The sequence below is a fragment of the Edaphobacter sp. FHG110511_03 genome (genome assembly GCF_059115365.1).
This window is the reverse complement of record NZ_JBZYWL010000001.1, coordinates 346029-403699: the sequence shown is the minus strand read 5'-3', so window position 1 is coordinate 403699 and position 57671 is coordinate 346029. Positions and strand designations below refer to the sequence as shown.

Genomic DNA, 57671 nt, shown 5'->3' with positions numbered 1-57671 from the left:
GCTTGCCTTGCCAGGTGTCGTCGATATTGACGTAGACATACCCCGCATCGCGCATGCCGCTGGACACGAGGAGGTCGGCAGCCTTTCGAATATCTGCGTCGGTAACCTTGCCCGCGAACCAGTTCCAGCTGTTCCAGCCCATGGGCGGTGTTGCGGCAAGTTTTTGTGCAGCGAGAGGCAGGGAAGCAAAGACGAGGGCGGCTACAAGAAGACAGCGATGCATCGGGGTATGGATCCTCCTGAGAACTTTGAAGAAGTCCATGAAACGTACTGTCGGCGCGATTGTCAATCACAACGGTGGATTTCGCCGAGGCCCACGAACGCTCTCCGCATTCACGGAGCCACGCCTCTCAAAGAATCCAAGACACGTGTTACTGCGGCGGTGTGGGGTTCTCGCCCACGTCGGTAATAATGTGCGAGGTTACGGTGAGCTTGTGATAGTTGCGGTAATTGGCCGTAAACGACCATACCGCTCGGTTGTCATTGGCCTCGGCCTTCGTCGATATGGTCTTCGGTAGCCAGAATTGTTTCGCGTCGAAGGAGACGGGAGCGTAATCGATCTCCCAGGTCCAGAGAGTGAGGATTCCGTTGGCCTCGTGGTTCGGGATTCGCGTCTCGACGCGGAGCAGATGAAAGTCACGCGGGTCGATATAGGCGCGGCCAGTCTCCCTCTCGCTACTGGGGCAGGATTTGTCCGAGAGAGCCGATTCCTGGAGGGCGAAGCCGACGACAAGGGCAGAGACGCGGCCCACACGTGCGGACGGCAGGACGCTGTAGTCATAGCAGTGAAGCATCTCGAGCGACACGATGCTCACTGCATTGGTAAATGCCCCGCTGAAGATGGCAGGCCCATGAATGTCTTCTCCCTTGGCAGGCCGTTTATTTACAGTCTTGATCTCCCGGCTTTCGGTGAACTGTTGCTGTCCTGAGGGGTTCGTGGAGCGTCGCAGGCGGAAGACAGATTCAGTGACGGTCTTCATCGAGGGAGCTCCGCGCTGTTGCAAATCGGAGTCGACATGCTCATCGCAGAAGAAGCTGGGAACATTGGCGAGATAGTCCGCCAGATTGCTCTGCATGTGAATCAGGAGGTCATTCAGAGAGATCTCTGTCGATGCCGCATCCGAATTCGTGGATTGTTGCGCGAAAGATCGCGCGATCAGGATCAAACCGGCGAGAAACACGATGCAGATGCTCGTGGTGCGAAGACACCTCACCAAGCCCCCTGGCTCCCTTAGAGCTGTGGGAGCGCGTGCCGAGGATTTTCGCCGACAGCCCACGGAATTGCAAGTGCGTCAGGCTACCGCGGTCTCCGCCTTCATCTTCTCGGCAATATCGTGCGCGATCAAAGCGTCTATGGTCGGTTGCAGCATCCCTTCCATCACCATATTCAATTGGTGGTTGGTGAGGCCGATGCGATGATCGGTCAGGCGGTTCTGCGGGAAGTTGTAGGTGCGAATCTTCTCCGAGCGGTCACCGGAGCCGACCTGCTGCTTGCGGTCCTTGGCCTGCAGCTGGTGGATGCGCTCCTCTTCCACCTCGTACAGACGCGCGCGAAGAACCCGCATGGCCTTCTCGCGATTCTTGATCTGCGACTTCTCGTCCTGACAGCTGACGACGGTGTTGGTCGGGAGGTGCGTGATGCGTATAGCTGAGTAGGTTGTGTTGACCGACTGTCCGCCGGGACCGGAGGAGCAGAAGGTATCCACGCGCAGATCCTTTGTTTCAATCTTGATGTCGACCTCTTCGGCCTCGGGCAGCACAGCGACCGTGATCGCAGACGTGTGAACCCGTCCCTGGGTCTCGGTGGCTGGAACTCGCTGTACGCGGTGCACGCCAGACTCATACTTCATCTGCGAGTACACCTTGTCGCCCTCGAAGATGGCCGTGACTTCCTTCATGCCGCCGCCGATTCCGGTCTCGGAGCTGGAGAGCACCTGCACCTTCCACTTGTGCTGTTCGGCGAAACGCAGGTAGGTGCGGAACATCTCGGAGACGAAGATAGCAGCCTCATCGCCGCCCGTTCCGGCGCGAAGCTCGATGATGATGTTCTTGTCGTCGTTGGGATCTTTGGGAAGCAGCATGACCTTCAGCTCTTCCTCGAGCTCGGCGAGACGGGGTTCAAGGGTGAGCAGCTCGGCTTGGGCCATCTCCTTGATCTCGGCGTCGTCCTCGGTGAGCATGGTCTTCGCATCGGCAACGCCCTGCTTCATACTCTGGTATTCCCGGAACTTTTCAACGACCGGCTCCAGGTCGCGATGAGCCTTGGCGGTGGCGGAGAACTTCTTCTGGTCGGTGACGAGCGTCGGATCGGCAAGCTGGTTGCCGAGCTCTTCATAACGCGCTTGCATTTGGTCGAGGCGGTCGAACATGGTGACTCCTGAAGAAAAGAAAGAGGATAAGAGGAGGGGTGCGAGAGTGGGCGCAGCTAGGCGAAGTCGTGACGGCTGGGCGTCACGCCGGGGAAGATCACCGTGATTCGGGCTGCAAGTCGCATCTCTCTTTAGATGTTACTCCTGTAGTCGCGGATGCGGGAGGAGGGTTGAACGCCCGATTAGCTTCCCCCTGCCATTTATTTTGTTATCCGCAACCGTTTTGCTATCAGTTGCCTATCTATCAGTAGCCAGTTTTATTAATGGCACGGCTTGAGCCGTGCCGTCCAGACTCGAGCGAAAAAGGAGCTTCAGCCCCCGACATACGCCTCTTCCACGGCCAAGGGTCAGATCTTTGGATAATGCTCAATCGACGGCGACGCCAGAAGCACAGAAACCTGAAAGTATTCGCATATTCTGCGTGCCGCCTCTTTAGGTTCCACCGTACTGGTGTCGATCGAGAGCCCGGAGGAAGGCAGCGCCGGGAAACGGTCGGCTCCCTTCCGGCGAAGCGTACGGAAGACAGCGACTGAATTGAGCTTGAGAAACTCGGCCCGCGACGCATTCTCCATGCGCTGCTCGAGCACATCGATCGGGCAGGTCAGCTCCACGAAGCAGATCTCGCCACCTGCTGCCTGCACGGCGGCGACAGCAGCCTCAATAAAGCCAGGATTGACGGTAGATTCAGGAGCGAAGGTGAAGATTGTGGAGATATCATCCTTCGCTGCGGCCTCAAAGACAGAGAGCCACGTCTGTTCGCGCAGCTGCACGAAAGACGGTGTCCCAAACGGAAACACGGACAACAGCGTGTCCACCACAAGGTGATTGTGGAACAGGCGGAATCCGGTCAGCTCCTGCAGGGCTCTCCCTACGGTGAGCTTTCCGGCAGCCGCCGGTCCATGCAGGAAGATCAGCTTCATCGTCCCTGGCCTACGCCCCCAGCCAGGCGCTTGGCGTCGACTTTGAGATCGCGATCTCTTCCTCATTCATATCGATGCCGACCTCCGCGAAGAGTGGCGTGCTCAGATACCGCTCGCCCGTATCGGGGAGCATGCAAAGGATCGTCGATCCCTTGGGAGCCTTTTCCGCAACGCGAAGCGCACCGGCAAAGGTGGCGCCCGAGGTGATGCCGACGAAGATGCCCTCCTGGCGGGCTAGCTCCTTGCTCCACTTCATAGCTTCGGCGTTTTCTATGCCCAGCACCTCGTCGATCTTGTAGCTGTTCACGGCATCTTCGGCGAGCTTGGCGATAAAGTCGGGGCTCCAGCCCTGCTGCGGGTGCGGCTTCCACGAAGGATGGCTCGCCGAAGGGTCGCCGTCCGGATTGCGCGGCTGAGGAATGCCGCTTGAAACCATCGGCGCATCTGAGGGCTCGCAGACGACAATCTTCGTTTCAGGGCTCTCTTTGGCGAGAACACGGGCAACGCCTTTGAGGGTTCCGCCGGTGCCGAAGCCGGTGACCCAGTAGTCAAGCTTCTGGCCCTCGAAGTCGTCGAGGATCTCAACCGCCGTGGTCTTCGAGTGAAAGTCGGCATTTGCCTCATTGGTGAACTGACGGGTGAGGAACCAGCCATGTGCGTCGGCGAGTTCTTTCGCCTTGGCTGCCATGCCGATCCCCCGGCTTGCTGCCGGAGTCAGAATGACCTTGGCTCCGAGAAAACGCATCAGCTTGCGACGCTCAACCGAAAAGGTCTCCGCCATCACCAGGACCAGCGGATATCCCTTCTGCGCGCAGACCATGGCGAGGCCGATGCCCGTATTGCCGCTGGTCGCCTCGACCACGGTCTGGCCGGGCTTGAGCGTGCCGGTGCGCTCGGCATCTTCGATCACGCCAAGTGCAAGACGGTCTTTGACTGAACCCAGTGGGTTGAAAGCTTCTATTTTGACGAAGAGGTTGACGTCCTTCGGTGCCAGCCGGTTGATCTTTACAACAGGCGTATGGCCTACAGTCTCAAGGATATTGGCGTATCGTTTTCCCACTCGCTCGCTCCTGGCAATTATTTGCCGTCTATGGCCCACGGATGCCTGATTTGAATTTTAGATGGGTTGGGACAGTTTAGGCATCCATTCAAATGTAAATATGAGGTCTCTACGAAATGGCTTTGTTTCAGGACGTAGCGAATCTGGCGGAGACGCTGGCACGGGAATCCAGCCGGCTCAAAAAACGAGCAGCGATCGCGGAGGCGATCCGCACGGTGCATGAGGCTGACCCCAGCGGCGAGGATGCAGGAAGATTCGCACTATATATTGCGGGAACCCCGTTTGCAGAGGCGGACCCGCGAAAGCTGAACGCAGGGGGAGCGCTGCTTTCAAAGGCCCTGCTTGAGGTGAGTGGGGCGACGCAGGTCGAGTTGACGGCCGCGTATCGCCGTCACGGCGACCTGGGGGCCGCAGGCTTTGATCTCCTCGGAAAAAATCCCACAGCCAGCACTTTGACCCTGAACGAAGTTGCCGAGGCATTTGCGGCCATGGCCGTTGCGAGAACGACAGCAGTTCGCGCCGGGCTGGTACAAAATCTGTTGCAGAGAGCGACCCCACTCGAAGCAAAGTATCTATTGAAGCTGATGATCGGGGATATGCGCATCGGGGTAAAGCAAAGCCTGGTGGAGGAGGCCATCGCCGCAGCTTCGTCCACTGCCGTTGCGGAGGTCCGCCACGCTGTCATGCTTGAAGCCGACCTCGCCTTCGCGGTGCAGCGAGCCTTTTCGGGAATCCTGAAGGAAGCGCATATGCGCCTTTTTCATCCCCTCGGTTTCATGCTCGCCTCTCCCGTCGACTCGCCAGAAGAGGCCGTTGAACGATTTGAAGAAAAGCCTGCAGTACCGTCCGGCGCGAAAAAGACGCGAAAGAAGAAGACGGAAAGCGGTCAAGGGAACGATGCAACAGAGACCGCTCCTGCCGAGAATGTAGAACCGCCAGCGCTTCAGCTTCCGTCCGATCAGCGAATCCTCGCAGCCTTCCTCGAAGACAAATACGACGGCATGCGCGCGCAGCTTCACTGCGGAGATCCCAGCGAGCCGGATCGCGTCGCCATCTATTCGCGGAATAAAGAAGATGTCACCGAGAGCTACCCGGAGTTGGAGGAGGCCTTCGCCAAAGCAAGCGAAGCCGGTACGGGGCCGCTCATCTTCGATGGCGAAATTCTGGGCTGGGATCTCAAGGAAGGCCACGCATTACCCTTCGCAGTCCTCGGCCAGCGCATCGGCCGCAAGCGCGTCTCGAACGCCTGGCGCGAGCAGGTTCCCGTGATCTTCATGGCCTTCGACCTTATCTTCGCCGATGGAGAGCTTCTTCTCGACCTTCCCCTGCGCGAGAGGCGGAATCGGTTGGAGGCCGTGGTGGAGCGCCTCGTCGAGACCGCCCGCTCCCCGCTCGCAGTCGATGAGCGCACTAGGTTGCCGCAGGGCATCATGTTCGCCGAACCGGATGGCGAAGCCGTGGAACGGTTAATGCTGGCTCCATCGCGGCTGGTCGAGTCTGTCGAGGACATCGAGCGCGCTTATGCGGAGGCTCGCGCACGCGCCAACGAAGGCGTGATGTTGAAGGCGGCAGAGTCAATCTATCAACCCGGACGGCGTGGCCTCGCCTGGCTGAAGCTCAAGCGCGAGCTGGCGACGCTTGATGTCGTCGTAACCGGCGCGGAGTTCGGTCACGGCAAGCGTGCGGGCATCCTCAGCGACTACACCTTCGCGGTGCGCGGCCCCGTCTATGAGAAAACCGGCGAGCTGCTCAATGTAGGCAAGGCTTACTCCGGCCTGACCGATGCGGAGATCTCGGAGCTCAGTGCCTGGATGATGGAGCACACACTTGAAGACCGTGGCTTCTTCCGCACGGTCGAGCCGCTGCGGATTCTCGAGGTCGCCTTCAACAACATCATGCGCAGCGACCGGCATGCCAGCGGATTCGCACTGCGCTTTCCGCGCATCGTGCGCATCCGCGATGACAAGCCGGTCAGCGAGATCGATACCGTCGATCGTGTCGAAGAGGTCTACCAGTCGCAGGTCGATAAACCCGTCGAAGCTGAGACCGCGAGCGAAGACTAGAACCAGAACGACTCCCTCTGCATACCCCGGATGAAAACGGAATAAACACGGCGACCTAGGTGTTTATCTGACGAGCATGCAAGATGCGAAAAGGACCTGCGTTCGAAGCTGCTCTCCACGGTAAATGCCGTATCAGGAGGTTCAATTGAGTCAGATCCTTGTTTGTGCTGTACCGAACACGGGACATGTCGGGCCGATGTTGGCAGTCGCTCAATCTCTCAAAGAAATTGGCCACGACGTCACGTTTCATACTGCCGAGACCTTTCGTCGGCAGATTGAGTCCAAGGGGCTTCGCTTCATTCCTCTGACAGGCAAGGCTGACTACGACTCTCTCTACCGCGATGTAGACGAGAACCTGACCGTTGATGAGCAAAAAGCCCTGGGGGTGAAGCAAGGATTCTTTGAGACGATTCCCGATCAACATCAGAGTATCCAACGAATTCTGCAAGATTTGCCGATCGATGTTGTGATCGTTGACACGATGTTCTTCGGGGCCTATCCCCTCCTGTTAGGACCAAGAGAAAAGCGCCCTCCGGTTCTTGGCTGCGGACTAAACCCACTGTGGTTGAGTGATAGCGATTTCGCCTATGACATTACGTCGGCCGATATCGAAAAAGGTGCGCAGGAGGTCTTCAAGGAGGACCGCAAAATCCACAGCCTGTTCAACTCTCTCACGGGGTTGGCCGATACGATCCTGGCGCTCTACGGCTTGCCGCCCTTGACCAGAACGTTTCTGGATTCCATGTATACCTTGCCTGATGTCTTTCTTCAGTTCACGGCAGCGGCCTTTGAGATCCCCCGCCTCAAAATGCCGAGTACATTCCGTTTTATCGGTCCCATGCCACCCAATCAGCCCGCTCATTTCGAGGAGCCTGCATGGTGGCCCGAATTGGATAGCTCCAGGCCGGTTGTGCTGGTTACGCAAGGAACGCTGGCCAACCGCGATCTCAACGAAGTCGTTCAACCGGCGTTGTCTGGTCTTGCCGATGAAGATGTTCTGGTCATCGTAGCGGTCGGGCACGACAATACGGTGCAGCTCACCGTGCCTGCCAATGCAAGGGTTGCCTCCTTCATTCCTTTCAGCAACCTTCTTCCTAAGGTGGATGTGCTGGTCACCAACGGTGGATACGGCGCGGTCAATCAGGCGTTCAACGCAGGAGTTCCGATTGTGGTCGCGGGCGAGACGGAAGACAAAAATACGGTCGCGGCGAGAATCGCCTGGACAGGCGCGGGCATAAACCTGAAAGCCCGGTATGCGAACCCAGAGAAGATTCGCGATGCGGTACGCGAGATCTTAGCGAATGAAAACTATCTTGAAGCAGCACAACGGCTGCGAAGGGGCTTCGCAGACTACGATGCCGCCAAAGAGCTTGGACGTACAGTGGACGCGATGATAGCGCAAGCAGGCTCTGATCTCGCGTATACGCACTGAAGACCACATGCAGACCCGGGCCGTAGGGGTGATCGTGTGTGGCAAGGGGAAAGCTGTTGCCGCTTTCCCCTTCACTTTTTAAGTGTTCTTTGATCGCCTTCATTTCGTCCATAAGGCCACCGTATGCTCCTGTTCATGGAATTTTTTCCTCGTAGAGTTATCCTCGAAACAAAATAGAGTCGAGGAGCATCCATAGCCTTATGGAATATAGACAGCTTGGACGATCGGGATTGAAGGTGCCGGAGCTTTGCTTCGGTGCGGGAACGTTTGGCGCAAACAACGAGTTCTTCAAAGCGTGGTCGGAGACGACACAGCAGGAGGCGGACCGCATCGTCGGCATCTGTATGGATGCGGGGCTGAACTTCTTCGATACCGCAGATGTCTACTCGAACGGTTCGAGCGAAGAGGTGCTGGGCAAGTCGCTGAAGGCCTACAAGCGCGAGGATGTGTTGATCTCGACGAAGACCACGTTCCGTTTTGGCGAAGGAGCCAACAACGTCGGATCCAGCCGCTACCACATGATCCAGCAACTCGAAGGAAGCCTGAAGCGGCTTGGTACGGATTATGTCGACGTGTACCACATGCATGCCTTCGATGCTGCGACCCCGGTGGAAGAGACTCTGAACACTCTCGATCAATTCATACGCGACGGCAAGGTGCGGTATATCGCCTGCTCGAATTTTTCCGGCTGGCACCTGATGAAATCGTTAAGCGTAAGCGAACGCTACGGGTGGGCGCGCTATGTCGGTCACCAGGTGTATTACTCGCTCGTTGGCCGCGATTACGAGTGGGAACTGATGCCGCTGGCGCTCGACCAGGGCGTAGGTGCGCTGGTATGGTCGCCACTCGGCTGGGGCAGGTTGACTGGCAAGATTCGCCGCGGCCACCCGCTGCCAAAGGACAGTCGCTTGCAGACGAAGGTCGTGCTGGACAACGGACCCCGTCCTGACGATGAGTATGTCTACAAGGTCGTCGATGCCTTGGATGAAGTAGCCAAGGAGACAGGCAAGACCATCCCGCAGATCGCGCTGAACTGGCTGCTGCAGCGTCCGACCGTCTCCACGCTGATCATCGGGGCGCGTAACGAAGAGCAGCTTAAGCAGAACCTCGCAGCGGTCGGCTGGAAGCTTACGCCAGAGCACATTGCAAAGCTCGATGCCGCCAGTGAGGTGCAGCGTGCTTATCCGTACTGGCACCAGGTGCAGTTCACCGAGCGTAACCCCTTGCCGGTGTAAACCTTTAGCACTGTGACAAAGAGCCGCGGATGATTGTCGCGGCTCTTTGTCTTTAACTGTCTTACAATTCTTTAACTGACTTCCTACGGCTTTTTTATGTCGCGCTGCATATGCTTGGTTATGCCGTCCTAGTGGTGGGCGATGAGATCTCCAAGACCGATTCATCGAGAACAGGCTGCCGGCAGGAGAGGTATGAAAACAAGTAATAGATCCAGCTCGGTGCGAAGTATGTGCCTGGGCTTTTTTCTTGCATCAGGCGCAGCAGTTGCGCTTGCGCAAAGCGATTCTTCTTCTTCCTCAGATATACAGACTGCTTCGACCGATAGTGACGCAGGTGTGCTTTACAAAGTTCCAGGAGTAACCGAATCCCAAGACGCAGCACAGAGCAGCTCGACGAATAGCGTGCCGGCCTCGGGAAACTTCTTTCAGCGGCTTGGCGGCTACTACAAGGCCGACTGGACGGGAAAACTTCCGTCCTTATCGTCGCCGCGCCGGATGCTCGATGCTCCGCTCGATTCGCCTCCGTTTCCAAGCTCCGACTGGGGATACGGCGGCTCGCCGGCCATCGGCGTGCCCGACGGCAACGTCTATCCCCTCATGACGGCACTGGGCAAACAGAACAGCCGCACCAAGATCTATGGCTGGGTCGCCGCAAGCGTCAATGGGAGCACATCGGACAAGAACAACTTCCCTCTCTCCTACGATATATTTCCCAACTCCGTGGTACTGAATCAGGCAGTGATCTACCTCGAGCGACTTCCCAATACGGTGCAGAAGGAACACTTCGACTGGGGCTATCACCTGACGGCGTTCTACGGCAACGATTATCGTTTCACGACAGCCAGGGACTACCTGAGCCAGCAGCTGCTGCAGAAGAACCGCCGCTATGGCTTCGATCCCGTCCTTGAGTATCTCGACCTCTACTTCCCCGTAAAGGAAGGCCTCAACATTCGCTTCGGCCGCTTTCTTTCGGTGCCCGGCATCGAGGCGCAGCTTGCGCCGAACAACTACAACATGACGCACTCCCTGCTCTACACGATCGATCCCTTTACTGATACCGGAGCGATCGCGACCCTGAAGCTGACGAAGCAATGGATAGTACAGCTCGGCATCTCGGCGGGACACGACGTTGCGCCATGGTCTGACGACGCCAAGCCGTCTGCAATCGCCTGCCTCAATTACTCAACCACGACGAACCACGACAACTTCTACGCTTGCGCCAACGGCATCAACGACGGCAAGTACGGCTATAACAACCTGCAGCATTACGATGCCACTTGGTATCACAAATTCAACGCGAAGTGGCACATGGCCACCGAGGCCTGGTACATGTACGAGCGCGAAGTCCCCAACGTCGCAGGCAACGTCGCGAACCCTGTCCCCACCAAGATAGGAGCGAACGGCGCCTACTGCGCTCCCGGAGAGCTTACCTGCACCGCGCCGGAGTATGCGATCGTCAACTACGTAAACCGCGAGTTCAACCCGCATCTCTTCGTCGGCTTCCGCTCGGATCTTCTCAACGACAAGAAAGGCCAGCGCACCGGCATCCCCGGCAAGTACACGGAGAACACGCTATATGCGACGAAGTACTTCGGGTCTACGATCCTGGTACGGCCTGAGATCCGCTTCGATCACTCATGGGATCGTCCGGGCTACAACAGTGGCACGGCGAGGAATCAGTTCTTCTTCGGTATCGACCTTATCTACAAGTTCTAATGTCTGGAGAGCTGCGCTCGTCTGGACCAATAGTTTGAGACACAGGCGGTAAGAGGATCCAGTTCTCTTACCGCCTGCAAACATAGGAGCGTTATGCAATCGACGAACAGGTGGCAGAACGCTCGACATCTGGCGAGAGTCCTGTTCCTGCTATGCCTGTGTTCTGTCGCACGGGCCGACAGCGGCGACGCAACTCCACTCGGGCGAATGTACCGGCTTCCGGGTGTCGGCGACGTCGAAGCTCAGTCTGCGGCTCAATCATCAGAGCCTCAGCGCACCTTCTTCACGCGCCTCGCCAATTTCTACAAGTCCGACTGGACAGGCAAACTGCCTGCATCGTCTTCGCCTCCCCGCCGTGCGCTCGATGCTCCGCTCGACTCGCCGCCATTTCCGTCTTCTGACTGGGGCTATGGCGGCTCCCCCACCATCGGCGTTCCCGACGGCAATGTATATCCGCTGATGACGGCGCTCAAGAAGCAGAACAGCCGGACGAAGCTCTACGGCTGGATCGAACCCACTGTCAACGCGAGCACATCATCGGATACCAATCTGCCGCTGGCCTATGCCATCTATCCCAACTCCATCCAGCTCAGTCAGCTCGTCGTGTATCTCGAGCGGCTGCCCGATACGGTGCAGAAAACGCACTTCGACTGGGGCTTTCATCTTACGGCCTTCTTCGGCACCGACTACCGCTTCACCACGTCCAAGGGATACCTAAGCAGCCAGCTTCTCGACCACAACAACAAGTACGGCTTTGACCCCGCGATCGAGTATCTCGATCTCTACTTCCCTGTTCGCGAGGGCCTGAACCTGCGTATCGGGCGTTTCATCTCCATCCCCGGCATCGAGGCCCAGCTCGCCCCCAACAACTACGCCGTGACACACTCCCTGCTCTACCTGACCGATCCGTTCACCGATACCGGCGCGATCGCAACCCTGAAGCTGACGAAGCAGTGGATGGTGCAGGCGGGCATCACCGCGGGACATGATGTCGCACCCTGGACCGACGATGCCAAGCCCTCGGCAACGATATGTCTGAACTACTCGACAGCAAGCAACCATGACAATCTCTACGCGTGCGCCAACGGCATCAACAATGGCAAGTATGCCTACGACAACGCGCAGCACTACGACCTTACTTGGTACCACCGCTTTAACGCGAAGTGGCACACTGCGACGGAGGCCTGGTATCTCTACCAGCTTGACGTGTCGAACGTCGCTGGCAACGTCGATCATCCCATCAGCCCCGGCAAGGGAGCGAATGGGGCTTTCTGCGCGACAGGGCAGCTCCGTTGCTTCGCCCCGGCCTATGCCGTGGCCAACTACCTGAACCGCGAGATTAACGCGAAGACGATGGTCGGCTTCCGCTCCGACTTCCTCGACGACCGCAAGGGACAGCGTACCGGCATCCCGAGCAAGTACACAGAGAACACGCTCTATCTGACGCGTTATATCGGAACCACCGTCATGTTGCGGCCTGAGATCCGCTTCGACCATTCGTGGGACCGCAAAGGCTACGACAACGGCAACGCACGCAACCAGTTTTTCTTTGGAGCCGACCTGATCTACAAGTTCTAAACGCTGTTGAACATTGGGGAGGCGCGATGCGCGTGGCCTCCCCATCGCCTCGAAGAGAGATGTCGCAAGAGGAACAGACTGGACGTCTATACAAATATTTTTCTTTATTTTTAGTCTGTTGCATCGAGCTTTCGCAATGCTAGACTTCTCCCGTTCTGCCGACCCGAGTTCCGCCGTAGGAACTGCCGTGCGAGGCTGCAGAACTACGGAGAACAATCCCAATGATCAGCCGCTTGACGGGCGGGGCTCTATGCCTCGGCCTGATTCTTGCGTTTGGGTGCGCATGCGCTCTGGCGCAGGACCATTTAATAGAACGAGGCGACGTCGGCCGGGAACAGGTGACTCTGGGCGCAGTAGCAGGAGTCGGTCTGTTGCCCACGCTGCCTGCCGACGCAACGAGCTCTCCCAAGAGCATTCAGCAGAGCGCTGGTCTGCTGCACCGGATCAGCCGCTTCTACCTGACAGATTGGGGTGGAGCTCCCTCCCCCAGTGCGCCCGCGGTGCGCCGTGGGCTTGACGCCCCGATGGACTCTCCTCCTTTCCCCTCGTCCGACTGGGCCTATGGCGGCTCGCCGACGATCGGCGTGCCCGATGCCAATGTCTACCCGGCCATGTCGGCGATGCAGCAGGAAGGCCGTCGCACTCGCCTCTATGGTTGGGTTCAGGCCTCCGGCAACGCCAGCACCTCTTCGAGCACAAATTACCCCATCACCTATGGCTTCGTTCCCAATCGCGTGGTGCTAAATCAGGGTGTACTTGCACTCGAGCGGCAGCCGGATACGACGCAGGCCTCGCACTTCGACTGGGGCTTTCATCTCTCCGGCCTCTTCGGTACCGACTACCGCTACACCACTTCGAAGGGTTACCTGAGCGGGCAGCTCCTGACCGACAACAATCAGTATGGATTCGACCCGCTCTGGGAGTCGCTGGATCTCTACTTCCCGGTCAAGGAAGGGCTTGTCGTCCGCCTCGGTCGTTTTCTCGCGATGCCGGGGATCGAGACACAACTTGCGCCCAGCAACTACGCCCTCACGCACTCGCTGGTCTACTCCGCCGCGCCTTCGACCGAGACGGGAGCGATGGCTTCGCTCAAACTGACGAGGCAATGGATCGTGCAGTTGGGTATCTCGGCCGGTCACGACGTTGCTCCCTGGACGGTGGACCGTAAGGCTTCGCTGATCGCTTGTGTCGATTACTCCACCACAACCAACTACAACAACCTGTACCTGTGCGCGAGCGGAATCAACGATGGAAGGTACGCGTACAACAACGTGCAGCACTACGACGCGACTTGGAATCATCGCTTCAATGCGAAATGGAACACCGAGACAGAAGCATGGGTGATGTACGAGCGCGATGTCCCTAACGTCGCGCACAACGTTCTCTCTCCCATTCCTACCGAGACAGGAGCCAATGGGGCTTTCTGCGCCGCAGGCCAGGTCGCCTGTATGGCTCCAGCATACGCCGCGATGAACTACCTCAGCCGCACCATCAGCTCGAAGTTGTTTATCGGCATGCGCACCGGATTCCTCAACGATAAGAAGGGCCAGCGCACCGGCATCCCCGGCAAGTACACAGAGAACACCTTCTACGCAACCAAAACCTTCGGCACCACCGTCATGCTGCGCCCCGAGCTTCGCTTCGATCACTCGTGGGACAATCTGGGCTATAACGCTGGCAAAGCACGGAATCAGCTCTTCTTCGCCATGGACCTGATCTACAAGTTCTAGCCGGCCCGATGTATGCGAGGCGTAATGTATAAGAAATCGAGGGAAGGCTCGCGCCATAGCCTTTCCGCGTTTCTTTGGAGTAGATGATTTGCGTCAGCGACTTCTCGCCCTTCTCCTTGTCGTCGGCTTCGCTATAACAGCCAAGGCTCAACCTGCTGCAGGCCATTCCTTCGCCGTAGCGAATGGACAGTTCACTCTCGACGGCAAGGCCTTCCGCGTCATCTCCGGCGAGATGCACTACCCGCGCATTCCACGTGCCTACTGGCGCGATCGTCTGCGCATGGCCAGGGCGATGGGCCTCAACACCATCACGACCTATGTGTTTTGGAACGTCAACGAGCCGCAGTCCGGCGTCTACGACTTCACTGGCAACAACGACGTCGCGGAGTTTATCCGCGAAGCTCAGCAGGAGGGCCTGTACGTCATCCTTCGTCCCGGCCCCTACGTCTGTGCCGAGTGGGAGTGGGGCGGATATCCTGCATGGTTGTTGAAGGATCGAGACATCGTCGTCCGTACGACGGACCCGAAGTTCATGCAGCCGGTCGCACGCTGGATCGACCGCCTTGGTAAGGAACTTGCGCCGCTGCAGATCGGCAACGGTGGACCGATTATCCTCACACAGGTTGAGAACGAGTACGGCTCCTTCGGCAACGACCACGCCTACATGCAGCAGATCCATAAACTGCTCGTCGACGCCGGATTCACGAAATCGCAGCTCTATACGGCTGATGGTCCCGCCCAGGTTCCCGATGGCTCGCTGCCCGACCTTCCTGTCGGCATCAACTTCGGCGGAGAAAAAGATGGCGATGCGAAGGAAGGGTTCGCCACACTGAAGAAATTCCGTCCCAATGGCCCCTTCTTCAACAGCGAGTACTGGGCTGGCTGGTTCGATCACTGGGGAGGGAAACACGCCCACACCAACACCGAGGCACAGCTGGCAAATCTCAAATGGATGCTCGAGCAGGGCTACTCCGTCAGCATCTACATGTTTCATGGAGGCACCAGCTTCGGCTGGATGAACGGCGCCAACAGCGACGGCAAGGGAAGCTACGAGCCCGACGTGACCAGCTACGACTACGACTCGGCACTCGACGAGAGCGGACGTCCCACGCCAAAGTACTTCGCCATGCGCGACATCATCGGGAAGACGACAGGCATCACGCCTCCACCCGTCCCGAAGGTCGCTCCGGCAATCAGTCTTCCTGCTGTCCCCCTGCCGGAGACGGCGTCGCTATGGGATAACCTGCCGCTTGCCATTCAATCAGAGAACGTCGAGAGCATGGAACAGATTGGCCAGGCGTACGGATATATCCTCTACCGGTCGCATCTGAAAGCGGACGCAACCGGCGAACTGGTGTTGGACGCTCTGCACAGCTACGCGCAGGTATACGTCAATAAAAAGCTGGCAGGGACCATCGACCGTCGCCTGAAGCAGGATCGCCTCACGCTTCGTGCAACCGCAGGAGCCCAGCTCGATATCCTCGTCGAAAACACGGGCCGCGTGAACTTCGGCAAGGCCATCAACGGCGAGCGCGCGGGCATTACGAAGCAGGTCACGCTGGCAGGCAAGCCACTGCTCGGCTGGGAGATCTATCCCCTGACCATGACCCACACCGACAAACTGCCTTTTGCGAAGAAGCCCTGCGAAGGTCCTTGCTTCTATCGCGGCAGCTTCGACCTCACAAGTACCGCAGACACATTTCTCGATACCACCGCGTTCACCAAAGGCCAGTTATGGCTGAACGGGCTGGCGTTGGGACGCATCTGGAACGTCGGCCCGCAGAAGGCGTTGTACGCTCCTGGGCCTTTCCTGCGAGAGGGGCGCAACGAGGCAATCGTCTTCGACGCGCAGGGCAAGATGGGCGGCACCCTCAAGGGCGTCGATCATCTAGAACTTGGCCCTGTGAAATAACCGTTCGCAAAGTATCTTCGTGTTGATATAGTCCTCCGACTGGAACAAATACCGGTCGGAGGATTTTTATGCAGAAAGTTTGCATTACGACAGTAAAAACGGGTCCTCTACTCCTGGGCATGGCGCTGCTGTTCGCTGCCGCAGGCTGCCAGCCCGCGGCGCCCGACGCCGCAGCCATCGCGAAGGCACAGGCCGCCGACGAAGCCACGATCCGCCAGCTCGATGCCGACTGGGTAAAGGCTGGCGCCGCAAAAAACATCGACGGCTGGGATGCCTTCTATGCCGATGACGCCGTCGTGTTGCCGCCCAACCAACCCATCGCCAACGATAAGGCCGCCATCCGGCGCAGCGTCGCCGGTCTGCTCACGCTGCCGGGGCTCTCTCTCAGCTGGCAGCCGACGAAGGTCGAGGTGTCGAAGTCCGGCGATCTCGGCTATCTCCATGGCACCTACCAGATGTCCATGGACGATGGCAAAGGCCAGCCGGTGCACGATACCGGCAAGATTCTCGAGATCTGGAAGAAGCAGCCGGACGGCAAGTGGAAGTGCATCGTCGACACCTGGAACTCCGACCTGCCCGTGTCCACACCCGCCGCAAAGTGACCGCGCAGGAAGAAAGCCCGGCGATGTGCCGGGCCTCGTATTGTTCGTGTCGCGATGGAGTGGCCTGTCGACGACACTGCGCCTTTCGATGACATCGACCTCGCAGTCGAGGAATTCAAGAGAACGAATCTTGCCTGAAGATCAGGTTCTAAGGACCGGGTCTATCTGTTGTAGCCTCGATTCGCATCGTAGGTGAGGTTCATCAGGCCATCGCGATAATCAATGTCGATCTTGAGGTAGCCAAGCGCCGTAATCCCAATCAGCCCCGAGACATCCATCCCCACCGACTTGCTCATCGAGTCCGTCGAAAACGACACCACATCCTGCACCTGCTGCGAGAGGTGAGCGAACCGGAACGTAATCTTATCGGCGACAAACACCTTGTCCACCTTCCCGCTGATCCCCTTCACCGTCATGTCGTTATCGTTGTGTACCTTTGTTACCTCGCATGCCGTCTCTGGGGAGATGGTCGTTGCAAATGCTCCCGTATCCAGAATGAACAGCTTCTGGGCAGTATTGTTCAGCGCCGCCGGAATCAGAAGGTTATGCCCGATGCGATAGATCGGGGTCCAGTCCTTCATCTCCGGTGCGACATAGCGGTTATGCGGCCCGCTCGAGACCGGCTCTTTCTTCTCGCTTGTCTCCGCCGGTGCCTCCTCGTTGCCTTCATTGCCTGTCGTTTCGAGCGCCGGTTTCGCCGTTGCCACTTCATCCGGCCGCTTCGGCAGCGGAGCCAGCTGTAGCTTCCGCATCGGGTAGTCCAGTGTCACCAGAAAGTGCGAGAAGACATCTGCTCCAATCAGCCCGTCCATATCGACCACGTTCCCCTGGTCGATCACATCCACCTGGCAGTCGCGGAACTCCAGCGGCCCGATCCGTATATCGTCCGCGTAGGCCGTATACCCCTGCCTGCCCCCCTTGCTTCCGATTCCCGCAATCTCCGTCTTGCTGAACTGCTTCAGCCCTGCATGCTCCGCGACCGACCGGCTGACGATCAGTCCGCTCGCGCCCGTATCCAGCTGCAGCCGCGAGTTGTGCCCATTCAGCTTCACGTCAAGCCCGAACGCCCGGATACGGGTCGCATCATGCAAGATCAGCGCGAAAGGAACCGTGGCCGAATCAACCTCCGACACCATCCGGCACGACCGGTGCGGATCGGTAAGCTGATGCTTCAGAAACTCCAGGTAGAGCCCGAGATTCTTCTTTGTCTCCGCATCCTCCCCGCTTCCCGACGCCAAATACGATTCCAGTTCGGCAATCCGATCCTTGAGTGGAAGCGTCCTCAACCACTCACGCCGGATCCCCGGATCGTGCGGGTCCAGCCTGTGCGCGGTCTTGACCTCGTTCGCCGCCACTCCATAGTACGAACTCAACCGATACAGCTTTGCGCCCAGCAGACGAAGCGGTGCATAGCACGGGTCGATCGTCATGGCGTCGTTCATCGTCGCGACGGCCAACCATGGCGTTCCTTCTCTGTACTGCACCTCGCCTAGCGCCGTCAGCAGTTCCACCGACTTAGGGTGCTGTCCCAGCGCCTTGTGAACTAGGATGTCGGCCTCATGCACCTTCTGCTGTCGCAGCAGCACAAGCGAATACTCCTTCGTAAGTGAAGGATCGTCAGGACGCCCCTGAAGCTGCCCCTGGTAGAGCGTCGCGGCCTTCTCGTAGTTGCTGTCAAGAAAGGCCCGTTGAGCCTCCGTAGGAGTCACGGCGGGCGCGACCACGCAATGGACCGAGCCCGTCGCGGCCGATTGACAAAAGCTCAAAGCAGGCAAGGCAGAGACAAACAAGGCAAAGCAAAGACGCTTCAATGGAGCTCCGAGAGCACTGAATTCTACGAGTGCTCTGACAGCATAGTTTCCATCGGAGATTTGGGGAAGAAAAATTGGACGATCCATTCCCGGAAAGAGAATGGATCGGAATTGGAGCTAGTGACCCGCCGACGGACTCGCATTCTTCGGTGGCTTCGGGATGAAGAACAGCAGAGGAAGCATGCAGGCGCAGAAGATCGCCATGTATTGAATAATGTCGAGGTACGCCAGCATCCCGGCCTGACGGTGCAGCTGGTTGTAAATGTACGCCTGCGCCGTGTGTGCCGAATCGCCAAGGAACGGGTTGCCGTCACCATGACCTCCGAACATGCCGCGCAGCTTCTTCACCTGATCGACAAAGGCACCATTCCCCGGCGTCAGGTTGCGGACCATCTGCGTCTCGTGAGCTGCCGTCAGTCGCGTGAGCATGGTCGCCACAAAGGCCGTTCCGCACGATCCGCCGATGTTGCGGGCGAGATTCGTCAGGCCGGAGACGTCGTTGCTCTCCGACTGCTTCACCCCGATGTAGGCGATCATGTTGATCGGGATGAACAGGAACGCCAGCCCCGAGGCCTGGAACACGCGCAGGAAGACCAGGCGTGGGTAACTGATCCCGAGGTCCATCGTGTGCATCGTGATCAGCGACAGCGTAAGCATGGCGAAGCCATAGCCCATCAGCTTGCGCGGGTCCACCTTGCTCGACAGGAAGCCCACCACTGGCATCATTGCCATCATCATCAGGCCCGCCGGTGACAGCACCATGCCCGCAAGCTGCGCCGTGTAGCCCAGCAGCGTTTGTACAAACTGCGGAATCAGCACCGTCGTGCCGTAGAGCGAGAAGCCCAGCACGAACATCAGGATGAAGCCGATGGCAAAGTTGGGGCGTTTGAAGAGCGTGAGATTGACGATCGGCCGATTCCCCACCTTCAGCTGCCGCAGCTCCCACCAGATCATGAACACGAAGGCGACAATCATCGCGATAAAGAAGAACGTAATAAGAGCCGAACCGAACCAGTCGTCCTCCTGGCCCTTGTCGAGGATGAACTCCAGCGAGCCGAAGGTGATGCCCAGCAACGCGAAGCCCAGAAAGTCGAGCTTGATCCCGCCCTTCTGCGACTCTTTCACCTGGTCGTGAACCCACGGCGGATCCTCAACAATGCGCGAGGTCAGGAACAGCGAGAGGATACAGATCGGCACATTCAGGAAGAAGATCCAGCGCCAGTCATAGTTGTCGGTGATCCATCCGCCCAGTGTCGGCCCGATCGCCGGGGCCACCACCACGGCAAGACCGTACATCGCGAAAGCCTGCCCTCGTTTTTCAGGAGGGAAGGTATCGGCGAGAATCGCCTGTTCCGAAGGAGCCAGCCCACCTCCGCCGATTCCCTGCAGAATGCGGAAGAAGACCAGCAACGGCAGCGAAGGGGCCAGGCCGCACAGGGCCGAGCTGACGCCGAAGAGCAGCACGCAGATCATGTAGAACTTTTTGCGCCCGATGAAGGTCGTCATGTAGGCGCCCGCCGGCAGGATCACCGCGTTCGCAACCAGATAGGAAGTCAGAACCCACGTCGCCTCGTCCTGCGAGGCACCCAGGCCGCCCGCGATATGCGGCAGGGCGACGTTGGCGATGGAAGAGTCAAGCACCTCCATGAAGGTCGCCAGGGTTACGGTCATGGCGACGATCCACGGATTTATGCTCGGTCGCCACGCAACATGCGGAGCAGCCGTCGTCTCCTGAGTCTTCTCAGGAAGCTGGGAACCGGGTAAGTCTAATGTAGTCGAGGCCATGCGTTGTGGTTTCGATTCCTGCCCGAAGTCGAGAGATTCAGTTTTTGCTCGGCTTTTTACCGTTGCCCCGAAGGTGGTGCAGACCGGGCTAATACCAGAGAAGAGTCAAGTCTCGTAACCGCCTAAATCGCTAAAACCAAAAAGGATCTACGTTGCCGATTCGCTACGCTCGACTCGTTATAATAAATTCAGGACAGAACAAGAACGCCCAGGGAGTGATCCCGGGGCGTTTCTTTTGCGGTCTAGTGCTGAAGGTCCAAAGCTAAGTTATATGTTTAGAATATTTTGCGCAAAAACAGGGAAGGGGTACCCTGCTTTAGCGGTCGTAGTTCTGAGCGTAAAGGTCGCGGGGTAATCCTGCGCCGCGAGCCTTTTGTTTAAAGGCGTTCGCCTCTTCGCGGGTCATCGCCCCTCCCACCGTTACTAGATAAGGTGCACGGCCATTGGGGGAAAAGACCTCAGGGTTCAGCGACGAATGTTGCTTTTTCAGGTCTTCGACCTTCTGTTGCGCCTGGGCTTCGCGGTTGTAGGTATACGCCACCACATGCCATTGCGTGCGTCCGGACGAGGGTGCTGCCCCGGACGAAGGAATGGAAGGCGTCGCTACTTTCGGAGTAGCCACCTTCCCTGATGTCGACGCCGGGAACCCTGCCGTTGGCTTCGCCTTCAGGGCAGGAGAAGTAGTGTCAGCCGGCTGTGCCGTTGGAGTCCGCGCATCCTCGCTGGCTCCTGCAGTCGCTCCGCTTCGTGTGAGCCGCCAGCCGAAGAACACCAGCAGCAGGATCGCCACTGCTGCGGCTGCCCAGAGCTTTGTCCGGCGTGGATCTCGCTCCACCGGCCTCACGATGCGGTGCCTCACATCCGGTGTCTGGGCAGGAATCGTGGGGATCGCCCGCCGCTCTGCTGTTCCCACAGTCGAGGGCTTTGTATCTCCCGGTTTCGCCGCAACGGTCGACTTCGCCTCTTCGATCCCATCGAACAGTGTTGCCCGGGACCCCGTCTTCGGGAGGGTTACCGGGGATTCTGTTTTTAGCCCGATCGGCAGGGTTCCTGCGTCAGCGGCTGGCTTCTCCTTCTCCGGCTCCTTCCCTGCGGTTTGGGCAGCAGCGGGGCGTGGTGCCGTCGCCGCCGCGACCTGAGCGGGCGAAACCGGCCCAAGCGCGGCACTCATCTCGCTGAGTCCCCACTTTCCGCTCAACCCATTGCGAATGATGCCATCGAACGGGGAGGGCAACAGCGTGGCCGAGCCCTGCAGCGCGCGCCTTCCGGTCATTGCCTGCAGCAATACGGCTGCCAGATCGTGCGCGTCCTTGGCCTTTCGTTGGACCGCGGCCGCCTCACCGCCGTCGGGATCGGCATTGGCCTCTTTTACGCAGTCGCTGCGAAGTTTAATGATCTCGCCCGCTGCAAGAATATTGATAGGCTCAATCTGCTGGTGCACCAGTCCGCGCGCGTGCAGCGCGGTAAGGGCGGCGAGCAGGCTGGCTGCCAGTTGTTTGGCCTCTTCGACGGTAAGGGTGCGATTCTGCAGCAGGTCCGCCAGGCTCATCTCTGTCGGCTCCATGACGGCATACACCAGCGGAGTGCCGTCCAGCATGGCCTCGCCATACTTCCGCATGGCCACCAGGTTCTCCTGCTGGATCTCCGACACCATCCGCCACCGCGCCAGAATCTCCGGCTCATCGAAGTGCGCTTCGATCAGACGGACCATCGCTGGCGTACCCGTACCGTTGGTAGTCAGGAAGAAGGCGCTTCGACCCTCTGGACGGATCAGCTTTTTCAACGGGTAGGCTTCAGCAATCGTTCGGCCTTCGTAGTCATTCCACAGTTGCATATACAGACCAGTCCTGAAGGGATGTGTGTGCAGGAAGAGTGCCCATCGGGCAAGTGGTACAAGAGCCGCTCTCTTCTCCGGAACGTGCACACGGCGAGTAGCGGCTCGTAACGTTCTCATTATCCTCCAATGCTCGAGCCATCTCAACGCGCAGATCTTTGCACGTGCCTGAATTGGTTCAGGTCCGCCGGCCGTGCTAGACTGCGATTTTTCCGGCCTTCGTAATTTCTGTTCACTGCGACCGGCGAAAAAAGGGAAGAAGGCCTCGATGCACCCGGACCTCGAAAAGATGATTGTGCTGCAGGGCTTCGATCTGGAAGCCCGTCGCCTGACCGAAGAGATGGCCTCGCTGCCAAAGAAAGTCGCCAGCCTCGCGGCGGATCACGAAGCGGCAAAACGACAGCTGGCCTCTACCGTGGACGGTCTCGCGAAGGAAGAAGCTCTCCGCCGTCGCCAGGAGCTCGATGTAAAGGATCATCAGCAAAAGGCCGCACGTCTCCGTAAGCAGATGGATGTCGTCACCACCACCGCGCAGGCCTCGGCGCTTGAGCACGAGATCTCGTTCGCCGAGAACGAGGTGACCCGTCTCGAGGATGCAGAACTCGAAAGCATGGAGCGCACCGAGCAGCTCGAAGCTGCAAAGCTCACCGCGGAAGAGACTGTCGGCAACCTTGCCCTGGCGCACGCTGCCGAGAGTGCTCGCGCCGCCGAAGCCCTCGAACGCGACCGAGCCCTGCTCGCCGGTATCAACGCAAAGCGCATCGAGTTGCGTCCCCAGATTGGGGAAAACTCTCTCTCCGTCTATGACCGCGTCGCCAAATCGCGCGGTACCGCACTGGCTGAGGGTGTTGACCATAAATGCTCCGCCTGCCAGATAATGGTGCGGCCGCAGCGCTGGAACGACCTGCGCGATCGCGGCAACGAAGACATGTTTACCTGTGAGAGTTGTGGACGGCTGCTCTATTGGGATCCGGCCCGCGACGCCCCGCAGAAAAAGCCCGCACAGAACGAGAGCATCGCTGCTTCCATCGTGAGAGCGCTGTGAAACGAATCTGTGTCGATATGGATGAAGTCATGGCGGATTCACTAGCGGAGCATCTGCTTCGCTATAACCGTGACCACAACGAGAACCTGACCCTCGACGACCTGCAGGGCAAGGCGCTTTGGGATGTCATCTCCATCGACCGCCATAATGCCCTCGAAGGCTATCTGCGCTCTGAAGATTTCTTCGAGGGCCTCGCCGTGATGCCGGAATCGCAGCGTGTCATGCGCCTCCTCCAGCAGAACTTCGATGTCTTCATCGCGACCGCCGCCATGGAGGTTCCCACCTCCTTCCACCAGAAGTTCCGTTGGCTCGAGCGGCACTTTCCCTTTATTGCTCCCTCGCACATTGTCTACTGCGGCGATAAGGGAATCCTCAACGCCGACTACCTTATCGACGACAACCCGCGCCAGCTGCGACGTTTCAAAGGGGAAGGCATTCTCTTCACCTCGCCTCACAACATCGCAGTCAAAGGGTACCGTCGCGTCAACGACTGGCTCGACGTCGAGAAGCTTTTCCTCGGCTAGCCGCTCCCCCGGTCTCAGTGTCTTTACCGGTGGAGTTGCGAAAGCTCTCCCGCGCCACTGTGGCAAATGCGCTCACGACGGCGCGGTCTTCGCTCGCGCGGAAGGCCAGCTCGATATCGCTCATCACGCACGCCCCTCGCAGCGCGGGGCACGATACATTCTCTCCCGCGATCTGCTGCACGCAGGCCGGGCCGATGGAGACACCAAGCCCGGCACCAATCAGGCGAAGAATCGTCAGCCACTGTGGAGCCTCCTGCACCACGCGTGGACGAAATCCATGTTCCTCGCACAGAGAGATTGGCTTCTCATAAGCCAGGGCGCCCGCCATCGGCGCGAAGAAGACAAACGGCTCTTCACGCAAATCTGCGGCGGAGATCATCTCCTGTCCCGCTAGCCGGTGCGTATTCGGCAAGACGGCGACGAAGGGCTCGGAGAACAGGGTCTCGACATGCAGGCCTTCCGTAGGCCCACCATCCCGCAGGAAACCGGCATCCAGCGCGCTGCGATTCAGCGACTGCGCGATCCCTGACGTGTACGACTCCGACAGCTGCAATTGCACTCGCGGATAAAGCTCGCGGTAGCGTCCCAGCATGGCAGGCAGTGGAGTCAGCATGCCCGAGCCAATGAATCCCACGTTCAAAAAACCCTCATCGCCACGGCCGATGCTGCGAGCCTCCTCCATATCCTCGCGAACGTTGCGTAGCGTCCGCCGCGCGCGATCCAGAAACACCTCGCCCGCGGCCGTCAGCCGAACCGCTCGCGAGGTGCGCAGGAACAGCGGATAGCCCAGAATCTCTTCGAGTCTGCGGATCTGTTGCGAAAGAGGTGGCTGGGCCAGATGCAGCCTCTCTGCAGCCCGGCCGAAGTGAAGCTCCTCCGCCACGGCTACGAAATAGCGCAGATGGCGCAATTCCAGGTCACGGTCATCCATATCTAAAACATCATAATTCGAACGAACAATATATTGGACGTATCACATCACGACTCTTAACCTGAAATCAGAAAAAGGAGCTCGTCATGTCTTCGACCTTGTCTCTTGCCGATATACCCTCGAATGAAGATTCGATGTCCGCAGCCTCCATTCAATTGCGACCTTTCAAAACCGGGGACTCCGAAGCCTTTCGTCTTCTCAATGAGGCCTGGATCACGAAGTTTTTTGGGCTCGAGGAGAGCGATAACACGATCCTTGGGGATCCCGAGGGGTGCGTCCTTGCAAAGGGTGGCCACATCTTCTTCGCCGTCGCAAATGGAAGACCGATTGGCTGCTGCGCCCTGGTCCCAATCTCCGAGGGTGTCTACGAAGTCGCCAAGATGGCCGTCGCAGAATCCTGGCAGGGAAGGGGAATCGGCCGCCGGGTTCTGGCGTACACCATCGAGCAGGGACGCGCGATCGGCGCGAAATCGCTCTACCTCGAGACCAACAGCAAGCTCGCCAATGCGATCCATCTCTACGAATCGCTCGGCTTCCAGCACCTGCCGCCCAAGCAGTCCCCGTATGTCCGCGCCAACGTTTTTATGGAGTTGTGCTTCTAGTTCGCTCTAACCGTTCGTATCCGGCGATCCAGCCATCCCATACAGCTCGCTCTCAAAGCGCTGGATCGCCGCCTCGGACCAGGCATGGGAAGCCTTCCTCCACGTATCGCCCTGCTCTTCGAGGAAGTTCGGAAAGTTCAAGCGGCAGTAACCCGCTCGCTCCCCAAAGTCGTACAGACCCTGCGGGGTTCCGTCCAGGTACAGTAAGGCTCGCATTCCGTCGCGCGACCACTCCACCGCGGCGATGCGCTCCGGCTCCGGTCGCTCTAGCTCGGCATCACTCTTGGCCAGCGCCTCGACGTTATAGATCAGCATCGCGTCCAGAATGCTCTCCTCGTGCGTCGTCTGCGAGCGATCGCAGGCGTAGAAGTAGCCTGCAATCCCTTCGTCTTCAAAGACCACCGTCCACGGCGGTGCAGTAGGAGAATCGGAGGAGAGAAAGGCGCGTCCGGGCGTAAAAGTAAGCGACTGCATACCTCTCACGATACGATAGAAAGGATGCCTCATGGCAATGGCTTGATGAAGAAGAAGGCGGACGCCGTTTGAAGGTTCCTGCATTTAAGATGGGCTGGCCTCAGCGGCTGGCAGCGTTGCTGCTCGTGCTTTTTCTGTCGCAGTGTGTCTGGGTCATCTCCCGTCAGCAGCTCTCTACCGACGACTATCGTTTTGCCCGCTGCGGACGCGAGATGTGGGAGCGTCCCTCTCCACTCGCTGGCTACTTTACCTCCTGCGGCAATCTCAATGGCGACGGAACCTTCGGCTACCGCGTTGCCGGCTTTCCACTTACCGCCCAGAGGCTGGTCCTGCTTGCCGTCGATAAGCTGCGCAGCCCGGAGAATCGTCTCTACGCCGCCGGCGCGCTGAACGGCTCCACCTGGGAGGCGCGGCATGAGCTATCCAGCGTCAAATATCTCCTTCATCTCCCCTTCGTCTTCTTCGCCCTCTGGCTCGGTGGTGGACTGTGGTGGGTATCGCGGCGGCTCTTCGGAAACGAGGGTGGTTTCTTCGCGCTGGGCCTCTATTGCTTCTGTCCGGAGATCGTCCGGTATTCCGTCACGCCCAATAACGACGTCCTCGCCATGTGGGGACTCTATGGCCTCGTCTATACCGCAATCGGTGTCGCCCACGCCCTGCAGGGGCCTCGACGCAAGTGGCGTCCACGCATCGCCCTGCTGACCGTCGCTCTCGGCCTTACTGCCGCGGCTCATCTGCTGGCAGCCATGGTCGGCTTTCTCGCTGCCGTAATCCTCATGATGTACCTCTCGGAGCGCCGCCGCAGCCACGTCCTGCAGATTCTGATCTTCTCTGCTGTCGGAGCCGTCGTCGTATTGCTGGCGTCCTACGCCTTCCGTCTGGCTTCTTTCAGCTATGTCTTCACCGGTGGCGGCGCGCGCTTCTGGTTCTCGCTTCAGCCTGCGCGAAATTTCTTATCGGATCCCTCCAACGCGGCCATCGTCATCGCCCTTGCCGTTTCGGCGGTTCTCTATCTGGGGGTTCGCCGCTGCCGCTACTTCGGCAACACTTCGCCCCTGCTCCTGGCGCTGGCGCTGTTTCCGCTTGTTACCACCCAGGCCGTCTCGCGGCCGTGGTTCTGGGCCCTTCCCTTCCTATTTACCTTCCTCGGAGGGGTTTTCGCGGATATTCTGGAGACACGCTACCGCAAGCTCTTTCTCGTGCTCACCGGCCTCATTCTCGTCACGCAGGCCGCCCTGTGCATCACACAACTAAACGCTATTGCTCGACAGCTCTAGTCTTGCCTTCGGCTAGCCCCGAATCTCCGGCAAGAGCCTGCATCCCATCGAGCAGCAGTACCGATTCGCTTCAAATTCCTCAGGATGGTCCATCTTCCGATGAAGGCTACTCTTCGTTCTGCCGGCGCCTTGTGTGTCTTTTCTCTTCTTCTGTCTGTCTCCGGATGCCATCGCCATCGCAAGACCACCTCGGCTCCCAACACCACCGATTACTCCGACAGGCTCCAGACGATGGTCGCCTCCAGCAATCTTTCCTTCCTTCGCTGGCCCAACATCTCGGACTATCAACCGTTGGTCAAGACCTTCTATGACGACCGCAACTACGAGATCGCCTGGACGCGCGACGGCAAACCCACCCCTGCGGCCAATGGCTTTATCCGGGCGTTCACCGAAGCCGACACCAAGGGCCTCAACCCCGAGGACTACGACAGCTCCCGCTGGCCTGCGCGCATCAAGGCGCTCTCTTCCAAAGAAGAAGAGAGCATCGCGCAGTTCGACGTCGCCATGACGGTCTCGGTCATGCGCTTCATCTCCGATCTCCGCATCGGGCGCATCAATCCGCAGCGGTTCAACTTCGGCATCGACGTGGCCAATAAGAGGTACAACCTCGCCGAATTCGTCTCCGACCACGCCGTCGATGTCACCGATGTGCCCACGCTTCTCTCCACCGTCGAGCCCGACTCCGATCTCTACCGCCGCACCGAGCAGGCGCTGGCCCAATATATCGACCTTGCCAAGCGCCAGCCCGACAGCCCCGCCGCCACTCCGCTGCCCATGGTCACCAAAGCCCTCGGCGTAGGCGACCCTTATCCGGCCGGCAATCTGCTCGAGCAGCGGCTCGTCTTCGAAGGAGACGGACAGGTCACCGCCGGGGATGAAGGAAACGAAGATCCGGCCGATCGCATCTCGAAGGCAGCCAGCGAAGGCCTCAAAGCCTATCAGGAGCGGCACGGCCTCGCGGTCGACGGAAAGCTCGGCCCCGAGACAGTCAAAAGTCTGAACGTGCCCATGTCCCAACGTGTCATGCAGCTGCAGGATGCCCTCGAGCGTTGGCGCTGGCTGCCGGAGCCTTATCTCAACCCGCGCCTGATGGTGAACCTCCCCGAGTTCGTCCTCCGCGGCTATAGCCCCGAACACAAGCTCGACTTCACCATGAAGGTCGTCGTCGGCAAGGTCGTCGGCGAGCACCAGACACCCGTCTTCGCGCACATGATGCGCTACCTCGTCTTCCGTCCCTACTGGAACGTCCCCACTGACATCGCCCGCAACGAGCTGGCCCCGAAGATCGCGGCGAATCACGGCTATCTTGAAAGCCACAACTTCGAGGTCATCAATGGCAAGGGGCAGATCGTTCCCAGCTACACCGCGAAACAGGTCGCGCAGGGCGGCGTCATCGTTCGCGAAAAGCCCGGCCCCAAAAACTCCCTTGGCCTGATCAAGTTCATGTTTCCCAACCAGTACGACATCTACCTCCACTCCACGCCAGCCACACAGCTCTTCGATCGCACCCGGCGTGACTTCAGCCACGGCTGCGTGCGCGTGCAGAAGCCGGATGAGCTCGCCACTTGGCTCCTCGAAGGCCAGAAGGACAGGGATGGCCAGGATTGGGATATCGACAAGGTCCACGAAGCCCTGAATGACGGGCCCAACAACCACCAGGTCAACCTCAAGACTCCCGTTCCCATCGTCATCTTCTACGTCACCGCCGAGGTCGAAGAGGATGGCCACGTGCATTTCTTCAACGACATCTACGATTACGACGACGCTATGGGGAAGGTGCTCGCCAAGGGACCGCCCTATCCCACGAAACCCGATCCCGCCATGCCCAAACCCAAACCCGGCGACACCGTTTAGTTGCAGATTGCACGGGAGTGGGTGCCCCATCTAAGGCCAACGATTCGATGACAGGATGACTGTTGGCACCCACTTTCGCAGAAGTTGCTAGCCTGCCGCGACCTTCACTTTTGCTACTGAATCATTTGCGATCACGCGTCGCAGGGCGAACGATCCCAACAGGCCTGACGACACCCCACCCACGACTCCGATATAAGTCCAAAGCGTGGCGTCTCCAGCGAGTCCGCCACCGAATGCCGCCATAAGCTTGCCAGCGATGGGGAGACCCGATCCCACCGTAACAATTCCGGCGCCCGCGGTCGTCGCGGCCAGGGCAAGCACCGCTTGCATTGTTCGGTTTCGAAGCGCCAGGCCCAAACTCAGGCCGAAGGCAAGAAACGCTGCCAGGATGTCGAAAGGGATTCCGGCCAGAGACCACACACCGAGAAAAGCCACGGTCGCCAAAACGCACGCGCGAAAGACTGGCGCTACACCGGATTGAAACAACGCCGGTGCCGACTTGCGCTGACAGAAAAAGATGATCGCTGCAGCCCAGCCGAAGGAAACGATGTGGGCAATCCACTGGACGGGCGTCATCGTGTTGCCGTGCAGACCGGTCAATCCGTGAGCCAGGAAAGAATGCGTACCCAAACCGATGGACATACCGACAACATTAGCGACAAGCCACCGTCCGAAGATGTTCATTGATCAGTCACACCTCAAAGTGCATCACATGCTATCTGTGAGTCGGTCCGGAGACAATCCGGAAATTTCGAACGTCAACTGCGAGGCGGAAAACTCGCTGACGATCGTCACAGAAGAGTTCCCCATAAACTCGCTCCGCGATAAACTGCTCGCCATGAAATCTGCCGATTCCTTCGATCCTCGCGTCGACGCCTACATCAATAAGTCCGCTGCCTTCGCGCAGCCCATCCTCACGCACCTGCGTGAGCTCGTCCACAAATCCGTCCCCGACATCGAGGAGAGCATCAAGTGGTCGATGCCCTTCTTCACTTACAAGGGCCAGATGTTCGGCAACATCGCCGCCTTTAAAGCCCACTGCAGCTTCGGCCTGTTTGGCGGAGCCATGAAGGCCTACCTCGAAGAGCAGGGCATCGCGAAAAACGGCAACATGGGAGCGATGGGCAAGATCACTACCCTCAAGGACCTCCCACCCAACAAGGTCCTCACTGCCTACTGCAAGCAGGCCGCAGCGTTCATCGACGAAGGTGCCAAAACCATGACGCGCCCGAAGAAGGCCGCCAAACCTGCTCCTGAAATCCCCGCCGAGCTCGCCGCCGCTCTCAAGAAGAACAAGGCTGCCACAAAAGTCTGGAACGACTTCGCCCCAGGTTCGCAGCGCGAGTACGCCGAATGGATCGCCGACGCCAAGCGTGCCGAGACCAAAGAAAAGCGCATTGCCCAGGCCATCGACTGGATCGCCGAAGGCAAGCAGCGCAACTGGAAGTACCAGAACTGCTGACCCAGCCAAGCTTGCAGGGAACGGATTCAGGACCTCGATAGGGAAGATCCCGATGCCAGCACGTCTGCTTCACCGCATCCTTTTGATCTTCGGGTTATTGAGCTTCATCCTGCTCGTTGGAACAACCGGCTTCGTGTTCATCGAAGACTATTCCTGGTTCGACGGCTTCTACATGACCCTGACCACGATCACCACCGTGGGTTATGCGGAGGTTCGGGCTCTCAGCCACGCGGGGCGCGTCTTCAACTCGTTCCTGATCGTCTTTGGTGTGGGTACGCTCTTTGTGGCAATCGGTGCCATGACCCAGACTATTATCGAACTCGAGTTGCAGGACCGATATGGCAAACGCAGAAAGAAACGCATGATCGAGCATCTGCACGACCACTTCATCATCTGCGGCTTCGGTCGAGTGGGCCGAAACGCCGCATATGAATTTCAGCGGGCCAACGTTCCCTTTCTGGTGATCGATCGCAGCGAGTATCGCGTTGAGAAGGCAACGAGCTCGGGAATGCTTGGGATTGTCGCCGATGCCACGCATGACGACAGCCTCCGCGAAGCGGGAGTCCTTCGCGCCACGGGATTGATTGCTGCACTGCCCTCCGACGCCGAGAATCTGTTCATCATCCTCTCGGCGAAGACATTGAATTCGAAGCTGACCGTCGTCACGCGAGCCTCCGAGGAAGAGGCCGAGGAGAAGCTGCGGCGCGCGGGTGCCGATACCGTCTTCACTCCGCATTCGATGACGGGACGCCAGCTCGCCGATTCGTTGCTAAGGCCCCACGTGGTGGAGTTTATGGACTTCGGCAGAAGTAACATCGGGCCAGGGGTCAGAATGGAACAGGTCTGCGTAACTCAAAACGCAGAACACACGCACAAGACCCTCGGGCAGTTACTGGAGTTGCGAAAGTCGGGCGTGATCGTGCTCGCGATTCGGAAAAAGAGTGGCGAGACGACGTTCAATCCGCCGCCTGAATTTCAGATCTCGGCGGGCGATTTTCTGATCGTGATGGGGGAGCGGTCAAACCTCCAGAGGTTGGAACAGATTCTCACCAGCTAGCCCAGGTTGATGCGGTGCCCCACATCCCTGTTCATCGAATCTCTCGCTTTGTTCTGGCATACTGGCTAAGGTTGAATCACGCTTCAAGTCATCAATCTGCGTAACGGGCCACTCTGTAAGGAGAACAAGCCATGACACCGCCTGAAGCCACGCCCTCTTCTCTTCCATCCTCGCCTTCACCGATGAAGCTCGAAATCGTCGTCATCCCCGTCTCGGATGTCGATCGCGCAAAGGAGTTCTACGCGGGGCTCGGTTGGCGCCTTGACGCCGACTTCGACAACGGAACCGACTTCCGCGTCATCCAGTTCACGCCCCCCGGCTCCGGATGCTCCGTCATCTTCGGCAAAAACGTCACCGCAGCTCCCCCCGGCTCCGCCCAGGGTTTGTATCTCATCGTCTCCGACATCGAAGCCGTACGGGCCGAGCTGATCGGTCGCGGTGTCAAGGTCAGTGAGGTGTTCCACAACGAAGGCGTCTACGCAGGCCCCGACGATCCCTACCTCTTTGGACGGCTCCGTGTCAGCGGCCCCGATCCCAACCACGGCAGCTACCGCTCTTTCGCCTCCTTCAGCGATCCGGACGGCAACGGCTGGCTCTTCCAGGAGCTCACGACGCGGCTGGCCGGTCGCATCGACTCGGGGATAACGAGCTTCGCCTCGGCCGCCGATCTCGCCGCCGCACTTCGTCGCGCAGGCGCAGCCCACGGCGAACACGAAAAACGCAACGGCGGAAAGTACGACGAAAACTGGCCCGACTGGTACGCCGAGTACATGGCCAGCGAGCAGTCCGGCAAAGAGCCGCCGCAATAACGCCGACTCTTTGGAAGATCGCCGAGTGCCGGATGCCTCGCATCTCGAATCAGAGATGTGGATTCATTCGAGCGAAAGCTCGAACCGTCTTTCGCCTGTGTCACCCCAAAAGTGTCATCCTGAGCGAAGTGGTTCGCAACGCGAATCACGCAGTCGAAGGATCTGCGTCTGGCCGGGCCACAACACTGTCAAGACCCTTCAAGCCTGAAACGAACTCGAATTCTCTGATAGGCGCAATCGGATCAATACTTTATTCCAGATCACACGATCTCTTAAAACTGCCGATCAGTTACGCCCGATTCGCTAAACTATTCATAGCGAAAAGAAAAATAAGATGGCCCGGATCTCAACCCGGGGCCATAAGCATTTCAGAATCAATACTTTGAAGCTTAACCCCATTGAATCAAGACTTTACGAAGATAGTCCAGGCCTAAGCCAAGCAAAATCAATACTTTGCCTACTTTTCGTGGGGAGGGGGGTACCCGTGCAGCAGCGGCCCCACCGAGTTGGAGAAGTTGTAGTTCCCCCGCCGATCGCCGTCGATCGTCCAGAACATCGCGCCGATCATCTCCGGATAACCTCCGGGTTTGCGCAGCCTGTACCGCGTACCCGCCGGAGCCTTGCCGGTGATAATGTAGGCCATCGCCTGGTCTACCTCCGACGTCTCTACGTCGCCAACCAGGAAGCCCACTGCAACCTGCTTCGCCGGAAGCGGCGGAAAGAAATGCGACGCATCGCCGCCGACGTTGAAGCCGTGCAGCAGCAGCTCTGTCATCGCGGCGTGATAGTCCACGTGGCCAGCCTGGTAGATCTCGCCATCCAGTCCCTGGAGCGGTGGTGTGTTGTAGTCCTGCACGTCGATGAAGGTAAGGATGTCGCGGATCGCGTAGGTAATCGCAAGGTACGACCCGAACTGTCCGCCGTAGCTGGGATAGCCGCCCGGAATCTGCGTCCCTTCTGGAACCAGAGAGATCATGAACTGCGGCCCGAAGTGATCGTGCAGCTGCCGCAGCGCGTTGATCAGGTTCACAATCGAAGGCGTGGTCGGATGCTTGAAGTCGGTGTCGCCCGGATCGATCGACAGCGAAGGGCTCTCGAAGTCGATGTCGATTCCATCGAAGCCATACTCTTGGACGATCTTCGTCACCGACGAAACATAAGTCGGAACCCGCGCCGGGTCTGCCAGGGTGAAGTGTTGTCCGCCGCCGCCGAGCGAGATCATCACCTTCTTGCCCTTGCTCTTCAGGAAGGCGACATCGGCCTTGAACGTCGCGTCGTCCATCCCCGTCGGCGGATGGAACTGCATCGTCCCTTCGGGCGCATTCTTATCCGGCGTAGCGAAGGCTACAAGGATGTAGTCCCACTGCGGCGAAACCTCTCGCAGCGAAAACGTGGAGTTGGCGCTCCCATAACCGGCCCAGTAGCCGATCAGCTTGTGTCCGTTCTCCTTCGCGGGCGGCACGATGGCCTCCGCGGTGGGCTTGTCAGGAGCGGCGGAACCGGCGGCGCGGCGTTCCGGGCACGGCTTCGCAGCCTCCGTCAGCACCTTCTCGTCAGGGAAGCTGTACGTGCTGCCCAGGCTGTCCGACGAGCCGAGGTACCACGGCATCAGCGCGACATTCTGTACGTGATACGCTGCGCTTCCCGCGCCAACCGCAAAGGGCTTCGACTCGGGAAAGTTGTTCTTCAGGTTGGTGTCCGTAGGCTGAAGCTGAAAGTAGGTCGAAGCCACCCGCGTGCCTCCGCAGCGGCCGCCATCGCCAGGCCGCATCGACGCCGGTCGCATCCAGCTGACCGGGTTGCCGGGCGCGGAAGCGGGATTCAGGTGCTGATCGTACAGCTCATGCTGATAGAGCGGATCGAACAGAGGGTCGTTGACGAACTCGGCCAGCTGCTGCGTCAACGGCTGCACGTCTTGATCGATGATCACAGCAGGAGCGCGACGCAGATAACTCGCGAGCACGAACGAGTTGCCGGTCGCCCGGTCCACACCGTGCGTCCCCCACGAGCAGCACACCGTGGCATCGCCCATCGCATAGAACGTGGTGTTGTGGGTGATCGCGAGAACCAGCTTGCCGTCCTGCTTCGGAAGCTGCTTGAAGATCTCCTTCTGCAGGAATTCGAGATCGACGACGGCAGCCGCCTCGCCAGTCGCCTTTGAGGTAAGCACATAGCCGTAGCCCACCGGGATCGTCACCTTCACCGGCTTTATCTCCGGCCTGCCCAGCAGCGTGTGCCAGTCCTTCGACGAGGGAAAGGTCGTACGCAGCATCGCGTCGAGGTACTGGGTCGTGCCTGCCGCTCCGAAGTGGAAGCGCGCAAAGACCGGCGATCGCAACAGCGCCGGAACGTCCGCGTCCGCGCTCAGGGCGAACGGCTTGCCCGCGACCTTCTTCGATTCGAACGACAGGGTCACCGGAGCCACGACAGTTGCCACGGTGGTTGTGCCGCCCTTCGCCGGGTCGCTGCCCACAAGCGTGTACGAGTTCGCGCCCACCTTCTGCACGAATGTGGGAACCGTTCCCTGTGCCGCTGCCGAAGCAAGCGATGGAATTAAAAGCAGGAGTAGGCCGAGCGTCTGGAATCTCATGGGCAAGTCATCTCTTCTCTGAAAAGGTGAAGCCAGCATCGTTCAACGCGGTCGCGATAGGCAACGGGCAATTGACCTACACGGCCGGAGCACGGTCCAGCCTGCGAGCGTAATCCAGAAACACCAGCGCTGCCGGCGAGTAACCGCTAGGATCTTTCTGAGTAAAATCGCCGGTCATCGGATCCATCTGCTGCCGGAACTCGATGTTTCGCATAATCGCCTCGCACCACTTGTGCATCATCTGCTTCAGTTCAGCGCCCTTGCCGTAGTGGTCCATCCAGCGCGGAGCGCGCAGCGCCGTCAACGCTTGTGTGGCTCCACCCCAGCTATTGCGCGGAATCGGCCGGACGAACGTCGGATCGTCCATAGCGACCGAGGTGAGGGGATAAGGAGCCCAGAACGCCTTCGGGTTATGGATCTGCCTCGTCCACACCGCTTCGAAGATCGTGCGGTCATGCGCGTCCGACATCTTCAGCACGTGCTCGCCCAGCACGCGGCTGATCACGTCCGAACGCACCCGGACAAACTTGTTTTCGCTGTCCAGATCGTAGAAGGCGGCGTCTTGCGGGTCATAGAGCTTGGAAAGAATCAACAGGCGCAGTTCTTCGGCTTCGGTCTGCCATCGCGCGGCCTCGTCGGGCTTGCCCAGGGCCTTCGCCATGGCAGCCAGTGCCACGCGTCCACCGAATACCGTCGCCGAAAGATCGGGACACAGCCTGGGTACGCCAACGCCCGCCGGAAACTTTCGTGCATCCGCATCCGGGCAGCGATTCGGAACACCCTTCCACCTCGGGCTATTGTCGTGCCCCGTGTCGTACGTGCAAAAGCCTTCTACCAGTCCCGTTCCGCGCGTATTGCGATATCTTCGCAGCCACGCATCCCAGCGGCTGCAGGCCTTGTAGGCCGTTACCAGCAGCTCGTCATCGCCTGTAAGCTGCGAGAGCTCCCAGGCCGTCGCGGCGATCGGAACCACCATCTGGATCTGTCCATACCCTGCCTCGCTCATCTTGACGGATGCGGGTAACTGGCCATCCTCTCGCTGCAGCGCAAAGAATGCCATATGGTTGTTCTTCGCCGCGGCGAGCGGAGCCTTCGCGGGATCGCTCGCGGAGACACACTTTGCCAGCGTTCCGTAGACCAGTCCCTCGTGTGGACCGCACTCCTGCCAGATCCCTGGATAGACGGCTCCTTCAAAGAGGACAGGCCGATCATAGCTCGGCACTGTTCGGATGTTTCCTGCCAGGCACGTCAGCGCCGCCTTCCACGTCTCGTGCCATCGAGCCTCATCCGTCACAGAAGCGGGCGTACTGGGAGTGCCTGTCTGTGTGGCCCATGAAAAGGGCCCTGCAGCCTCCAGTCCCGCGGCCGCGGCTACAAACCGGAGCACGCTTCGTCTCGTTACTCTTGATGTAGGAAAAGGCGCTGGTTGCATACTTCTCCATAGTACGTCTTCACGAGAGGCGATAGACTGACCTCCGCATGCAAGCTCGACAGCGCCCTTTTCCCAACGACGAGCCCGAGGCGAAGGCTGCCGCCCTTACCCAGCTTGACCCTCCCGTCTTTCGCAGGCGTCTCATGAACTGGTATCGGTTGCACGCCCGCGAGCTTCCCTGGCGCGGAATCACTGATCCGTACCGCACCTGGGTCTCCGAAGTCATGCTGCAGCAGACCCGCGTCGCTGCGGTCATCGAGCACTACCACGCTTTCCTGCGCCGTTTCCCCACAGTCCTTTCGCTTGCCCTCGCAGAGGAAGAGGAGGTTCTCGCCGCCTGGTCTGGACTTGGCTACTATCGCCGTGCACGCATGCTCCACAAGGCCGCGAAGTTTATCACCGAAGAGCGTGGCGGTGTGCTGCCTCATACCTCCGCCGAACTCCGTACCCTCCCCGGCATCGGCGAATACACCTGCGCTGCGATTGCCAGCATCGCCTTCGGCGAAAGCATTCCCGTCGTCGACGGGAACGTCGAGCGCGTCCTCCTCCGCCTGCTGGGCCGTCCCAAGGATGGAACCCTGGTCAGCAGAACCTTCCTGCAGCGCCAGGCCGCATCTCTGGTCCCGCGCCGTCGCGTCGACCCGAAATCCAACGCCGCCGGCGATCACAACCAGGCCATGATGGAGCTTGGCGCCACCATCTGCACGCCCCGTGCCCCTCTCTGCCTCAATTGCCCTGTCTTTGCGATGTGCAAGACGCGCGGAGAACACGTCACTCTTCTACGCGCGGTCCAGCGCAGCCGCCCGGTCGCACACCTGCTCTCGCTGCGTAAGCGTGGCACCATCACCGAGGTTCTGCTCGAGCGTCGCGCGAACGATGTCAGCCTGATGGCCGGCATGTACGAGCTTCCACCGCTTCCCCTCGACGTCATCGAGGGCCGTGAGCCCATGCTTCGCGTGCGCCACTCCATTACCAATACCAACTACTATGTGCAGGTCTTCGCTCCTCGCGGCAGCAACGACCGCGCTCTGCGACGCGCCGTTCCCGCGGCCCGCGCCGACCTTCGGTGGGTCCGCACCAGCCGCCTGCCCTCGCTTCCGCTCACAGGGCTCGCCCGCAAGATCCTTCAGCGCCTCGATGTCATGGAGATTCGTTCCGTGCGCTTGCCTGAGCCTGACCCCGCTCCAAGTCCCAAAAAGGGAAGCACATCGCGCCCAGCCTCTAAACTAAAGTCATTGCCTCGACTCGCAGGAGCCCACACGTGAGAACCATCCGCATCACCGTCCTTCCGCTTCTCATGCTCTCCGCCGCTGCACTCGCGCAGACCATTCCTCCTGCGGTCAAGTCTGCAGAAGCTGCGGTTGACGCCGAGAAGATTCGTGCGCACGTCAAGTTTCTCTCCGACGATCTGCTGGAAGGGCGTGGACCCGGAATGCGTGGGGGCGAGATCGCTGCAAAGTACATTGCAACGCAGTTTGCGCTCTATGGCCTCAAGCCCGGTGGCGATGACGGCACGTATCTGCAGCAGGTCAACTTCGTGGGGACGAAGACCATCGGCGACAAGACGCACTTTTCTCTCGTGCCGAAGAAGCCTGAAGGCGGCATATCCATCATGCTCCACTCCTACGATCTCACTTATGGCGACGACTACACCGTCAGCAATCGCAAGCTCACGCCATCCGTCGACATCAACGCTCCGATCGTCTTCGTCGGCTATGGCGTGGTAGCTCCGGAGTTTGGCTGGGATGATTACGCCGGCGTCGACGTCAAAGGCAAGGTTGTTCTCTGCATCGTCGGAGATCCTCCGTCGGACGATCCGAAGTTCTTCGGCGGAAAGGCGCTCACCTACTACGGTCGTTGGACCTACAAATTCGAAGAGGCTGCCCGCAAGGGAGCCATCGGCGCGCTCATCATTCATCGTACCGATCTTGCCAGCTACGGTTGGGACGTAGTGAAGAACTCCAACACAAGTGAGAAGACCTATCTTCGCGACAACAAGGATCCGCAGCTCGCAGCCGCAAGCTGGATCCAGCTCGAAGTGGCACGTACGCTCTTCAAAGCTGCAAACCTCGATCTTGACACCGAGATGACCGCCGCAGGCAAGAAAGGCTTCAAGGCCGTCGAGCTTCCCGTCTCGCTCGAGGCTCACATCGAAAGTACGGTGCGCAGCTTCCAGTCGCCTAACGTCGTCGGTATTCTTCCCGGCGCGAATGTGGCCGAGCACAAGCCCGACCAGGCGGTAATGTATACCGCACACTACGATCACCTCGGCTTCGTGCCCAACATGGCAGGCGACAACATCTACAACGGGGCTGCCGACAATGCTACCGGCTGCGGCATGCTGCTGGAGATGGCGCGCGCGTGGGCGGTCTCAGGCATCAAGCCGCCACACTCTGTCATCTTCGCCTCGGTCGCGGCAGAGGAGCAGGGATTGCTTGGCTCGGAATATCTGGGCCAGCATCCCCCGGTTCCGGCATCGCAGATTGCGCTCGACATCAACTACGATATGATCCTTCCCGTCGGCATTCCGCGAGAGGTCAATGTCAACGGGGCTCAGCGAACGACCTTTAATTCGACCGTTGAGGCGACGGCGAAACGCTTTGATCTCACCATCACTCCCGACGCACATCCCGAGGCGGGCGGCTACTATCGCTCCGACCACTTCTCGCTCTCCCGCGTCGGCATTCCCGCCTTTTCCGTCGATCAAGGGGAGCTCTTTGACGGCCACGACGAGGCCTGGGGCGAGGCGAAGGCGAAGCAGTTCGTCGATCACGACTATCACAACTTCTCCGACAACTATCATGCAGATTGGGACTTTGCAGGCAACGCCAAACTTGTACGCTTCGGCATGGAGCTCGGCTGGGAAGCGATCTCTACCCCTAAGGTGATCCAGTGGCTTCCCGGCGATGAGTTCGAAGCCGCCCGCAAGGCTTCCGAGAAGTAGTTGCACGTTGTCAGTTGCGGGGCACGTCAGCTGCGTCAACGCAGAACCTGCAGCTGACAAATTTCACTCGACCTTCTTCGTCCATCCGCCCAGCACCGCGCCCATCAGAATCATTCCTACCAGGCAATAGCCTGTGTTGATGGCAAGGATCTTTACTCCACGACCTTCGAAGGCATATTCGGTCGCAAAGGTGGCGAAGACCACGCAGAACCACAGGATCACCGCAATCTGAACTCCTCGCGCGATCGTCAACGGCCCTGTCGCCTGGATCAGCCATGAAAGAAACAAGGCCAGGGCGAGCGTCATCATCAGAGCAATCCCATAGGCCAACGCCGGACTCACGCCGCTCATCTGCAGCTGCTCCATCGTGCGGCCGATTCCTTCCAGCCACGCGCTGCGGAACATCGTGAACCACACCGCCCCCAGTCCGAAGTAACAGAGGGTCGCAACGATAATTGCCAGGGGATAATGACGCACGCTGTTCATGCAGAATCCTCGATCTTTCGAAGTCTGGAAAACGTAGTCAGGAAAACTGGCGAAATTGTAGTCAACCGGGAGCAGGAAAGGTCAGAAAATCGACAGTGCCATTAATCTTTAATGGCCTTCCCTCGCCACTCGCTCGCCCACTTCGAGGGTTTTGCTCCCATCACAAACTCCAGCGTCGAGCCCCGCATGATATCGCTGTAGCGCACCACCGGCTCGTTGAGCGCCTTTCCGTTCAGCGCCGCCGACTGGATATACATATTTGTGGCGCTGTTGTTCTTCGCCACCACCGTAAAGGTCTTTCCATTCGCCAGCCGCAGCGACATCTTCCCAAACATCGGGCTGCCGATCATGTACTCTCCGCTGGCGGGATTCACCGGGTAGAATCCCATCGCCGTAAACAGGTACCACGCGGACATCTGTCCGCAGTCGTCGTCGCCGTCAATCCCCGAGGGCTGGTTCGCGTATTCGGCATTGGCGATCTCGCGCACCTTCGCCTGTGTCTTCCACGGCTGGCCGCTGTAGTCGTACAGATATCCGTAGTGATGGCTCGGTTCGTTGCCGTGCACGTTGTGCTTGCCGGCGAAGTGCTGGTCGAGCTTCGCGTTGTACTTGTCCGCTCCTCCCATCAGGTCGACGATGCCGGCGATGTCGTGGAAGGCGCCCCAGGTGTAGACCCACGCGTCGCCCTCGGTCCAGCCTGAGACAGAGCGGTTGGTGGGGTTGTCGCGGTCTCCGCCGATCGGAGCCCACTTTCCGTCGGAGGTCTTGCCGTTCATCAAGCCGAGTGAAGGGTTGTAGAGATGCTTGTAGTTGAGGGAGCGTTTGAGGAAGAACTCGTAGTCCTTCTGCCGGCCCAGAGCCTTGGCCACCTGAGCGACACACCAGTCGTCGTAGCTGTCTTCGATGGTGCGTGAGGCGGCTTCATCGGTCTTGTCGGTGGGAATGTAGCCAAGCTGCTTGTAGTAGGTGAGGCCCCCACGCGCCTCGTAAGGCGTGTGCGGCTCGCGGTCCAGCCAGCGACGCGTCGTGTCGCCGTCCGGCGGAGTCATCGCGTCTTTGTACACCGCATCCCACGCGGTCTTACGGTCGAAGCCGGTAAAACCCTTCGCAATGGCTTCGGCTACCAGCGAGTCTGCGTGGGTGCCGATCATGATGTTGGTGTACGACGGATTCGGCCACTTTGGCATCCACCCGCCTTCCTTGTAGTTCTGCAGCAGCGCGGTGATCATGCCGGGCACCCGTTCCGGGGCCATCAGGGTGATCAGGCTGTTCTCTGCGCGGAACGTGTCCCAGATCGAGTACGCCGTGTACGACTCGCCCTGGTGAACGTTGTCGTCAAAGGCGCTGTAATACCTTCCGTACTCCGAGAAGACGCGGGGATACAGCAGAGCGTGATAGAGGCCGGTGTAGACGATCTTCTTCTGATCAACGGTTGCGCCTTCCACGCTCACGCGGCCCAGCTTCTCGTTCCACATGGCTCGTAGCTTCTTCTGTACGCCGTCGAAGTCCCACGCAGGAATCTCTTTGCGCAGATTCTCGCGTGCCTGCTCGACGCTGAGGAACGAAGTTCCTACGCGCGCCTCGACGACCTCGCCGGAGTTGAACTCCGCATACGCTCCGTGCGAACCTGCGCCGTCCATTCCGTATGTCTTCGCATCACGCCACGCTTTGCGAAACTCGACGACGAAGTAGCCTTTGAAGTTCGGCAGTGCGAACGGCCCAAGCCCGCGGTCGGTGCGATCGGGGTTGTAGCCGGTCAGCTCGTGACTGCCTGCGTCGATCTTCGCCTCGCCCGCGACTCCAGGCCGTGAGGCTTCCATCAAAACGCGTCCACTCACGCCTTTGGGAAAGGTGAAGCGCATGTAGGCGCAGCGCTCGGTCGCGGTCATCTCCGCTCGGACGCGGCTGCCGTCCTTCGCCGTCATCCAGACGGAGTAGTAATCGGGCCGTGTGATTTCGTTCGCGTGAGTGAAGCGCATCTGCCGCGCCTCGGGTGTCGTCGCCAGCGAGCCGACCTGGGGGACCAGCGTTACATAGCCGTAATCACCCATCCAGATCGCGGGCTGGTGCGTTCCCATGAAGCCCTGGATCACCGTGTCCTCGTACTTGTACGAGACGACGCTCAGGCGGTTCTGCCGCGTCTGTGCGGTCCAGTTGGTCATGCCGAACGGTGGCGTCACGAACGGCATGGTTCCGCCGTAACCGATCGGCCCTGAGCCGGTGCCGATGTACGGATTTACCCAATCGACTGCATCGTGAACCTGTGCGCGGGCGCTTGCAGCGGTCACCAACGTCAGCGCCAGCGCTCCGTGCCGCAGCGTTACTCTGCCGATCCTCTTCAACGACGAATATTTGTTTCTCATCGCTGATGACGATACCAGAGGAGGCTAATTCCCTGACAAAGTCTGCTCGGATGCGTCCGTGGCCTGTTCGGCTCCAGGAAGGATTCCCATCTCGATATAGATGGGCTTCATCACGCGGCGCACGGCTCGGAGCTGGGTCGTAAACCAGATGCCTCCCAGAACGCATGCGCTTCCGGTGATGATGACGGTGTGCGGCGCTCCGAAACGACGCGCCAGTGCTCCGGCGAGGAGGCTTCCAAAGGGCGCCATTCCGACGAAGGCCATCGTGTAGTAGCTCATCACGCGACCGCGTTTGTCCTCGGGCACCAGTGTCTGGATGACGGTGTTGCTGGCAGCGAGCCCCTGCATCATGCCGAAGCCTGTTACAAGCAACACCAGCAGCGAGAGCGCGAGGCTTCGTGACAGCCCGAAGAGAATCAGGCCGCCGCCGAAACAGAAGGCAGAGACCTGGATCATCGTCGTCAGCCCGCGCACTGACTTGCGGACCGCCAGCGAGATGGCAGAGGCCAGCGCGCCTACTCCCGAGGCTCCGGTGAGGAAGCCGAGCGTATGCGGCCCGCCATGCAGCACCTGCGCAGCGAAGATCGGCATCAGCACCATGAACGGCATTCCCATCAGGCTGATGAGGGCGAAGAGCGTAAGAATGGTGCGGATGGGCCGAAAGCCGACGACGTACGACCATCCCTCTTTCAGTTGTCCCAGCATGGAGGCGGTGGGCCGCTCGCTGGCGATGCGGGGAACCCTCATCATCAGCAGGGAGGCGACGACGGCGATGTAGCTGGTTCCGTCGATCAGGAAGCACCAGCCTTCTCCCACTGCCGCGATGATGAAGCCCGCGATCGCCGGGCCGATGAGCCGGGCGAGGTTGACGATCGAAGAGTTGAGCGCGATGGCGTTACCTAGATCTCTCTTGTCCGGCTTCTCTCCCTCGCTGCTCACCATCTGGATCAGGAAGGACTGGCGCCCTGGCATGTCGAAGGCGTTGATGAGGCCTTGGAAGATGCTGAGCGCGAGGATCTCGTGGATCGTGATCACCTTGGCCAGAGTGAGCGTAGCCAGCAGGAGCGACTGAATGCCGGCGAGCACCTGGGTCCACACCAGCAGCCTGCGGCGGTCCATGCGCTCGACGATCACTCCCGCGAAGGGAGCCAGCAGGAAGGTCGGAATTTGCCCGGCGAAGCCGACGACTCCCAGAAGGAAGGGAGAGCCGGTGAGGCGATAGACCAGCCAGCTGGTGGCGATGCGGGTGATCCAGGTTCCGATCAGCGAGATGCTCTGGCCGGTGAAGTAGAGCCGGAAGTTGCGATGCCTGAGGGCGCGCCATGCGTGCGCGAAGCGGCTGCCTCGCCTCCGGGTGGCGGTTTCAGGTTCGAGTGCCGGTGCTCCCGCGGTCTGCTGGGATTCCATTCCGTCTCTTAGGATGATCGCAGAGCGCTATTCACGCCACAGGCACGTGACGGCTCAGTAAAAATCCGCGCAGCTCAGAAAGTATCCACAGGTGCGGCAGACCAGCTTGCAGCGACTGTCCTCGAGGCGCGAGGAGCAGGTCGGGCAGTAGACCTGGTGATGTTCCGCGGGCAGAGAGCATTGTTCCGTGCTCTGCTCCTCCGCGGAGTCGTTCATGACTGAATCCAGCCTGGACATTCCGTAAGGCTAACCCAGTTTGCAGAATTTTCAACCGCCAGGTTCCGACAAGGATGCATCGAATCATGTACCGTCGGAAAAGCGGTTGAAACAAATAAGGAGAACTTTCATGGATCGCAGCGCAAGCGCCATCTGGCACGGCACCCTCAAAGAGGGTAAAGGCACCATCTCGACCCAGAGCGGCACGCTCAAGGATACGCAGTACAGCTTCGCGGCTCGCTTCGCCGACGGCGTGGGCACCAACCCGGAGGAGCTGATCGCAGCTGCGCATGCCGGTTGCTTCACCATGGCCCTGAGCGCCCAGCTCACCGAGGCCGGATTCAAGCCGGAGTCGATCGAGACCAAGGCGGTGTTGACGCTGGACCTGCATGGCGAAGGTCCGACGATCACCAAGATTCACCTGACCAACACGTCAAAGATTCCGAACATCGACAAGGCGAAGTTCGACGAGTTGGCCCACAACGCCGAAATCGGCTGCCCGGTCTCGAAGGTTCTGAAGGCGGCGGAGATCACCCTGGACGCGAAGCTGGTCTAGGGCCCCCTGGTATCGATTTGGTGCAAAGTCTTCATCTGTAATGGCTTAGGCTCGGACTAAGTTTGCAAAGTCTTGCAAAAGAAGGACTTGCAGTCAAAGTATTGCAAACAATCGATTTAAAGAGATAAAGCCTTGAGAGTTCGTCTCAAGGCTTTTCTTTTTCTCTTTCTTTATTGTAGGCCTAAGGATGGAACTGATCGGCAGTCGCGATCTTGTTTGGATTGTTAGATTTAGATGCGATTGCGACTTGACAGAGATTGACGGGACCTGTTGCAGTCTCTCCGGCGAGAGGTGCCTCAACCTGGTCGAGAACTGGATTTGGCATCCTGCGAAGAAATACAGGGATTCCCATTCGACTCCGCTCAGGGCAGGCTCTCGACTCGCTGCGCTCGCTCGGAATGACGTTTGTGGGGGCGAGGGGTTTATGTGAGGGCAAGCACCGGGGTTTTGAGGGCGGCCTGAGCTTTGCCCAGGCCGACTAGGGTGAGATGGATCAACCACGGGCTCCGGGGCCACCGAAGGGGGTTCCTGTGAGACCGCCATCGACGAAGAGCTCGACGCCCTGGACGTAGGAGGAGTCGTCGGAGGCCAGGAAGAGGACGGCCTTTGCGATCTCCTGGGCTTCGCCCATGCGACCCAGAGGAATCAGCTTCGAGAACTGTTGATCGAGGCCGGAGACCTGCTCTGTCGTACGCGAATCGTTACGAGACCAGATAGGAGTTTTGGTGGCTCCCGGGGCGACTACGTTGACCCGGATGCCGCGCGGGGAGAGATCGGCTGCCAGGGAGCGGGCGAGGGCGCGGACTCCGGCCTTGGTAGCCGCGTAGGCGGCGTAGCCGGGCTGGCCCAGGGTTCCGATGACCGATCCGTTGAGAATGATGGAGGCGCCGTCGTTCAGGTAGGGAAGCGAGTCTTCGACCGTGAAGAAGACGGAGGTGAGATTGATATCGATGATCTGACGGAAGAGCTCCTCAGAGGCCGAGCCTGCGGGAGTATTGCCGGGAATGCCGGCGTTGGCGAAGACGATATCGAACTTTCCAAACTTCTCCGCAGCGTTTTTGAAAGCATCTTTGCGCGCGGCCGAATCGGTAATCTCTGCGCGGAAGCCGTGCGCTTTCGGCCCAAGCAGCTTGAGCGCCTCATCGAGGGTCTGCTGATTACGACCGGTAATGACGACTTCTGCTCCTTCGTCGATAAAAAGCTTTGCCGTTGCCAGTCCGATCCCACTGTTGCCGCCGGTGATGAATGCCTTTTTGCCTTCGAGTCTCATCCTGATTCCTCTTTCTCAAAAGTCCTGGCCAAATCTTTGCAGCCATACTTTGGATGTGGAATGTGGTTTCAAGATGCAACTAGTTTTGATACACTGTTTCGTGAGGGGATTATGAAGCACAAGTCCAATCAAAGCAGTATTTGCCCGGTGGCCCGGTCGCTGGATGTGGTGGGGGAGTGGTGGTCGCTGCTGATTGTTCGCGATGCGATGCTGGGGGTGAAGCGATTCTCAGAGTTCGAACGCAGGCTGGGAATGGCGAAGAACATTCTGGCGGCGCGGCTAAAGCGGCTGGTGGAGTTTGGGATTCTGCGCCTGGTTCCGGCATCGGACGGTAGCGCCTACAGCGAGTACGAGGTGACGGAGAAGGGCGCTGATCTGCTGCCGACGATGGTGGCACTGCGGCAGTGGGGGGAGAAGCACATGTTCGGTAAGGGAGAGGATCACTCCGAGCTGATCGACGCGAAGAACCACAGGCCCCTGGCGGAGCTTGTTGTGCGCAGCGCGGATGGGCGGAAGCTGGGGATTGAGGATGTTGAGCTGGTAATGAAGCCGTGATTCGGCTCAGGGGATGCTGAACCTGTGGTTTCGGGCTGCGCTCGGGGGTGAGATGGATTTATGCCTTCGGCATTTGTGACGGCATGAGCGAAATACAGGGATTCCTCGGCTCGCTGCGCTCGCTCGGAATGACGTTTATGGGGTTAGGTGTGGTGGGCTGCTCGTGCAATGGCGAGTAAGTAGTGTCCGCTTGTGCAATGACGTGGAGTGGTGCCTGCTAGTGCACCCGGCAGATGAGGCATTTCAGATACGCGGTCTCGGGCAGGGTCAGGATCTCGGGATGATCCGGGGCCGCTCCCCGCACTTCGAGGACCTGTACGCGTCTTCGCGCATCGGAGGCGGCGGCTGCCACGACTCCCACAAACTCTTCGCGCCCGACGTGGTGTGAGCAGGAGCAGGTGACGAGCGTGCCGCCCGGATTCAGCATCCTGATGGCGCGCAGGTTCATCTCCTTGTATCCACGCAGCGCTCCGTCGACGGCTCGTTTGGACTTTGCAAAGGCGGGCGGATCGAGAACGATGGTGTCGAACTTCTGACCTGTGGCTTCATACTCCCGCAGCAGCTCGAAAGCGTCGGCTTCGATCCAGTCGACCTGGGCCTTGAGGCCGGGATTCAGGCTGAGATTGCGATCCGCTACTTCAAGCGCGGTAAGGCTTGCATCCACGCCGGTGACGACATCGCAGCGTTGGGCCAGATGCAGAGCGAAGCCGCCCTGGTAGGTGCAGATATCGAGGGCGCTTCCGTGAGCATGATGCGCGGCGGCGGCATAGTTCAGCCGCTGGTCGAGGAACGCGCCGGTCTTCTGTCCTGAGGTGGCGTCGTAATGGAAGCGGATGCCATTGATGGTGAACACCGTTGTCAGGTTTGCCTCTCCCTGGCTCCACAATGGCGCGGTCGAAGGTGCGGCCAGTTCTTCGAGCTCGCGAATTCTTGGGTCGGGACGCTCGATGATGGCGGTGAGAGTGCCGGAGAGGTGTTCGCGGAGAGTTGCGGCCAGTATCTCGCGAAGATCCTCCTGCGCGGTGCCCTGCGTGAGCAGTTGCAGGATCACAAGATCGTTGTAGCGGTCCGCCACGATTCCCGGCAGGTTATCTGCCTCGGCGAAGACCAGCCGGCAGGAGTCGTCCGTGTCAGACGGTGGCGCAAGCTCGGCGCGCAGCTTCAGGGCGGAGACGAGGCGTTCCCGGACATCGTTGAGATAGGCCTCGCGCGTCAGTCCCGGCTCGCTGCCTGTGATGCGGACGGCGATCTGCGAGGCCGAGCTGTAGAGTCCCGATCCCAGAGGGATTCCGCGCCCATCCACCACGGTCACGAGTGAGCCTGGGGCGAGATCCTCTTCGCCTTCGCGTGGGATCAGCGATGCGGCGTCTGTGCGGTAAACCCATAGATGCCCGGCGCGCAGGCGATCCGCGGCTCTTCGGGTTACAACAACAGCGGGTCCAGGTACCTTCACTTTTTCGGGCAATGCCTGGGGAATGCGATCCGTGCTTTCTTTAGCCATTGGTTAATGGTCGCACAGCGCGACCAGATCCATCGGCGAGCAGCCTCATCGTAAAAAAGAGAAGGACGATCTCTCTTGCGGGAGACCGCCCTGTCTTTCCGATTTTCGAAGATCCGGTTCGGAACCGAATCACAACGCTTTGGTATCCCGGATTGGTCCGGTACAGGCGAGCCGAAACCCGCCCTTCCCGTCTGTTTCCGTTATTCCGTTTTGTTGTAAGAGCTCTCTTGGTCTACCGCTCGAACATCCAGTTTCCTGTCCGCTCGGTTTTGAGTCCCGTTGCCGGTACCCCTCGATAGCCCTTGTTTACTCTCTCCTTCTGGAAGATCTCTCTTCCGATGAAAGGAACTTTACTCCGAAAATTATTCGAATCAAGGCATTTTTGCTGTGGAAATACGCGTGTTCTGTGGAAGATGTGGAAATGATTCTTCGCCGGATAGCGGATGCACCTTCTTCGATGCAAGGCGGCTTGAGATAGTCCTTCGCGCGAGTGCATAAAACTCCTGCATACGCTCTGCTACGCTAATCACCAATCTTTTTGACGAGGTCCATTGGTGCTCGACGTACATCCTCCTCATTCCGCGATGCACGGCATCCGCGACTTCCTGCTCCATCTCTTCACGATCACCGTTGGCCTGCTTATCGCTCTTGGGCTTGAGGGCTGCGTCGAGCGAGCGCATTACCGCCATCTTGTGCACGAGGCCGAAGCCAGTCTGCGCACTGAGATTCAGGACAACTCCAAAGCGATGGCGAACGCCCTCGCCGAACTGCACAAGCAGCAGGCAGCGCTCGAAAACGATGTCAGGGTTCTCAAATACATCATCCAGAATCACAAGTCCCCGAAGGACTCCAATATGGAGATCACCTTTAGCGTCCACGGTCTGAACGATGCTGCCTGGAAGACTGCCCAGACCACCACGGCGTTCTCCTACATGCCCTATCCCGAGGTGCAGGAGTACGCGGATATCTACGCGACCCAGGACAAGTTCGACGCCGCTGAAGTGCAGGCCGTTCGCGATGCGAGCGTCAGCCTCGGGTCCTTCCTTTCCAGCAAAAAGGGTGATCCCGATCCCACCAGCGCCGAGGCTACATCTATCAAGGAGAAGATCGAGACCCTTGGCGGGCAGCTCTTCTACGTTGAGTCGCTTATGAAGTCGCTCGATGCAGAGTACAAAAAATTTCTCTCTGCTCACCCAGCCTGATAGCCCACGAAGTGTCGTCCTGAGCTTTCAGTATCGAAGCTCACCGATGAACACGGAGTAGGGCGCCAGCGTCATCCCGTCCAGATGCATTGCTCCCATGCCGGTATCGGACCGCAGCAGAGTGCGCAGGAAGCTTCCTCTCAGATGCAGCCGCTGCATATCTGCTTTGAGCGAGACGGTCACGGGCTGCGCGGACAGGTTCTCGATCACCACGACTGCAGGTGTGGCCAGCGTAGCTGTCGATGGTTTGCGAACCCAGGCGAGGACGTTCTGGTCGTCGTGATTGAGCACGGAGATCGCGCCCAGGTTTATGGTGCGATTGCTGTGACTCAGCGCGCTGAGCTGTCGATACCAGTTCAACAGCGAAGAAGGGCTCGCGTTTCCGGCAGCGACGCTTCCCGCAGGCGCCTGCTCGCCTTTGCCGGGTGTGGCGAAGGAGAGCTCGCCGACACCATCTACCAGGCCAAGCTCCTGGCCGGCGTAGAGCATGGTCGCGGCGCGCGTGGTCATCAGCATCGCCGCAATGGATTTTGCGATCTCGACATCATGCGTGCCGTCTCCGTAACGGCTCATGCTGCGCTTCAGAGTGGGACCATCCGACAGCAACAGCGGAACGCTCTTTCCTGCATCGGCCAGTTGCTGCGCAGTCTCTAGAGCAGGACGAATCGCCGCTGGGGCCAGCTTCTCCTGAGTTCCGGGGCTGGGATCGGCGACGAGCTGGGGAGCATCCGCGCCGCTTGCTGCATCGAGCTCGCCGATCACGATGCGCTGGCCGGCGAAGCTTCCGGCGGATTTGCGCAGCTCGCCGAGCTGGGCAGAGTTTGCCTTCGCGGCATAGAAGCCGGCGACTCCGTGGACCAGCCAAAGTCGCGCCAGCGCTCCTAGATCGGCGGAGGTTCCATCGAGCTCCACCAGAACGCGGATGTTGTCCTGGCTCGCTCGACGCACGATCTCTTCCACGTCGTCGATCGTTCCGATGGAAGGGTCGAGGGGCTGCTTTGCATCTCCTCCCAGGGAGGTCAGCAGCAGGGCATCGACGCCGAGCGAGTGAATGTAGTCGAGATGCTCCGCCATGCCGTGCAGTCCACCGAAGCTGTGAGGATCGGCCCGATAGATCACCGCGTGCTTCCACCACGGAGCGGCGTTCATGCCCGATCCGGCCCATCCGGGCCGCGCGAGCATCTGCGCATGGGTTACGGGAACGAGGGCGAAGGAGATTGCGAGGATAGCGGATCGCAGCTGAAGAGAAGGGAAGGAAATCGGCATATTCGAAGATCGCGGACCCGGGATTTCTGAGCCGGCTTACCTGTCGATGCTAAATGCCTGGGATCAGGGAGAGGAAACGCCGGGCGATTCTGCCTGTGCCGGGTAACCTTCTAAACCTATTGGACTCCGTACTTACATCTACATTGGCGATTAATCCGCATCAATTCAGGGCGAAAGGGGTATTCGTGAAGGTGCGGCTGGCCACGTTTCTTATCATGGTTTGCCATAGAGAAACCTTGTCAACCGGGACTTTTAAAGTTAGTTTAATAAACATCCACATGAAAAACGGCCCGGTACCTGTGCATCCGCGACGATGTACTAAGTAGTTCTCCCCTCGATTGGGAACCGTGTGTCTATCTATCGTTGAGACCCTGCGTCCCCCGTTTCATTTTTCCCAGATAAACGTGTTTATTAGGAGAGCCCTACCATGAAGTCGCTCCAGAGGTACATCTATCTCTTTCTCCTGGTGCTTGTGTCTACGATGACACCGCTCCTGACCGCTCAGACCTTCCGCGGTGGAATTGCCGGAACCGTGCAGGATTCCAGTGGCGCTGCGATTCCCAGTGCCAGGGTCTCCCTTACCGGAACCGAAACCGGTTTCAAGCGCGAGATGATCACAACCAGCTCCGGAGACTACAGCTTCCAGGACCTTCCGCTTGGCGACTATAGCGTGGAAGTGACCTCCACAGGTTTCTCCTCGCACAAGGTGGACCATATCGCAGTTCGTCCCGGTCAGGTCTATGCGCTCGAGATCAAGATGGGTGTAGCGTCGACGGCCGAGCAGGTTGAAGTGAACGCCGATGCGGTTGCAGTCGACACGCTTTCTACGACGAATACATCTGTTGTTCCGGAGAAGGCAGTTACCAATATTCCGCTGAATGGCCGCGACTTTACGCAGCTGATCAAGATCACGCCCGGCGTCAACGGCGCCGGTTCGGTGAACGGAGCCCGCACCAACCAGAACAACTGGCAGATCGATGGCGTCGATAACAACGACATCTTCCACAACTCGCAGGGAGCCAATCAGGGCGGCGTCTCGGGCGTGGCCGGTGTAACGCTGCCGATCGAAGCGATCGATCAGTTCTCCGTGCAGTCGCAGGGCAACGCCGAGGTGGGACGCAACGGCGGCGGCCTGATCAACATGGTGGTCAAGAGCGGCACCAACAGCTTCCATGGCAGTGCGTACTACTACTTCCGCAACGAGTTCTTTGCTTCGAAGAGCGCCTTCCTTGCGCCCACGGCCCGCACACCGAAGATTCGCAACAACCAGTGGGGCGCCTCGGTTGGCGGTCCGATCAAGCGCGACAAGCTGTTCATGTTTTTGAACTACGAGCACCAGAAGTACATCATCGGCGCGCAGTCGGCAGCGACCGAGCCGACCGATCAGTGGGTGAACAAAGCTACGACGCTGCTTCGCGCACACAATGTCCCGGTCAGCCAGACGTCGATGAACCTGCTGACGGCACTATGGCCTTACGGCAACAAGCCAGGATCTGCGACGCCGAACAATATCCTCGATACTCGTCCGCAGAACGGCTATAGCGACAACGTTGTGGGCAAGATCGATTGGAACATCAACTCCAAGCAGACGCTTTCGGCGCGCGCCTTTATCGGCTCGGGCCGCCAGCTGGGCAACGCGGGCACGAACATTTATGAGTACTACCAGCTTGCGCCGACCCACGTGCACAACTACGCCGTAACCCACAACTGGATGATCAACAACCACCTGTCGAATCAGGCGCTGGCCGGTGTGAACTACTTCGGACAGACCTTCAACGACAACGTTCACAACCAGAACATCCCCGCGCTCGGATTGAATACGGGTGTCACCTCGCCCAGTCTGTTCGGAGCTCCGACGATTACCATGACTCCGTTCGATCAGGTCGGCGTTACTCCTCCTCTTGGCCGGCAGGACTATACCGGTCACCTCACCGATACGGCGACCTACGTTTACGGAAAGCATCAGTTCCGTTTCGGTGGCGAGTTCCGCCGGAACTACATGAACCTGCTTTATCAGCGCAACATCCGCGGATCGTTCACCTTCAATGGACAATCCTCGTCTCTCCTTCCCGCAACCGGGACCGGTCCGACTTCCTACGTGAATGACGCCTCGCAGGAGTCCAGCCCAACCGACTTGTCCGTTCGTACGCTGGCTGACTTCCTGGCCGGTTATTCGTCCGCGGGTAGCATCGCGCGCGGCCAGCTGCAGCGTGACCTGTACGTCAATCAATGGGATATCTTCGCGCAGGATCAGTACCAGGTCAGCAATACCCTGACGCTGAACTATGGCATTCGCTGGGACTACTCCGGCCCGGTGTATTCAACCAATGGAACTCTGTCGAACTTCAATCCGAACTCTCCGACGGGGTACGCCGTTGTGGGTACTGATGTCGACACGCTCTATCCGCGCCGATACACCAACGTCTCGCCACGCTTGGGCTTCAGCGAGAAGGTTACGGACAAGCTGGTAGTTCGCGGAACCTATGGATTGTTCTTTGACCTGCCGAATCTGAACGGCTTCTTCGACAATCGCCCTGGTAACGGCGCCTCAGCCGGTGTTCAGGCGAATGATGCCGGACCGAACCCGGTCTTCACGGTGTCGAAGTCGGCTCCGTATGCAATTGTGACCAATCAGGATCCTCTTCCTTCGTCTCCGACATCCGGTGCGACCTTCGGTGTCTCGACGGTCTCTTCCAACTTCAAGAACGCGTATCTCCAGAACTTCAATCTCAACACGGAGTATCAGCTGAGCCGCAACACAATTGTTCAGATTGGCTATGTCGGTTCGGTGAGCCGTCATCTCTTCAATCTGCGCGACATCAACCAGGCCGCGCCGAATGCAACCGGCTCCACGCAGCAGAGTACCCGTCCTTACAACGCGCAGTTCCCGACGTTCGCGGCGATCAATCAGTATGAATCGAGCGCCGGAGCGAACTACAATTCGCTGCAGGCGATGGTTCGTACCAGCGGCTTCCACGGGCTCACGGCACAGGGTTCTTACACCTACGGCCACGCGCTCGACAACGTCTCCGGAACCCGCGGCTTTGCTCCGCAGGATTCGCGAAACCTGGCTGCAGAGTACGGCAATGCCGACTTCGACAACCGGCATACGTTCAATGGCTACATCGTGTACGAGATCCCGAGCTTCGGCACTCGCTTCAAGCGGTTGACGGAAGGTTGGGAGGCCAATAGCTTCATGACCTTCTATACCGGCAAGCCGATCAACGTCAAAACGAGTGCCAACAACTCAGGTGTAGGAGAGTTCCAGGATCGCGCGACGATGGTTGGCAATCCTAAGAACGTGAGCCGTTCTTTCCAGCGCAACTCCAGCGGCACAGGTTTTGTGCAATGGTTCGCAACGTCAGCCTATGCCCTGCCTGCCAAGGGAACCTTCAGCCCGACGCAGCGTAACTCGGTCTATGGCCCTGGCTTTGGAACCGTCGATGCCTCGCTGATCAAGAACACCACGCTGCATGAGAATCTGAAGCTTCAGCTCCGTGCGGAGATGTTCAACATCTTCAACCGTCTGAATCTGGCGAATTCCAGCGGCAGCTTTGGTACCGCGAACTTCGGCCGTTCAACCACTACCGTGGGCGACAATGCTGGAGCTCCGGGACTGGGTTCGGGCGAGCCGTTCAACGTGCAGTTCGCGGCGAAGATCCTCTTCTAAGCCTCGAATGAATCGCAACTCCTAAGACGCAGGCTGAGAGCGGACTCCGTTCTCAGCCTGTATTTTTGTTACGACTGTTCCGAACCGTTCTGAAGAAACAGGAGAGTTTTTCGATGAAGTGTTTTGTTTTGTTTGTAACGGGAGCTGCGTTGCTGTCCGCGCAGATGAGCCTTGCACAGATGGGAGCTCCCGGTGAGCGTCCTGTCGCGATGTCCGCGGTTCCAGGACCGCTAGCCGCGAAGTACAAGACGGATGCCGACAAGATTCTTCAGGCCGCCATGGCTGACGATGAGGGATACGCCCATCTCGCTTATCTCACCGATCACATCGGCAAACGCCTGAGCGGAAGCCCGCAGCTCAACACCGCAGTCGAGTGGGGAGCCGAGCTGATGAAGAAGGCCGGTCTGCAGAATGTGCAGATTCAGCCGGTGATGGTTCCGCACTGGGTGCGCGGGAATGAATCCGCGACGATTACCTACAAGGGCGAGGCAGGGACGATCACCAAGCCGCTGCACATGCTCGGCCTTGGCATGAGCGTGGGCACGCCGAAAGGGGGCATCACCGCTCCCGTTGTTTTCGTGCATGACTTCGCGGAGTTGGATGCGCTCTCGAACGACCAGGTCAAAGGAAAGATCGTCGTCTTCAACCCCGGCTGGCACGGCTATGGCGTCGGCTCGATGTATCGCACCGGCAGTCAGGGGCGCGCGGCAGCCAAGGGAGCGGCGGCAGTGCTGGTGCGTTCGGCCACCGGGCTTGCGATGCAGATTCCTCACACCGGGACGCTACGCTACGACGAGAAGCAGACGAAGATTCCCTCCGCGGCTATCAGTGTTGAAGATGCTCTGCTGATCGAGCGGCTGGCGAAGGAAGGCCCGGTGCAGGTGCACCTGGAGATGGACGCGCATACGGAACCTGAGGTGAAGGCCGGAAACGTCATCGGCGAGATCGTCGGTTCCGAGCATCCGGAGCAGGTCGTCGTTCTTGGCGGACATATCGACTCATGGGATGTCGGGCAAGGCGCGCAGGACGATGGCTCGGGCATCATGGCCACCTTCGAAGCTGTCTCGCTGATTCACAAGCTCGGCTTGAAGCCGAAGCGCACCATCCGCATCGTCTTCTGGGTGAATGAGGAGAATGGCGGAGCGGGTGGACGGGCTTACCGGCAGTGGATCGGCGATAAGATCGGCGATCAGGTCGCGGCCATCGAGATGGACGGCGGCGCAGAGAAGCCGCTCGGCATCGGCTATGGGGGATTCGGTGGTGCTCGGCGTCCCGCACCTCCTGCTGTGGGAGCGGCTACGCCGCCTCCCGCTCGGCCTGCCTTCGATGAGAGCTCGCTGTCGGACGAGGAGAAGCAGTCCTTCGTCTGCCTGCGCGATATCGCCTCGCTGCTGGGTTCCATCGAGACCGATACAGTGTCGCCCGGCGGTGGAGGCTCCGACATTGGGCCGATCGTTGCCGAGGGCGTGCCTGCGCTCAGCCCGCGAACGGTGGGCGAACACTACTTCGACTGGCACCACACCGAGGCCGACACGCTGGATAAGGTCGATCCCGACTCGTTCAAGCGCAATACTGCCATGCTCTCCGTCGTCGCCTACGTGCTGGGGGATATGGATGGAAAACTCGCTGGCCGCAAGGGCGTTGCGCGCGAGTAAGCGGCTGTTCTTGTACTTGTCGTGCGGCTATCCTCCCGGGGTAGCCGCTTTTTTTTCGGGCCTCGATACGTAATCGCTCGGATGGGGATGACGCTGTTACCTGAGCGTGCTGGGGTTGCAGTAGAGTAATCGTGACCTCTATTCTTCGCGCGGGAGCGGGTATTTGATTACGACCATCGTAGGGTTTGCGATCAGCATGGCGTTTCTCTTTCTGATGTTGAGCGCGGCGTGCTCCGCGATCCTTGAGATCGTGGCCAACTTATTTCGGTGGCGTGCGACTACGCTGGAGCGAGGGTTGGGAGGTCTGCTGATGAGCGCGGACTTCAAGGAAGAGGTTTACAAGCAGCCCCTTATCCAGGGACTTTGCAGCCCTGGACCGCGCGGACAGTTCACCGAACGGCCATCGTATATTCCCGCAACGACTCTGGCTCTGGCCATCCTGCAGACGGCCGATGACCAGGGAATGAAGTTCGATGGGTCAGCCTCGGCGAAGCCGCAGGCGAACAATTTCGAGAAGACCGAAAAACTTCTGGCATCGCTTCTGCGCGATTGCAGGGATGCGGGCGAGCAGCGCAGACGTTTGGAGAACTGGTTCAACGAGTCGATGGAGCGCGTCTCCGGCTGGTACAAACGCAAGTCGCATGCGTGGATCTGGATCCTGGGCGCGATCCTCTGCCTGTTGCTCAACGCCGATGCGATCTCGCTAAGCAAGCGCTTCTGGAACGATCAGACGTTGCGCGACGCCATCGCCGCCGAGGCGACAGACTATGTGAAATCGACTCCGCGGGATCAGGCCGTCGGCGATGACAAGGCCGAGCTCGATCAGTCTCTCCGCCGCATGAATCTGCTTCGCGAACATCTCCCTGGAGTACCGCTGGGTTGGTGTTTCATCGACGCGAAGGCTACGTTAAAGCCCGGCGAGAAAACTGCGGTACAGGCCGACGGATTCAAGGCGAACTGCTGGCCCGATCTCGTGCACCCCACATCTTCGTTCTCGCAGGTCTCGCTTGCTGGCACCGATCCCCGTCTCGTCGATATCGGCGACTGGAGCTGGTGGCTCTGGAAGATCGCCGGAATCGCAGCGACAGTCCTTGCGATCTCGCAGGGAGCGCCGTTCTGGTTCGATCTTCTGCAAAAGGTAGTCAACCTGCGGCTGGCAGGCGGTTCGCCTTCTACGACGGAGACGAAGAAGTAGATCGAGGCTCGTCCCTTTAGTCGATATCGAAGACTACGCCTTGCGCGAGGGGAAGGTCGCTTCCGTAGTTGATGGTGTTGGTGGAGCGCCGCATGTACTGCTTCCACGCATCGGAGCCGGACTCTCGGCCGCCACCGGTCTCTTTCTCGCCGCCGAAGGCTCCTCCGATCTCCGCGCCGGAGGTTCCGATATTGACATTCGCGATGCCGCAGTCGGAACCGGTGACGGAGAGGAATCGTTCCGCCTCGCGCACATCGGTCGTGAAGATGGAAGAGGACAGGCCCTGCGGAACATCGTTGTGCAGGGCAATTGCTTCTTCAAGTTCCCGATAACGAAGCGCGTACAAAATCGGAGCGAAGGTTTCGGTGCGTACGATGTCGTCCTGCGTCTTCATCTCAACCAGCGCGGGCTGTACATAGAAGGCATCGGTCCAGCCTGAAAGTTCGACACGCTCGCCTCCGTGAATTTTTGCGCCGGAGGAGCGTGCAGCGTCGAGTGTCTTCTGCATGCATTCATAGGCGCGACGGTCGATCAACGGTCCGACCAGCGTGCCGGGCTCGCGCGGGTCACCAATTCTTACGGAGGCGAAGACCTTGCGGAGGCGCGAGAGGAGTGCATCGTAGATCGATTCATGGACGATCAGCCGACGCAGCGTCGTGCATCGTTGTCCTGCCGTTCCCATCGCCGAAAACGCGATGGCTCGCAGGGACAGGTCGAGATCGGCGGAGGGACAGACAATCGCCGCGTTGTTACCTCCAAGCTCCAGAATTGCGCGGGCAAAACGCTGGGCGAGGCGTGGTCCTACCGCGCGTCCCATGGCGGTTGATCCCGTGGCCGAGACCAGCGGCACCAGAGGAGAATCGACCAGGGCCTGTCCAACCGCTGCGTCTCCGACCAGCAACGTCGAAAGGTTCGCGGGAATGCCGCCCATCTTGGTAGCGGCTCGCTCGAAGAGCGCCTGCGTAGCCAAAGCGGTAAGCGGCGTCTTCTCCGACGGCTTCCACACGACCGAGTTGCCGCAGACCAGCGCGAGCGCGGCATTCCAGCTCCAAACGGCGACGGGGAAATTAAATGCCGAGATCACACCCGTCACGCCGAGCGGATGCCAGCTCTCCATCATGCGGTGATGCGGTCGCTCCGAAGGAAGGGTTAGTCCCGCAAGCTGACGCGAAAGCCCGGCGGCAAAGGTGCAGATATCGATCATCTCCTGCACCTCCCCGATTCCCTCGGAGAGAATCTTTCCCGCCTCGAGGGTTACGAGCCGTCCAAGGGTCTCGCGTT

General features: G+C 59.2%; 44 protein-coding genes (2 of these 44 cut by a window edge). 24 read left to right on the top strand and 20 right to left on the bottom strand.

Annotated features, from left to right (window positions below):
- The 5 genes from AC5S26_RS01500 to cysK form a co-directional block, all read right to left on the bottom strand.
- On the bottom strand, positions 1 to 223 hold the 5' portion of the coding sequence (locus tag AC5S26_RS01500) for a glycoside hydrolase family 27 protein (RefSeq protein WP_494183075.1). 956 nt of this gene lie to the left of the window's left edge; the window shows 223 of its 1179 coding nt (coding positions 1–223); its start codon is at positions 221 to 223; its stop codon lies beyond the left edge, outside the window.
- A gap of 148 nt (positions 224 to 371) precedes the next feature.
- Positions 372 to 1217 carry a hypothetical protein gene (locus AC5S26_RS01495; protein WP_494183074.1) on the bottom strand — a complete coding sequence of 282 codons (846 nt, stop codon included), beginning with the start codon at positions 1215 to 1217 and terminating at the stop codon, positions 372 to 374.
- 75 nt (positions 1218 to 1292) lie between these two features.
- Positions 1293 to 2369 (bottom strand): peptide chain release factor 1, encoded by a 1077-nt coding sequence (gene prfA, locus AC5S26_RS01490; protein ID WP_494183073.1) that lies wholly within the window; start codon positions 2367 to 2369, stop codon positions 1293 to 1295.
- Between the two features lie 347 nt (positions 2370 to 2716).
- The gene (locus tag AC5S26_RS01485; protein ID WP_494183072.1) at positions 2717 to 3289 is read right to left on the bottom strand and encodes a hypothetical protein; all 573 of its coding nucleotides are present in this window, start codon (positions 3287 to 3289) and stop codon (positions 2717 to 2719) included.
- A 10-nt stretch (positions 3290 to 3299) separates the two neighbouring features.
- Positions 3300 to 4349, bottom strand: coding sequence for a cysteine synthase A (gene cysK / locus AC5S26_RS01480; RefSeq protein WP_494183071.1), 1050 nt, complete (start codon positions 4347 to 4349; stop codon positions 3300 to 3302).
- Between the two features lie 116 nt (positions 4350 to 4465).
- Here cysK and AC5S26_RS01475 point away from each other — a divergent pair, with 116 nt between their 5' ends.
- From AC5S26_RS01475 to AC5S26_RS01440, 8 genes are all read left to right on the top strand, one after another.
- The gene (locus AC5S26_RS01475; protein WP_494183070.1) at positions 4466 to 6412 is read left to right on the top strand and encodes an ATP-dependent DNA ligase; all 1947 of its coding nucleotides are present in this window, start codon (positions 4466 to 4468) and stop codon (positions 6410 to 6412) included.
- A gap of 145 nt (positions 6413 to 6557) precedes the next feature.
- Entirely contained in the window at positions 6558 to 7844 is a 1287-nt protein-coding gene (locus AC5S26_RS01470; RefSeq protein WP_494183069.1) for a glycosyltransferase, read from the top strand.
- Positions 7845 to 8044: 200 nt separating this feature from the next.
- On the top strand, positions 8045 to 9079 hold the full coding sequence (locus AC5S26_RS01465; protein ID WP_494183068.1) for an aldo/keto reductase: 1035 nt from the start codon (positions 8045 to 8047) through the stop codon (positions 9077 to 9079).
- 192 nt (positions 9080 to 9271) lie between these two features.
- Positions 9272 to 10795 carry an outer membrane beta-barrel protein gene (locus AC5S26_RS01460; RefSeq protein ID WP_494183067.1) on the top strand — a complete coding sequence of 508 codons (1524 nt, stop codon included), beginning with the start codon at positions 9272 to 9274 and terminating at the stop codon, positions 10793 to 10795.
- 93 nt (positions 10796 to 10888) lie between these two features.
- Entirely contained in the window at positions 10889 to 12373 is a 1485-nt protein-coding gene (locus AC5S26_RS01455) for an outer membrane beta-barrel protein (protein ID WP_494183066.1), read from the top strand.
- 221 nt (positions 12374 to 12594) lie between these two features.
- Positions 12595 to 14103, top strand: coding sequence for an outer membrane beta-barrel protein (locus AC5S26_RS01450; RefSeq protein WP_494183065.1), 1509 nt, complete (start codon positions 12595 to 12597; stop codon positions 14101 to 14103).
- An 88-nt stretch (positions 14104 to 14191) separates the two neighbouring features.
- Positions 14192 to 16015 carry a glycoside hydrolase family 35 protein gene (locus AC5S26_RS01445; protein WP_494183064.1) on the top strand — a complete coding sequence of 608 codons (1824 nt, stop codon included), beginning with the start codon at positions 14192 to 14194 and terminating at the stop codon, positions 16013 to 16015.
- A 68-nt stretch (positions 16016 to 16083) separates the two neighbouring features.
- A complete protein-coding gene (locus tag AC5S26_RS01440) occupies positions 16084 to 16617 on the top strand; it encodes a YybH family protein (protein ID WP_494183063.1) in 534 nt (177 codons plus the stop codon).
- Positions 16618 to 16778: 161 nt separating this feature from the next.
- Here the strand turns inward: AC5S26_RS01440 and AC5S26_RS01435 are convergent, their stop codons facing one another.
- The 3 genes from AC5S26_RS01435 to AC5S26_RS01425 all read right to left on the bottom strand — a co-directional run bounded on the left by AC5S26_RS01435 (position 16779) and on the right by AC5S26_RS01425 (position 22167).
- Positions 16779 to 18428, bottom strand: coding sequence for an aspartyl protease family protein (locus AC5S26_RS01435; RefSeq protein WP_494183062.1), 1650 nt, complete (start codon positions 18426 to 18428; stop codon positions 16779 to 16781).
- A gap of 117 nt (positions 18429 to 18545) precedes the next feature.
- Complete coding sequence (locus AC5S26_RS01430) at positions 18546 to 20099, bottom strand: DHA2 family efflux MFS transporter permease subunit (RefSeq protein WP_494183061.1); 1554 nt, start codon at positions 20097 to 20099, stop codon at positions 18546 to 18548.
- Positions 20100 to 20529: 430 nt separating this feature from the next.
- On the bottom strand, positions 20530 to 22167 hold the full coding sequence (locus AC5S26_RS01425; RefSeq protein ID WP_494183060.1) for an SPOR domain-containing protein: 1638 nt from the start codon (positions 22165 to 22167) through the stop codon (positions 20530 to 20532).
- A 148-nt stretch (positions 22168 to 22315) separates the two neighbouring features.
- Here AC5S26_RS01425 and AC5S26_RS01420 point away from each other — a divergent pair, with 148 nt between their 5' ends.
- On the top strand, positions 22316 to 23092 hold the full coding sequence (locus AC5S26_RS01420; protein ID WP_494183059.1) for a zinc ribbon domain-containing protein: 777 nt from the start codon (positions 22316 to 22318) through the stop codon (positions 23090 to 23092).
- Entirely contained in the window at positions 23089 to 23616 is a 528-nt protein-coding gene (locus tag AC5S26_RS01415) for a 5' nucleotidase, NT5C type (protein WP_494183058.1), read from the top strand. Before AC5S26_RS01420 ends, AC5S26_RS01415 begins: the two co-directional genes overlap by 4 nt.
- Here the strand turns inward: AC5S26_RS01415 and AC5S26_RS01410 are convergent.
- Positions 23576 to 24547, bottom strand: a complete 972-nt coding sequence (locus AC5S26_RS01410) for a LysR substrate-binding domain-containing protein (protein WP_494183057.1) — start codon at positions 24545 to 24547, stop codon at positions 23576 to 23578. The genes AC5S26_RS01415 and AC5S26_RS01410 overlap by 41 nt on opposite strands.
- Positions 24548 to 24633: 86 nt before the next feature.
- Between AC5S26_RS01410 and AC5S26_RS01405 the strand changes: the two genes are divergently transcribed.
- Positions 24634 to 25149, top strand: coding sequence for a GNAT family N-acetyltransferase (locus tag AC5S26_RS01405; RefSeq protein WP_494183056.1), 516 nt, complete (start codon positions 24634 to 24636; stop codon positions 25147 to 25149).
- Positions 25150 to 25155: 6 nt separating this feature from the next.
- On the opposite strand, the gene AC5S26_RS01400 is transcribed toward AC5S26_RS01405, so the two are convergent.
- Positions 25156 to 25623, bottom strand: a complete 468-nt coding sequence (locus AC5S26_RS01400; protein WP_494183055.1) for a DUF2251 domain-containing protein — start codon at positions 25621 to 25623, stop codon at positions 25156 to 25158.
- An 89-nt stretch (positions 25624 to 25712) separates the two neighbouring features.
- On the opposite strand from AC5S26_RS01400, the gene AC5S26_RS01395 reads away from it, so the two are divergent.
- Both AC5S26_RS01395 and AC5S26_RS01390 read left to right on the top strand, forming a co-directional pair.
- On the top strand, positions 25713 to 26900 hold the full coding sequence (locus tag AC5S26_RS01395) for a hypothetical protein (protein WP_494183054.1): 1188 nt from the start codon (positions 25713 to 25715) through the stop codon (positions 26898 to 26900).
- A gap of 99 nt (positions 26901 to 26999) precedes the next feature.
- Entirely contained in the window at positions 27000 to 28754 is a 1755-nt protein-coding gene (locus tag AC5S26_RS01390; RefSeq protein ID WP_494183053.1) for a L,D-transpeptidase family protein, read from the top strand.
- Positions 28755 to 28841: 87 nt separating this feature from the next.
- Here the strand turns inward: AC5S26_RS01390 and AC5S26_RS01385 are convergent, their stop codons facing one another.
- The gene (locus AC5S26_RS01385) at positions 28842 to 29438 is read right to left on the bottom strand and encodes a hypothetical protein (RefSeq protein ID WP_494183052.1); all 597 of its coding nucleotides are present in this window, start codon (positions 29436 to 29438) and stop codon (positions 28842 to 28844) included.
- 28 nt (positions 29439 to 29466) lie between these two features.
- On the opposite strand from AC5S26_RS01385, the gene AC5S26_RS01380 reads away from it, so the two are divergent.
- The 3 genes from AC5S26_RS01380 (at position 29467) to AC5S26_RS01370 (ending at position 32082) form a co-directional block, all read left to right on the top strand.
- Positions 29467 to 30216, top strand: coding sequence for a YdeI/OmpD-associated family protein (locus AC5S26_RS01380; RefSeq protein ID WP_494183051.1), 750 nt, complete (start codon positions 29467 to 29469; stop codon positions 30214 to 30216).
- A gap of 52 nt (positions 30217 to 30268) precedes the next feature.
- Positions 30269 to 31273: a potassium channel family protein gene (locus AC5S26_RS01375; RefSeq protein ID WP_494183050.1), complete on the top strand. Its 1005-nt coding sequence runs from the start codon at positions 30269 to 30271 to the stop codon at positions 31271 to 31273.
- Positions 31274 to 31404: 131 nt separating this feature from the next.
- Positions 31405 to 32082 (top strand): VOC family protein, encoded by a 678-nt coding sequence (locus AC5S26_RS01370; RefSeq protein ID WP_494183049.1) that lies wholly within the window; start codon positions 31405 to 31407, stop codon positions 32080 to 32082.
- A 457-nt stretch (positions 32083 to 32539) separates the two neighbouring features.
- On the opposite strand, the gene AC5S26_RS01365 is transcribed toward AC5S26_RS01370, so the two are convergent.
- On the bottom strand, positions 32540 to 34672 hold the full coding sequence (locus AC5S26_RS01365) for a glycosyl hydrolase family 18 protein (RefSeq protein ID WP_494183048.1): 2133 nt from the start codon (positions 34670 to 34672) through the stop codon (positions 32540 to 32542).
- A gap of 76 nt (positions 34673 to 34748) precedes the next feature.
- Complete coding sequence (locus AC5S26_RS01360) at positions 34749 to 36059, bottom strand: MGH1-like glycoside hydrolase domain-containing protein (protein ID WP_494183047.1); 1311 nt, start codon at positions 36057 to 36059, stop codon at positions 34749 to 34751.
- Between the two features lie 92 nt (positions 36060 to 36151).
- Between AC5S26_RS01360 and AC5S26_RS01355 the strand changes: the two genes are divergently transcribed.
- Together AC5S26_RS01355 and AC5S26_RS01350 are read left to right on the top strand one after the other, a co-directional pair.
- Positions 36152 to 37369, top strand: a complete 1218-nt coding sequence (locus AC5S26_RS01355) for an A/G-specific adenine glycosylase (RefSeq protein ID WP_494183046.1) — start codon at positions 36152 to 36154, stop codon at positions 37367 to 37369.
- Positions 37366 to 39048, top strand: coding sequence for a M28 family peptidase (locus tag AC5S26_RS01350; protein ID WP_494183045.1), 1683 nt, complete (start codon positions 37366 to 37368; stop codon positions 39046 to 39048). The genes AC5S26_RS01355 and AC5S26_RS01350 overlap by 4 nt, the downstream gene beginning before the upstream one ends.
- Before the next feature lie 63 nt (positions 39049 to 39111).
- Here AC5S26_RS01350 and AC5S26_RS01345 read toward each other — a convergent pair whose 3' ends face one another.
- The 3 genes from AC5S26_RS01345 to AC5S26_RS01335 form a co-directional block, all read right to left on the bottom strand.
- Positions 39112 to 39534, bottom strand: coding sequence for a DUF1761 domain-containing protein (locus tag AC5S26_RS01345; RefSeq protein ID WP_494183044.1), 423 nt, complete (start codon positions 39532 to 39534; stop codon positions 39112 to 39114).
- A 101-nt stretch (positions 39535 to 39635) separates the two neighbouring features.
- Positions 39636 to 41897: a GH92 family glycosyl hydrolase gene (locus AC5S26_RS01340; RefSeq protein WP_494183043.1), complete on the bottom strand. Its 2262-nt coding sequence runs from the start codon at positions 41895 to 41897 to the stop codon at positions 39636 to 39638.
- A gap of 24 nt (positions 41898 to 41921) precedes the next feature.
- Positions 41922 to 43304 (bottom strand): MFS transporter, encoded by a 1383-nt coding sequence (locus AC5S26_RS01335; protein ID WP_494183042.1) that lies wholly within the window; start codon positions 43302 to 43304, stop codon positions 41922 to 41924.
- A 346-nt stretch (positions 43305 to 43650) separates the two neighbouring features.
- On the opposite strand from AC5S26_RS01335, the gene AC5S26_RS01330 reads away from it, so the two are divergent.
- A complete protein-coding gene (locus AC5S26_RS01330; RefSeq protein ID WP_494183041.1) occupies positions 43651 to 44076 on the top strand; it encodes an OsmC family protein in 426 nt (141 codons plus the stop codon).
- A gap of 493 nt (positions 44077 to 44569) precedes the next feature.
- Here the strand turns inward: AC5S26_RS01330 and AC5S26_RS01325 are convergent, their stop codons facing one another.
- Positions 44570 to 45346, bottom strand: coding sequence for an SDR family NAD(P)-dependent oxidoreductase (locus AC5S26_RS01325; RefSeq protein WP_494183040.1), 777 nt, complete (start codon positions 45344 to 45346; stop codon positions 44570 to 44572).
- Positions 45347 to 45457: 111 nt separating this feature from the next.
- Between AC5S26_RS01325 and AC5S26_RS01320 the strand changes: the two genes are divergently transcribed.
- On the top strand, positions 45458 to 45901 hold the full coding sequence (locus AC5S26_RS01320) for a winged helix-turn-helix transcriptional regulator (RefSeq protein ID WP_494183039.1): 444 nt from the start codon (positions 45458 to 45460) through the stop codon (positions 45899 to 45901).
- Between the two features lie 217 nt (positions 45902 to 46118).
- On the opposite strand, the gene AC5S26_RS01315 is transcribed toward AC5S26_RS01320, so the two are convergent.
- The gene (locus AC5S26_RS01315; protein WP_494183038.1) at positions 46119 to 47402 is read right to left on the bottom strand and encodes a class I SAM-dependent rRNA methyltransferase; all 1284 of its coding nucleotides are present in this window, start codon (positions 47400 to 47402) and stop codon (positions 46119 to 46121) included.
- A gap of 554 nt (positions 47403 to 47956) precedes the next feature.
- Here AC5S26_RS01315 and AC5S26_RS01310 point away from each other — a divergent pair.
- The gene (locus tag AC5S26_RS01310) at positions 47957 to 48604 is read left to right on the top strand and encodes a hypothetical protein (RefSeq protein WP_494184592.1); all 648 of its coding nucleotides are present in this window, start codon (positions 47957 to 47959) and stop codon (positions 48602 to 48604) included.
- Positions 48605 to 48631: 27 nt separating this feature from the next.
- Here AC5S26_RS01310 and AC5S26_RS01305 read toward each other — a convergent pair whose 3' ends face one another.
- Entirely contained in the window at positions 48632 to 49870 is a 1239-nt protein-coding gene (locus tag AC5S26_RS01305; protein ID WP_494183037.1) for a hypothetical protein, read from the bottom strand.
- Between the two features lie 427 nt (positions 49871 to 50297).
- Between AC5S26_RS01305 and AC5S26_RS01300 the strand changes: the two genes are divergently transcribed.
- The 3 genes from AC5S26_RS01300 (at position 50298) to AC5S26_RS01290 (ending at position 56390) form a co-directional block, all read left to right on the top strand.
- Positions 50298 to 53540 (top strand): TonB-dependent receptor, encoded by a 3243-nt coding sequence (locus tag AC5S26_RS01300; protein ID WP_494183036.1) that lies wholly within the window; start codon positions 50298 to 50300, stop codon positions 53538 to 53540.
- Between the two features lie 113 nt (positions 53541 to 53653).
- The gene (locus tag AC5S26_RS01295) at positions 53654 to 55195 is read left to right on the top strand and encodes a M20/M25/M40 family metallo-hydrolase (RefSeq protein WP_494183035.1); all 1542 of its coding nucleotides are present in this window, start codon (positions 53654 to 53656) and stop codon (positions 55193 to 55195) included.
- A gap of 163 nt (positions 55196 to 55358) precedes the next feature.
- On the top strand, positions 55359 to 56390 hold the full coding sequence (locus AC5S26_RS01290; RefSeq protein ID WP_494183034.1) for a hypothetical protein: 1032 nt from the start codon (positions 55359 to 55361) through the stop codon (positions 56388 to 56390).
- A gap of 16 nt (positions 56391 to 56406) precedes the next feature.
- On the opposite strand, the gene amaB is transcribed toward AC5S26_RS01290, so the two are convergent.
- On the bottom strand, positions 56407 to 57671 hold the 3' portion of the coding sequence (amaB, locus tag AC5S26_RS01285; RefSeq protein WP_494183033.1) for an L-piperidine-6-carboxylate dehydrogenase. It continues 244 nt past the right edge of the window; only the last 1265 of its 1509 coding nucleotides appear in the window; its start codon lies beyond the right edge, outside the window; its stop codon occupies positions 56407 to 56409.

Coding starts and splice junctions, on each gene's coding strand:
- prfA (WP_494183073.1), bottom strand. CDS start 2,369: ATGTTCGACCGCCTCGACCAAATGCAAGCGCGTTATGAAGAGCTCGGC.
- AC5S26_RS01485 (WP_494183072.1), bottom strand. CDS start 3,289: ATGAAGCTGATCTTCCTGCATGGACCGGCGGCTGCCGGAAAGCTCACC.
- AC5S26_RS01475 (WP_494183070.1), top strand. CDS start 4,466: ATGGCTTTGTTTCAGGACGTAGCGAATCTGGCGGAGACGCTGGCACGG.
- AC5S26_RS01465 (WP_494183068.1), top strand. CDS start 8,045: ATGGAATATAGACAGCTTGGACGATCGGGATTGAAGGTGCCGGAGCTT.
- AC5S26_RS01460 (WP_494183067.1), top strand. CDS start 9,272: ATGAAAACAAGTAATAGATCCAGCTCGGTGCGAAGTATGTGCCTGGGC.
- AC5S26_RS01455 (WP_494183066.1), top strand. CDS start 10,889: ATGCAATCGACGAACAGGTGGCAGAACGCTCGACATCTGGCGAGAGTC.
- AC5S26_RS01450 (WP_494183065.1), top strand. CDS start 12,595: ATGATCAGCCGCTTGACGGGCGGGGCTCTATGCCTCGGCCTGATTCTT.
- AC5S26_RS01440 (WP_494183063.1), top strand. CDS start 16,084: ATGCAGAAAGTTTGCATTACGACAGTAAAAACGGGTCCTCTACTCCTG.
- AC5S26_RS01430 (WP_494183061.1), bottom strand. CDS start 20,099: ATGACCGTAACCCTGGCGACCTTCATGGAGGTGCTTGACTCTTCCATC.
- AC5S26_RS01425 (WP_494183060.1), bottom strand. CDS start 22,167: ATGAGAACGTTACGAGCCGCTACTCGCCGTGTGCACGTTCCGGAGAAG.
- AC5S26_RS01420 (WP_494183059.1), top strand. CDS start 22,316: ATGCACCCGGACCTCGAAAAGATGATTGTGCTGCAGGGCTTCGATCTG.
- AC5S26_RS01410 (WP_494183057.1), bottom strand. CDS start 24,547: ATGGATGACCGTGACCTGGAATTGCGCCATCTGCGCTATTTCGTAGCC.
- AC5S26_RS01405 (WP_494183056.1), top strand. CDS start 24,634: ATGTCTTCGACCTTGTCTCTTGCCGATATACCCTCGAATGAAGATTCG.
- AC5S26_RS01400 (WP_494183055.1), bottom strand. CDS start 25,623: ATGCAGTCGCTTACTTTTACGCCCGGACGCGCCTTTCTCTCCTCCGAT.
- AC5S26_RS01395 (WP_494183054.1), top strand. CDS start 25,713: ATGGGCTGGCCTCAGCGGCTGGCAGCGTTGCTGCTCGTGCTTTTTCTG.
- AC5S26_RS01390 (WP_494183053.1), top strand. CDS start 27,000: ATGAAGGCTACTCTTCGTTCTGCCGGCGCCTTGTGTGTCTTTTCTCTT.
- AC5S26_RS01385 (WP_494183052.1), bottom strand. CDS start 29,438: ATGAACATCTTCGGACGGTGGCTTGTCGCTAATGTTGTCGGTATGTCC.
- AC5S26_RS01380 (WP_494183051.1), top strand. CDS start 29,467: ATGCTATCTGTGAGTCGGTCCGGAGACAATCCGGAAATTTCGAACGTC.
- AC5S26_RS01375 (WP_494183050.1), top strand. CDS start 30,269: ATGCCAGCACGTCTGCTTCACCGCATCCTTTTGATCTTCGGGTTATTG.
- AC5S26_RS01370 (WP_494183049.1), top strand. CDS start 31,405: ATGACACCGCCTGAAGCCACGCCCTCTTCTCTTCCATCCTCGCCTTCA.
- AC5S26_RS01365 (WP_494183048.1), bottom strand. CDS start 34,672: ATGAGATTCCAGACGCTCGGCCTACTCCTGCTTTTAATTCCATCGCTT.
- AC5S26_RS01355 (WP_494183046.1), top strand. CDS start 36,152: ATGCAAGCTCGACAGCGCCCTTTTCCCAACGACGAGCCCGAGGCGAAG.
- AC5S26_RS01345 (WP_494183044.1), bottom strand. CDS start 39,534: ATGAACAGCGTGCGTCATTATCCCCTGGCAATTATCGTTGCGACCCTC.
- AC5S26_RS01340 (WP_494183043.1), bottom strand. CDS start 41,897: ATGAGAAACAAATATTCGTCGTTGAAGAGGATCGGCAGAGTAACGCTG.
- AC5S26_RS01335 (WP_494183042.1), bottom strand. CDS start 43,304: ATGGAATCCCAGCAGACCGCGGGAGCACCGGCACTCGAACCTGAAACC.
- AC5S26_RS01330 (WP_494183041.1), top strand. CDS start 43,651: ATGGATCGCAGCGCAAGCGCCATCTGGCACGGCACCCTCAAAGAGGGT.
- AC5S26_RS01325 (WP_494183040.1), bottom strand. CDS start 45,346: ATGAGACTCGAAGGCAAAAAGGCATTCATCACCGGCGGCAACAGTGGG.
- AC5S26_RS01320 (WP_494183039.1), top strand. CDS start 45,458: ATGAAGCACAAGTCCAATCAAAGCAGTATTTGCCCGGTGGCCCGGTCG.
- AC5S26_RS01315 (WP_494183038.1), bottom strand. CDS start 47,402: ATGGCTAAAGAAAGCACGGATCGCATTCCCCAGGCATTGCCCGAAAAA.
- AC5S26_RS01305 (WP_494183037.1), bottom strand. CDS start 49,870: ATGCCGATTTCCTTCCCTTCTCTTCAGCTGCGATCCGCTATCCTCGCA.
- AC5S26_RS01300 (WP_494183036.1), top strand. CDS start 50,298: ATGAAGTCGCTCCAGAGGTACATCTATCTCTTTCTCCTGGTGCTTGTG.
- AC5S26_RS01295 (WP_494183035.1), top strand. CDS start 53,654: ATGAAGTGTTTTGTTTTGTTTGTAACGGGAGCTGCGTTGCTGTCCGCG.